The sequence below is a fragment of the Agarivorans sp. MS3-6 genome, from assembly GCF_054112545.1.
Genome location: NZ_CM134202.1, coordinates 2912769 through 2965000 on the forward strand (window position 1 = coordinate 2912769; position 52232 = coordinate 2965000).

At 44.8% G+C, this 52232-nt stretch carries 50 protein-coding genes and 3 tRNA genes (1 of these 53 only partly in view); 30 read left to right on the plus strand and 23 right to left on the minus strand.

Going from position 1 to position 52232, the window contains the following annotated elements:
• Positions 1 to 737: 737 nt before the first annotated feature.
• Positions 738 to 1229, plus strand: a complete 492-nt coding sequence (locus ACVFI8_RS13380; protein ID WP_248713014.1) for a putative pterin-binding protein — start codon at positions 738 to 740, stop codon at positions 1227 to 1229.
• Entirely contained in the window at positions 1226 to 3151 is a 1926-nt protein-coding gene (locus tag ACVFI8_RS13385) for a putative bifunctional diguanylate cyclase/phosphodiesterase (protein WP_248713013.1), read from the plus strand. Before ACVFI8_RS13380 ends, ACVFI8_RS13385 begins: the two co-directional genes overlap by 4 nt.
• Here the strand turns inward: ACVFI8_RS13385 and ACVFI8_RS13390 are convergent.
• Together ACVFI8_RS13390 and epmB are read right to left on the minus strand one after the other, a co-directional pair.
• Complete coding sequence (locus ACVFI8_RS13390) at positions 3141 to 3455, minus strand: hypothetical protein (RefSeq protein WP_248713012.1); 315 nt, start codon at positions 3453 to 3455, stop codon at positions 3141 to 3143. The genes ACVFI8_RS13385 and ACVFI8_RS13390 overlap by 11 nt on opposite strands.
• Positions 3456 to 3541: 86 nt before the next feature.
• Positions 3542 to 4564, minus strand: a complete 1023-nt coding sequence (gene epmB, locus ACVFI8_RS13395; RefSeq protein ID WP_248713011.1) for an EF-P beta-lysylation protein EpmB — start codon at positions 4562 to 4564, stop codon at positions 3542 to 3544.
• Positions 4565 to 4598: 34 nt separating this feature from the next.
• On the opposite strand from epmB, the gene efp reads away from it, so the two are divergent.
• Complete coding sequence (efp, locus tag ACVFI8_RS13400; RefSeq protein WP_248713010.1) at positions 4599 to 5165, plus strand: elongation factor P; 567 nt, start codon at positions 4599 to 4601, stop codon at positions 5163 to 5165.
• Between the two features lie 226 nt (positions 5166 to 5391).
• Positions 5392 to 5610 carry a hypothetical protein gene (locus tag ACVFI8_RS13405; RefSeq protein WP_248713009.1) on the plus strand — a complete coding sequence of 73 codons (219 nt, stop codon included), beginning with the start codon at positions 5392 to 5394 and terminating at the stop codon, positions 5608 to 5610.
• A 32-nt stretch (positions 5611 to 5642) separates the two neighbouring features.
• Here ACVFI8_RS13405 and frdD read toward each other — a convergent pair whose 3' ends face one another.
• From frdD to frdA, 4 genes are read right to left on the minus strand one after another with little or no spacing between them, the layout of a single operon-like run.
• Complete coding sequence (frdD, locus tag ACVFI8_RS13410; protein WP_248713008.1) at positions 5643 to 5996, minus strand: fumarate reductase subunit FrdD; 354 nt, start codon at positions 5994 to 5996, stop codon at positions 5643 to 5645.
• A gap of 9 nt (positions 5997 to 6005) precedes the next feature.
• Entirely contained in the window at positions 6006 to 6395 is a 390-nt protein-coding gene (locus ACVFI8_RS13415) for a fumarate reductase subunit C (RefSeq protein ID WP_248713007.1), read from the minus strand.
• A 2-nt stretch (positions 6396 to 6397) separates the two neighbouring features.
• Positions 6398 to 7132: a succinate dehydrogenase/fumarate reductase iron-sulfur subunit gene (locus tag ACVFI8_RS13420; RefSeq protein WP_248713006.1), complete on the minus strand. Its 735-nt coding sequence runs from the start codon at positions 7130 to 7132 to the stop codon at positions 6398 to 6400.
• Position 7133: 1 nt separating this feature from the next.
• Positions 7134 to 8927: a fumarate reductase (quinol) flavoprotein subunit gene (gene frdA / locus ACVFI8_RS13425; RefSeq protein WP_248713005.1), complete on the minus strand. Its 1794-nt coding sequence runs from the start codon at positions 8925 to 8927 to the stop codon at positions 7134 to 7136.
• 196 nt (positions 8928 to 9123) lie between these two features.
• On the opposite strand from frdA, the gene epmA reads away from it, so the two are divergent.
• Positions 9124 to 10098 carry an elongation factor P--(R)-beta-lysine ligase gene (gene epmA / locus ACVFI8_RS13430; RefSeq protein WP_248713004.1) on the plus strand — a complete coding sequence of 325 codons (975 nt, stop codon included), beginning with the start codon at positions 9124 to 9126 and terminating at the stop codon, positions 10096 to 10098.
• Positions 10099 to 10130: 32 nt separating this feature from the next.
• Here epmA and ACVFI8_RS13435 read toward each other — a convergent pair whose 3' ends face one another.
• From ACVFI8_RS13435 to rsgA, 4 genes are all read right to left on the minus strand, one after another.
• Positions 10131 to 11534, minus strand: coding sequence for an SLC13 family permease (locus ACVFI8_RS13435; protein WP_457871610.1), 1404 nt, complete (start codon positions 11532 to 11534; stop codon positions 10131 to 10133).
• Positions 11535 to 11604: 70 nt separating this feature from the next.
• Entirely contained in the window at positions 11605 to 14880 is a 3276-nt protein-coding gene (gene mscM / locus ACVFI8_RS13440; protein ID WP_248713002.1) for a miniconductance mechanosensitive channel MscM, read from the minus strand.
• A 145-nt stretch (positions 14881 to 15025) separates the two neighbouring features.
• Positions 15026 to 15883 carry an archaetidylserine decarboxylase gene (gene asd / locus ACVFI8_RS13445; RefSeq protein WP_457871611.1) on the minus strand — a complete coding sequence of 286 codons (858 nt, stop codon included), beginning with the start codon at positions 15881 to 15883 and terminating at the stop codon, positions 15026 to 15028.
• A gap of 24 nt (positions 15884 to 15907) precedes the next feature.
• Positions 15908 to 16948 carry a small ribosomal subunit biogenesis GTPase RsgA gene (rsgA, locus tag ACVFI8_RS13450; RefSeq protein ID WP_457871612.1) on the minus strand — a complete coding sequence of 347 codons (1041 nt, stop codon included), beginning with the start codon at positions 16946 to 16948 and terminating at the stop codon, positions 15908 to 15910.
• Between the two features lie 93 nt (positions 16949 to 17041).
• Here rsgA and orn point away from each other — a divergent pair, with 93 nt between their 5' ends.
• The 5 genes from orn to ACVFI8_RS13475 all read left to right on the plus strand — a co-directional run bounded on the left by orn (position 17042) and on the right by ACVFI8_RS13475 (position 19448).
• On the plus strand, positions 17042 to 17596 hold the full coding sequence (orn, locus tag ACVFI8_RS13455) for an oligoribonuclease (RefSeq protein ID WP_248712999.1): 555 nt from the start codon (positions 17042 to 17044) through the stop codon (positions 17594 to 17596).
• 202 nt (positions 17597 to 17798) lie between these two features.
• Positions 17799 to 17874, plus strand: a tRNA-Gly gene (locus ACVFI8_RS13460).
• A gap of 241 nt (positions 17875 to 18115) precedes the next feature.
• A tRNA-Gly gene (locus ACVFI8_RS13465) sits at positions 18116 to 18191 on the plus strand.
• Positions 18192 to 18516: 325 nt separating this feature from the next.
• A tRNA-Gly gene (locus ACVFI8_RS13470) sits at positions 18517 to 18592 on the plus strand.
• 133 nt (positions 18593 to 18725) lie between these two features.
• On the plus strand, positions 18726 to 19448 hold the full coding sequence (locus tag ACVFI8_RS13475; protein WP_457871613.1) for a DNA alkylation repair protein: 723 nt from the start codon (positions 18726 to 18728) through the stop codon (positions 19446 to 19448).
• Here the strand turns inward: ACVFI8_RS13475 and ppgK are convergent.
• A complete protein-coding gene (gene ppgK, locus ACVFI8_RS13480) occupies positions 19445 to 20182 on the minus strand; it encodes a polyphosphate--glucose phosphotransferase (protein ID WP_248712997.1) in 738 nt (245 codons plus the stop codon). The two genes, ACVFI8_RS13475 and ppgK, sit on opposite strands and share 4 nt — an antisense overlap.
• A 58-nt stretch (positions 20183 to 20240) precedes the next feature.
• The gene (gene queG, locus ACVFI8_RS13485; RefSeq protein ID WP_457871614.1) at positions 20241 to 21374 is read right to left on the minus strand and encodes a tRNA epoxyqueuosine(34) reductase QueG; all 1134 of its coding nucleotides are present in this window, start codon (positions 21372 to 21374) and stop codon (positions 20241 to 20243) included.
• Between queG and ACVFI8_RS13490 the strand changes: the two genes are divergently transcribed.
• From ACVFI8_RS13490 to ACVFI8_RS13540, 11 genes are all read left to right on the plus strand, one after another.
• Positions 21373 to 22890 carry an NAD(P)H-hydrate dehydratase gene (locus ACVFI8_RS13490; protein ID WP_457871615.1) on the plus strand — a complete coding sequence of 506 codons (1518 nt, stop codon included), beginning with the start codon at positions 21373 to 21375 and terminating at the stop codon, positions 22888 to 22890. The two genes, queG and ACVFI8_RS13490, sit on opposite strands and share 2 nt — an antisense overlap.
• A 3-nt stretch (positions 22891 to 22893) precedes the next feature.
• Positions 22894 to 23364 (plus strand): tRNA (adenosine(37)-N6)-threonylcarbamoyltransferase complex ATPase subunit type 1 TsaE, encoded by a 471-nt coding sequence (gene tsaE / locus ACVFI8_RS13495; RefSeq protein WP_457871616.1) that lies wholly within the window; start codon positions 22894 to 22896, stop codon positions 23362 to 23364.
• Entirely contained in the window at positions 23354 to 24703 is a 1350-nt protein-coding gene (locus tag ACVFI8_RS13500; protein ID WP_305883139.1) for an N-acetylmuramoyl-L-alanine amidase, read from the plus strand. Before tsaE ends, ACVFI8_RS13500 begins: the two co-directional genes overlap by 11 nt.
• A 4-nt stretch (positions 24704 to 24707) precedes the next feature.
• Complete coding sequence (mutL, locus tag ACVFI8_RS13505; RefSeq protein WP_457871617.1) at positions 24708 to 26537, plus strand: DNA mismatch repair endonuclease MutL; 1830 nt, start codon at positions 24708 to 24710, stop codon at positions 26535 to 26537.
• Complete coding sequence (gene miaA / locus ACVFI8_RS13510; protein WP_248712992.1) at positions 26530 to 27456, plus strand: tRNA (adenosine(37)-N6)-dimethylallyltransferase MiaA; 927 nt, start codon at positions 26530 to 26532, stop codon at positions 27454 to 27456. Before mutL ends, miaA begins: the two co-directional genes overlap by 8 nt.
• An 86-nt stretch (positions 27457 to 27542) precedes the next feature.
• On the plus strand, positions 27543 to 27791 hold the full coding sequence (hfq, locus tag ACVFI8_RS13515; RefSeq protein ID WP_016403748.1) for an RNA chaperone Hfq: 249 nt from the start codon (positions 27543 to 27545) through the stop codon (positions 27789 to 27791).
• A 49-nt stretch (positions 27792 to 27840) separates the two neighbouring features.
• Positions 27841 to 29133: a ribosome rescue GTPase HflX gene (hflX, locus tag ACVFI8_RS13520; RefSeq protein WP_248712991.1), complete on the plus strand. Its 1293-nt coding sequence runs from the start codon at positions 27841 to 27843 to the stop codon at positions 29131 to 29133.
• Between the two features lie 28 nt (positions 29134 to 29161).
• Positions 29162 to 30343, plus strand: a complete 1182-nt coding sequence (hflK, locus tag ACVFI8_RS13525) for an FtsH protease activity modulator HflK (protein WP_248712990.1) — start codon at positions 29162 to 29164, stop codon at positions 30341 to 30343.
• Positions 30344 to 30346: 3 nt separating this feature from the next.
• Complete coding sequence (hflC, locus tag ACVFI8_RS13530) at positions 30347 to 31219, plus strand: protease modulator HflC (protein WP_457871618.1); 873 nt, start codon at positions 30347 to 30349, stop codon at positions 31217 to 31219.
• Positions 31220 to 31255: 36 nt separating this feature from the next.
• Positions 31256 to 31444: a DUF2065 domain-containing protein gene (locus ACVFI8_RS13535; protein ID WP_248712988.1), complete on the plus strand. Its 189-nt coding sequence runs from the start codon at positions 31256 to 31258 to the stop codon at positions 31442 to 31444.
• Between the two features lie 87 nt (positions 31445 to 31531).
• Positions 31532 to 32827: an adenylosuccinate synthase gene (locus tag ACVFI8_RS13540; RefSeq protein WP_248712987.1), complete on the plus strand. Its 1296-nt coding sequence runs from the start codon at positions 31532 to 31534 to the stop codon at positions 32825 to 32827.
• Positions 32828 to 32894: 67 nt separating this feature from the next.
• On the opposite strand, the gene ispB is transcribed toward ACVFI8_RS13540, so the two are convergent.
• On the minus strand, positions 32895 to 33866 hold the full coding sequence (gene ispB / locus ACVFI8_RS13545) for an octaprenyl diphosphate synthase (protein ID WP_457871619.1): 972 nt from the start codon (positions 33864 to 33866) through the stop codon (positions 32895 to 32897).
• Between the two features lie 244 nt (positions 33867 to 34110).
• On the opposite strand from ispB, the gene rplU reads away from it, so the two are divergent.
• The 6 genes from rplU (at position 34111) to folA (ending at position 37835) form a co-directional block, all read left to right on the plus strand.
• Positions 34111 to 34422, plus strand: a complete 312-nt coding sequence (gene rplU / locus ACVFI8_RS13550; protein WP_248715663.1) for a 50S ribosomal protein L21 — start codon at positions 34111 to 34113, stop codon at positions 34420 to 34422.
• A 17-nt stretch (positions 34423 to 34439) separates the two neighbouring features.
• Positions 34440 to 34697, plus strand: coding sequence for a 50S ribosomal protein L27 (rpmA, locus tag ACVFI8_RS13555; protein WP_248712985.1), 258 nt, complete (start codon positions 34440 to 34442; stop codon positions 34695 to 34697).
• A 122-nt stretch (positions 34698 to 34819) separates the two neighbouring features.
• The gene (gene cgtA / locus ACVFI8_RS13560) at positions 34820 to 35989 is read left to right on the plus strand and encodes an Obg family GTPase CgtA (RefSeq protein WP_457871620.1); all 1170 of its coding nucleotides are present in this window, start codon (positions 34820 to 34822) and stop codon (positions 35987 to 35989) included.
• 92 nt (positions 35990 to 36081) lie between these two features.
• Positions 36082 to 36849 (plus strand): threonine/serine exporter family protein, encoded by a 768-nt coding sequence (locus tag ACVFI8_RS13565; RefSeq protein WP_457873826.1) that lies wholly within the window; start codon positions 36082 to 36084, stop codon positions 36847 to 36849.
• Position 36850: 1 nt separating this feature from the next.
• On the plus strand, positions 36851 to 37318 hold the full coding sequence (locus ACVFI8_RS13570) for a threonine/serine exporter family protein (protein ID WP_248712982.1): 468 nt from the start codon (positions 36851 to 36853) through the stop codon (positions 37316 to 37318).
• Between the two features lie 28 nt (positions 37319 to 37346).
• Entirely contained in the window at positions 37347 to 37835 is a 489-nt protein-coding gene (gene folA, locus ACVFI8_RS13575) for a type 3 dihydrofolate reductase (RefSeq protein ID WP_248712981.1), read from the plus strand.
• Here the strand turns inward: folA and ACVFI8_RS13580 are convergent.
• The 6 genes from ACVFI8_RS13580 to lptD form a co-directional block, all read right to left on the minus strand.
• On the minus strand, positions 37832 to 38662 hold the full coding sequence (locus tag ACVFI8_RS13580) for a symmetrical bis(5'-nucleosyl)-tetraphosphatase (RefSeq protein ID WP_248712980.1): 831 nt from the start codon (positions 38660 to 38662) through the stop codon (positions 37832 to 37834). The two genes, folA and ACVFI8_RS13580, sit on opposite strands and share 4 nt — an antisense overlap.
• 13 nt (positions 38663 to 38675) lie before the next feature.
• Positions 38676 to 39059: a Co2+/Mg2+ efflux protein ApaG gene (apaG, locus tag ACVFI8_RS13585; RefSeq protein ID WP_457871621.1), complete on the minus strand. Its 384-nt coding sequence runs from the start codon at positions 39057 to 39059 to the stop codon at positions 38676 to 38678.
• On the minus strand, positions 39052 to 39882 hold the full coding sequence (gene rsmA / locus ACVFI8_RS13590; protein WP_248712978.1) for a 16S rRNA (adenine(1518)-N(6)/adenine(1519)-N(6))-dimethyltransferase RsmA: 831 nt from the start codon (positions 39880 to 39882) through the stop codon (positions 39052 to 39054). Before rsmA ends, apaG begins: the two co-directional genes overlap by 8 nt.
• Entirely contained in the window at positions 39875 to 40873 is a 999-nt protein-coding gene (gene pdxA, locus ACVFI8_RS13595) for a 4-hydroxythreonine-4-phosphate dehydrogenase PdxA (protein WP_457871622.1), read from the minus strand. The genes rsmA and pdxA overlap by 8 nt, the downstream gene beginning before the upstream one ends.
• Positions 40870 to 42147 (minus strand): peptidylprolyl isomerase SurA, encoded by a 1278-nt coding sequence (surA, locus tag ACVFI8_RS13600; protein WP_457871623.1) that lies wholly within the window; start codon positions 42145 to 42147, stop codon positions 40870 to 40872. Before surA ends, pdxA begins: the two co-directional genes overlap by 4 nt.
• Positions 42148 to 42210: 63 nt before the next feature.
• Positions 42211 to 44484, minus strand: coding sequence for an LPS assembly protein LptD (lptD, locus tag ACVFI8_RS13605; RefSeq protein ID WP_457871624.1), 2274 nt, complete (start codon positions 44482 to 44484; stop codon positions 42211 to 42213).
• Between the two features lie 151 nt (positions 44485 to 44635).
• Between lptD and ACVFI8_RS13610 the strand changes: the two genes are divergently transcribed.
• Genes ACVFI8_RS13610 through djlA form a run of 3 tightly spaced genes read left to right on the plus strand, consistent with a single transcriptional unit; the run spans position 44636 to position 47102 of the window.
• Entirely contained in the window at positions 44636 to 45625 is a 990-nt protein-coding gene (locus ACVFI8_RS13610; RefSeq protein WP_248712974.1) for an aminoglycoside phosphotransferase family protein, read from the plus strand.
• Positions 45622 to 46302, plus strand: a complete 681-nt coding sequence (gene murU / locus ACVFI8_RS13615) for an N-acetylmuramate alpha-1-phosphate uridylyltransferase MurU (RefSeq protein ID WP_248712973.1) — start codon at positions 45622 to 45624, stop codon at positions 46300 to 46302. Before ACVFI8_RS13610 ends, murU begins: the two co-directional genes overlap by 4 nt.
• A gap of 2 nt (positions 46303 to 46304) precedes the next feature.
• Entirely contained in the window at positions 46305 to 47102 is a 798-nt protein-coding gene (gene djlA / locus ACVFI8_RS13620) for a co-chaperone DjlA (RefSeq protein WP_248712972.1), read from the plus strand.
• A 1-nt stretch (position 47103) separates the two neighbouring features.
• On the opposite strand, the gene ACVFI8_RS13625 is transcribed toward djlA, so the two are convergent.
• From ACVFI8_RS13625 to rapA, 4 genes are all read right to left on the minus strand, one after another.
• Complete coding sequence (locus ACVFI8_RS13625) at positions 47104 to 48060, minus strand: D-2-hydroxyacid dehydrogenase (RefSeq protein ID WP_457871625.1); 957 nt, start codon at positions 48058 to 48060, stop codon at positions 47104 to 47106.
• 86 nt (positions 48061 to 48146) lie between these two features.
• Entirely contained in the window at positions 48147 to 48914 is a 768-nt protein-coding gene (locus tag ACVFI8_RS13630) for a DUF3530 family protein (protein WP_457871626.1), read from the minus strand.
• A 65-nt stretch (positions 48915 to 48979) separates the two neighbouring features.
• Positions 48980 to 49630 carry a pseudouridine synthase gene (locus ACVFI8_RS13635; protein ID WP_248712969.1) on the minus strand — a complete coding sequence of 217 codons (651 nt, stop codon included), beginning with the start codon at positions 49628 to 49630 and terminating at the stop codon, positions 48980 to 48982.
• A gap of 60 nt (positions 49631 to 49690) precedes the next feature.
• Positions 49691 to 52232 carry the 3' portion of an RNA polymerase-associated protein RapA gene (gene rapA, locus ACVFI8_RS13640; protein ID WP_457871627.1) on the minus strand. It continues 377 nt past the right edge of the window, so 2542 of the gene's 2919 nt are visible here — the last part of the coding sequence; its start codon lies beyond the right edge, outside the window; the stop codon is at positions 49691 to 49693.

Consider the following 52232-nt stretch of genomic DNA (forward strand, 5'->3'; position numbering starts at 1 on the left):
TAGGGGGGCTAGAGTCGTCAATAGGCTCGTGTTAGCACCTTTTGTGCATCCAAGGTTTTGCAACAGTTCTCGTTTTCAGCTTAACGGAGATTTCTTGAATGCTCTTAAACTAATCATTTGGTTGGTAAGAGTTTTGTTTTGCATCGTTGAATTAGCGTGTCCGCTATTGAAATTACCTGTGGGTTTTAGCGTCAGTTCGCTTTAGTCCAAAACCAACTGTGTGAACACTACAATTACAAATAACATGCTAAGCAGGCAAAAATTATGGACTAGATACCGCTTTTTGTAAGCGCAGTGATGTAAAAATAGGATGTATTTAAACTGTTGTGGGGTATAAGTTGGGGTATCTAAAATGCATATTGAATAAATTTACAAGTTTATCAGATGCTTATGTTGTGATGGGCGGCATGATGTAATCATCGCTCCAGCTATTCATAGAAACTCTTAAGGTTTCTTAAAGCCGGTAAAGCTTTGCTTTACCGGCTTTTTTATTTAAGTCGAACAGTCATTGTGGCTTAAGTGTGCGCGCCATAGCTTTATTCTCGAGGGGGTAAAGCCTTAGCTGAGTTGTCATCTCATTCTTGGCTCCCTAGGCGGCGCTAATCTTGAAGCCGGGGGATCTTCTACCGTACTTCGTATAACGGCTGTTCTTTTCTATTGACCAATGATCACTCATACTGAATGATAGTGTTAGTGACTGATTTTAATTGGCATTTAGCCGATAGGGAGAACCTGTTATGCGATTTTTGTTGGTAAGTAGTTTGTTTTTTTGTACTTACTTCGCTCAAGCGGAACTAGCAAAGCCACATGATGAACCCATTTTAACAGTCGCAGGGGTGATTCAAAACAGCAACAATAATGGCGTGGCAGACTTCGACTTGAAAATGTTGCAGAGCCTTCCTCAGCACACTATCGTCACTCGAAACCCTTGGGTTGAAAGCCGTCATCATTATAAAGGCCCCAAAGTCGCAGATATATTAGAGTTGGTTGGTGCGCAATCTACCGAATTAGTATTAGTGGCCTTGAACAACTATGAAGTAGAAATAGAGTTTGCCGATATTGCCGAGTATCAGCCTATCTTGGCTTGGTCTGATAACGATAGATTGATGCGAGTGAGAGACAAAGGACCATTGTGGCTGATGCTACCCATTGACCAGCACCCTGAGTTGCTTCAGATGCCCTATAATGATTTTATGATATGGCAACTACGCAGTATAGTGGTTAAATGATACGTTTCTCTTTAAATAGCTTACTTAAACTGCCGGCAAAATATAAAAAAGGCTTACTGTCATTAGTGGTGTCGCTGTTTATTGTCAGCGCGGTCATCTGCGTGTATCAGCTGCGGCATATTATTCAAATCTTAGAATCCCCCAAATCAACCACCTCGTGGTCGGTGGTGCAATTGCAAATGGAGCATCGGCGTTTTATTAACGAGCTACAGCTTTATCGCTTAGACGGTACTACGCTATCTCAGTTAATGCTGCGTTATGATATTTTGTGGAGCCGTTTTCCGGTTTTATTAGAAGGCCAAGAAACCGCCGGTTTTCAATCAATTCCTAGTGCTATTCAGTTGGTACGGGAGTTGTTTAAAGAAATCCAAAGAATAGAACCGTTATTGCAAGCGCTGCCGCCTGGTCACGAGAAATTTGAACAAATAGTCGATCGTCTTGAGTTTTACTCCTCTCCCATTAACAGCTTGGTAAATAAAGAGTTTCAGCGTAATAGCGAGTTTGATCTGAAAACAGACATCAAGTTACTGCAACTACAGCTTATTTTATCGTTTTCAATTGGCGCTTTGCTGATTTGTGGCTCTATCCTGATTGTGTTGATTGTTCGTGAAAACCACCGAAATAGATATTTAGCTAACCATGATGTGCTTACTGGTTTACCTAATCGGGCAGGCTTACGCGAATTTATCGCGAGCCTCAATCAAGACAAACGCGATTATGCAATCATGGTGCTCGATCTTAATGGTTTTAAGGGGATTAACGACAGTTATGGCCATGAATACGGCGACCAAATTCTAAATCTGGTTGGGCAAAGATTAGATGGGCAAATGCGCCACTGTGATTTTGCGGTACGTTTAGGCGGTGATGAATTTGCGATAGTGCAAACCCGTGTTCGCTCCATAGAGGATTGTTCTGGTTTTGCTCAACGATTGATTAATGTGATTGAAAAACCGATGTCTTTGGAAGGGCGAGAGTGTTTTGTTGGCACTAGCATAGGTATCAGCACCGCTTTAGATAGTGACGATGATTGGCTAACTATTCTAGGGCAGGCCGATACGGCAATGTATCAAGCCAAACATGAGGTGAGGGGCAGTTCGTGGCAGTTCTTTGAGGGAGAGATGCAGTTAGCAAAAGAGCGCGAACAACAACTACTGAGCCAGTTCCGCGAAGCTCTCGAGCAGCAACAGTTATGTTTGTTTTATCAACCCATTGTAGACCTATCCACAGAAAAAGTGGTGGGCGCTGAAGCACAGGTTCGTTGGCAGCACCCTACTTTTGGTTGGGTAGAGCAGGCGGAATTGGTGGATATCGCGCATGCGTGTGGTTGTGTCGTTATTTTAGAATCTTGGGTATTAAAGGTCGCAACCCAGCAGTTGAAACGTTGGCATCATGGGGTAAGCCCACATTTACAACTCGCGGTGTCTATTTCCTCAACGACCTTACATGGCGAACTACTGGTTTTAGTCAATAAAGTGTTAATAGAGAGCCGAATATTACCGCATCGTTTGATCATTAATATTATTGATAGTGATAAACACATGTTATTGAGTTGTGTAGACGCAATTCGTGAATTACGGCGTATCGGGGTGAGCCTATGCTTAGATAATTTTGGCAGTGCAGAGTGTCCGCTTGAGTTGCTGAATCACCTGCCAGTACAATATTTGCGAGGAGCTAAGTCTTTAATGGCTGATTTACTCACCTCTCCAGATAAGCAACCAATGCTAACCGCTACGGTGATGTTTGCTAATCGCTTGGGGGTTAAATTGATTGTGCCAGGTATTGATAACGAGCAACACTTAGCTCAGCTAAAAGCGATTACTAAAGATGTGTATGTGTTGGGTTCGGCCTTTGCTTCATGGGCGCCAGCCGAAGAGTTTTCACCGTATCTACGAAATTTGTCGCTAAAAGATCCTAGCGAATAAAGGGCTTAAATTCGGCCAGTAATTTGTGAATTTGCTCTAGCTTAGCCACCATTATTTTTAACTGCGTGACAAAGTGTTCGTCGTCTTGGCACTCTTGTAGGAGCACCAAGTCACTGGCTAGTTCTTCCACGTAAGGTAGAAACTGTCGGTGTTGTTGCTTAAACAAGTCACCTTTGAATAGCCCGTTAAATTTGGCGCTGCCCTGTTCTTGAAGTTGTTTGAGCACCGCGTCAGCATCGATAGCTTTGTGGTAAATATCTTTAAGGTTTATTTGAATCTGCTCTACGAGCTTAATTTTATCCATGGGCACAATCACTACTTTTTTGTTTAGTATACGTTAGCTGCAAATGCTTTACAGTTTTAGCCAGCAGACTAAGCTAATCACTTAGTTTAGCTCAAACCAATATCTATCGGGGTTTTACTGGATTTTCCCGCTTGCTCTCGAGATAAGCGAGGCACCAAATAGCCTGGCAGTAGTTTATACAGTTGACGCATTATCGCTACTGCCTTTTCTTCTGAACTATCAAAATGCGCCGCGCCTGCGACTTTATCTAACAGAAATAAATAGTAGGGCATGATGTGGCTAGCAAACAATTGCTCACTGAGTTTGGCCAAGGTATCAGCATTATCATTGATACCTTTTAGCAGTACCGCTTGATTTAACAAGCTAATGCCTGCTTTATGCAGCCGTGCATAGGCTAAACGCAATTCATCATTTATCTCATTAGGGTGGTTAATATGGCTAACCATCACACATTGCAAGCGCGTATCTTGCAGTAAGCTAACCAGTTCATCAGTAATTCGGTTGGGTATCACTACGGGTAAGCGACTGTGAATTCGCAAACGGCGTAAGTGAGGTATTTGTTCTAGTTGGCCTACCAGCCAGGCGAGTTGCTGATCATTGGCCATAAGTGGATCACCACCACTAAAAATTACTTCATTAATGTTCTTGTCTTGGCGAATGTAATCGAGGGCTTGCTGCCACCCTGCTTTATTGGGGCTGTTGTCTTGATAAGGGAAGTGGCGCCTAAAGCAGTAACGACAATTCACTGCGCAACCACCTCTAACAATAAACAGCACTCGACTTTGGTATTTATGTAGTAACCCTGGGACAGCCGATTGATGCTCACCTAAAGGATCTTCGGTAAAGCCTGGACTGGCTATAAACTCTTCAGCTAAAGGTAACACTTGCAGTAATAATGGGTCTTTAGGGTTACCTTTCTCAATCCTGTTCACAAAACTCATGGGGACTCGCATTGGGAACAATTTGCGTGCTTCAATGTCTTGTTGATGGTTTTCAGGGGCTAATTGTAAGCGTTTTAGCAAATCTTTGGGATTTGTGATGGCGTTTGCCAGCTCTTTTTGCCAATTACCCTGCACAGCGAGGCCGTTTCGCGGTATTATTCGCACCATTGAAATTGAAATTACCTTGTAAGTAGAGGAACAAATGGCGTCATATAATACCAGTGAATTCAAAGGCGGGCTAAAAATAATGCTCGACGGCGAGCCTTATGCAATTATCGAGAACGAATTTGTTAAACCTGGCAAAGGCCAAGCCTTCAGCCGAGTAAAAATGCGTCGTTTATTGACCGGCAAAGTGTTAGAGAAAACCTTTAAGTCTGGCGATACAGTCGAAGCTGCTGACGTCATGGATCTTGAGTTAGCCTTCTTATACAGTGACGGCGAGTTTTGGCATTTCATGAACAATGACACCTTTGAGCAAATCGCTGCAGATGAAAAAGCGGTAGGCGATAGTGCCAAATGGTTAGTTGAGCAAGATTCGTGTGTGATCACCACGTGGAATGAGAACCCGATTTTAGTGACTCCGCCAAACTTTGTAGAGTTGGAAGTGACAGAAACCGATCCAGGTTTAAAAGGTGATACCGCCGGAACCGGCGGCAAACCAGCGACCTTAAGCACGGGTGCGGTAGTGCGTGTGCCTTTGTTTATTCAGATTGGTGAAGTGGTAAAAGTAGATACACGCAGCGCTGAATACGTAGGCCGCGTGAAATAGCCACTATTTTTCTCGAAAAAAAAGGAACCTATGGTTCCTTTTTTTATTTCTTTTATAGCGTGTTTACTGGTTGATTCAACCAATAACGCAGCACAAGATTATCTTTGTTAGTTGAATAAAATATTGTAATAACAGTCTTTGATTTAAATCAAATTTGTATTTTGCGCATTCTCTGTTTGTCTGCAATGCTTAATCCATGGCTTATTAATGATAGGAAGGTTACCTAATGGATATTGTCTTAGATTCAGCCGTTGAGCATATAAACAAGCGCTACTCGAACAGAATTAGTTTTGCCAAAGGCGGCGGAGATTACCCAACAGGGGTCTTTGAGCAATTGGCTTGCAAAGAAGCTGAGTTAGACATGCTTAAGCAGCGTGAGCAGCAATTAGAGCTAGATATTGCAGCCTTAAAGAATAGATGCCAAAGAGATTTAAAAATGGGCTAAGTATTTAGCCCATTTGCTTACTTGTTACTTGATTACAGTAGACCTAATAGCAACAAAGTTGCGCATGCCACTGAGCCAGCAAAAGCCACGCCATAAAACAGCGTTTTTACTAGGTTGCCCGCATGAATGCCAAAGTCATGCAGGGTGTGGTACAAGCGGTGCATACACAGCCATAGCGGTAGGCTAACAATTATCCAAATTACTGCCGCACCAATCCAAGATTGTGAAAATCCTAGTAAGCGTTCGTAAGAGAATTGTTCCGCTGGAATAATTCCTAGTGGCACCATTAAACCGGTAATTAAAATAGCAATTGGAGTCAATAGGGCGGCGACCATGCCACCGGCTCCAAACATTCCCCAAAATACTGGTTCGTTTGAACGTTTCATTTTCGTCTCCTAAATTAATACCAATATTAAGCCGATTAAGCTAATCCCGGCCAAACTGGCGTATAAGCCACTCACAATCCAGCTATCAGGAACGCGCTTTTGGCCAAGCCAAAGGTTGGCGGCTTTTGGTGCAAGACTAAACCAAGTGATGCTGTGATACAGCGTCCATACAAAGGTGATGAGATGAAATACCAGCCAAGCTGGTTGAGTCATCGCTGCTAACCAACCGCTAAAGGCCTCAGCACCTTGGCTTAAACGAAATAAACCAAACAGCAATACAAAGCTGTATATGGCTATTACCAAACTTGAACCTTCACGAATGATGTATTTGGTGTGAAAGGTGTTTTTTAACCACCATGTGGCACCCATTTCACGTTGATAAGGTTTACGTTTTGTCATGACTACTCTCCTGGCTTGAACATGGCAATCACATAGTCTTTTGCACTATCAACTTTACCCAGTTGAATGGCTGCGGCTGGATCAACATCTTTCGGACAAACCACCGAGCAGTAACCTACAAAGGTACAACCCCACGCGCCTTCTTCAGCGTTGACAATTTTCATACGCTCCGCTTTACCTGCATCACGGGTATCTTGGTTATATCGATGCAGAAGTGCCAAGGCTGCAGGGCCGGTAAAGGACTTATCCAAACCGTATTGTGGGCAAGCTGCGTAACATAGGCCACAGTTGATACACATTGAGAACTGGCGATACTGCGCCATTTCTTTTGGTGATTGGCTATGACAGCCGTCTTCTAAGGCTCGTGGTTGGTCGTTAATTATGTAGGGCTTCACTGACTCCAACTTCTTGATGAAGTCGCTCATATCAACCACTAAGTCTCGTTCAATTGGGAAGTTGGCGAGGGCTTCGATTTTCATTCCTTTAGGGTAGTCTCGTAGGAATGCTTTACAGCCTAGCTTTGGAACCCCATTGATCATCATTCCGCAGCTACCACAAATTGCCATTCGACATGACCAGCGGTAGCTTAAGGTGGGGTCTAGTTCATCTTTAATGTAGGCTAAGGCTTCTAGTACCGACATTTCGCGGGTATAGGGAACATCATAGCTTTGCCAAACAGGCTCTTTATCGGTTTCAGGTCGATACCGAAGAATTTCTATTTTCATCACTTCAGCCATTTTATTGTGCCTCCGCTTTTTTGTTAGCTGCTTCTTGGGCATCGGCCGCTGCGCCATAGACACGCTCAGCGGGTTGAGACTTGGTGATTTTCACATCGCTATAGCTAATTTCCGGCGCCATGTCTGGACGATATATAGCGAGGGTGTGTTTTAAGTAATTGACATCATCACGTTGCTCAAAGCCGTCAATGCGTTGGTGAGAACCGCGGCTTTCTTTACGGTTAATCGCTGATACCGCCATAGATTCCGCAACATCTAATAAATAACCCAGCTCAACCGCATATAACCATTCAGTATTAAACACTTCGCTGTCATCAACTAACTTGATGTTTTTGTAGCGCTGTTTCAGCTCTGCAATTTTGTCGATGGTTTGCTGCATGGTTTCTTCGGTGCGGTAGATACCTACCCCTGATTCCATAGCGCGTCCAAGTTCATTGCGAATATCAGCTGGTTTTTCTTCACCTTGAGTATTTTTTAAGGCTTGGTATTTAGCCAGTGTTTGCTCAGCTTGAGCAAGCAATGACGCACTGTCACTATGCTCGCTTACCAAGGCATTACGTGCTGCTGATTCACCTGCTACTTGGCCAAATACGGTGATTTCGGTGAGTGAATTAGAGCCTAAGCGGTTGGCGCCATGTAAACCTACTGAAGAACACTCGCCTGCTGCATATAAGCCCTTTAAGGACGTAGCGCAGCGGCCATTGGTTTCAATTCCACCCATGGTGTAGTGAACGGTAGGTCTTACAGGGATAGGTTCTTTGACTGGGTCAACGCCCATGTAAGCTTTGGCCAACTCACAAATAAATGGTAAACGTTCATGAAGGTACTCTTCACCCAGATGAGTGAGGTCGAGGTTAACGTAGTCACCGTTTGGCCCTTCAATGGTTCGGCCTAATTGAGCTTCTTGCCAAAAACACTGGCTTAAGCGATCGCGAGGACCTAGCTCCATGTACTTGTTTTTAGGTTCGCCAACTGGGGTTTCTGGACCCAAGCCGTAATCTTGCAAGTAACGGTAGCCGTCTTTATTGGTGAGAATCCCGCCTTCGCCACGACAACCTTCGGTCATTAAAATGCCTGAACCGGGTAAACCCGTTGGGTGATATTGGACAAACTCCATATCACGTAGCGCCACACCATGGCGGTAAGCCAGAGCCATGCCATCGCCAGTAACAATACCGCCGTTGGTATTGAAACGATACACGCGGCCTGCACCACCGGTGGCAATAATCACGGATTTTGCCTGGATAAGTTTGGCAACGCCTTCAGCGATGTCTAAGGCAATAACTCCTTTGACTTCGCCGTTTTCAACAATTAAATCTAGAACGAAGTGTTCGTCGTAGCGCTTAATGCTGGGGTATTTCATCGATGTTTGGAACAGCGTGTGGAGAATATGGAAGCCACTTTTATCTGCAGCAAACCAAGTGCGCTCTATCTTCATTCCACCAAAGCGTCGCACATTAACAGTGCCATCGGGACGGCGTGACCAAGGGCAACCCCAATGTTCTAGTTGAGTAAGCTCTTTAGGGGCTCGTTCAACAAAGAAGTCGACGACATCTTGTTCACATAACCAGTCGCCACCAGACACGGTGTCGTTAAAGTGGTTGTCGAAACTATCGTGATCCTGTGCAACACCAGCGGCACCACCTTCTGCGGCAACGGTGTGGCTACGCATTGGGTACACTTTTGAAATTAAAGCTATTTCTAACTCGGGGTGTTGCTCAGCAACTTCGATCGCAGCACGTAAACCTGCGCCCCCTGCGCCAACAATGGCAACATCAGTTTTGATTACTTCCACGCTTTTCTCCATACGAAATAAGCCTACTTTGATTGTGCGGGTATTCAGTTTTTGAAGCTTGACTAAAATCAAAAATTAGCGCTACTTTGTGAAGCACATCGAGATAATTTGCCTTTTGCGATATAACTCCCGCTTTTGTTACAAAAGTGGTATAAATCTCGGCGAGAAAAATAACCCTTTGCAGGAATTAATTTGCATGTCTGAAACACTATGGCAACCCTCTGCAAGCATTGAGTTGCTTAGGCTACGCGCTTCAATTGTCACACAAATACGCGGTTTTTTTAGCCAGCGAAATGTGCTGGAAGTCGATACGCCGGCGTTGAGCCAAGCGTGTGTGAGTGATGTGCACCTGCATAGCTTTTCTACCACTTTGACGGGGCCGGCGGCGCCACACTCAATGAGTCTATATTTGCAGACTTCGCCAGAATTTCACATGAAGCGTTTATTAGCTGCGGGTAGTGGTTGTATTTACCAGATCGCTAAGGCCTTTCGTAATGAAGAGTCTGGCCGTTTTCATAATCCCGAATTTACCATGCTAGAGTGGTATCGCTTGGGGTTTAACCATTTTGATTTAATGGATGAAATGGAGCAGTTAATTGATTTGGTGCTGGGTTGTGGGCCAGCGGAACGTATTAGTTATATTGATGCATTTCAACAATATATCGGTATTGATCCACTCCGTTCAAGTCATGCCCAGATGGTGGCCGCAGCGGATACCTTTGGGGTGGCTGATTTAGTGCGCAATGAACGTAATCGGGATACCATTTTGCAGTTGTTATTTGGCTTGGGCGTTGAGCCAAAGATTGGCCAGCAACAGCCTTGCTTTGTTTATCATTTTCCCGCTTCTCAAGCTGCTTTGGCAAAGATTTCTACTGAGGACCCGCAAGTCGCCGAGCGATTTGAGTTGTATTATCACGGTATGGAGTTAGCCAATGGTTTTCATGAGTTAACGGACGCCAATGAACAAGCAGAGCGCTTTGCTAAAGATCAGCGTTATCGTGAACGTCACGGTCTTACCGCGGCTTCAGTGGACCAGCATTTGTTAGCGGCGTTAGCGGCAGGTTTGCCGGATTGCGCTGGCGTCGCTTTGGGAATTGACCGTTTATTAATGCTGGCGTTAAAACAAAACCATATCCAAAAAGTGCAAAGTTTTAGCATTGAGCGGGCATAAACCATGGAGCCCCAAGGGGCTCCATTTTACGTTTAAAGAATCACCAGCATCGCAACATACAGTAAGGCTAAGCCTGTCGCGCCAATAATTCCGCCCACTTTAATTAAATCTTTGGTTTCAATAAAGCCGGTCGAATAGGCCAAGGCGTTGGGGGGCGTGCTGACTGGCAACATCATGCCTAATGATGCAGATAAGGCGACAATGATTAATAAGGTGGTAATGCCTCCGTCTCCGTCTAAGCCGCTTAAGCTAGTGGCTACAGCTGCGGCGATGGGCATAATCAAGTTGGCGGTGGCAGTATTTGACATGAAGTTGGCCATCACCACACAGATTATCGATAACACCACAATTACGCCTAAGGTCGGTAAGCTGGCAAAATCGATAGAGGTGGCTATTTTGGCGGCTAAGCCACTCTTCTCAAGCGCCATGCCCATCGCTATACCACCGGCAACCAGCCAAAGCACATCCCAGTTGAATAGCTTGAGGTCTTCTTTGCCAATCACCCCCGTGAGGGTGAACACCGCAAGTGGGATAATCGCTACCACATAGCTATTCATACCGTGCCAAGCCGTGCTCAACCACAATAAGATGGTCATGGCAAAGGTAGCGTAGACTATGTAGGCTCTGGTGCTTCGTTGGAATGTGCCTTTTAATTTGAGTTCTAAAATGCCGGTTTTAGATGGGTACAGCTTGCATAGTATATACCACGCAATCGCCAGTTGAATAATCACGAAGGGAATACCAAAAGCCATCCAAGACGCGAAGGTAATTTGCCCTTCTGGAATGTATTGTAAAGCGATCGCGTTAGGCGGGGTGCCGATTGGGGTACCAATACCACCGGTATTCGCCGCTACAGGAATGGCTAACACCAATCCTTTCATGCCCAGGTCGGTGCGAGGCGCGGTGGCGATGATCGGGCCTACAATCGCTAACATCATGACCGTGGTGGCGGTGTTGCTCATAAACATACTAAATACCGCTGTAATGAGCATAATGCCGAGCATGATCATCGGTACTTTTTTGCCAAATGGTTTAAGTAATACTCGGGCCAAATTGTTATCTAATTCGAATTTAGAGGCGGCAATTGCTAAGGCGAAGCCACCCATGAACAACATGATTATCGGAGAAGAGAAAGCACCAAAAATACTGGTGTAAGGGATCAACTCGCCCATTGGCGCGGGCCCTGTATCAGCAATAAATACGCTGATACCTTGGGTGGAAATGAGCACCAGTTCAAGGGTGATAATTAACAGCGAGGTTGCAAATACCGGGACTGGTTCAAATATCCACAGTAAGGCTGCCAACACAAAAATCGCAATTATTCGATGCTGGACAACCGTTAAGTCAGGCAGAGGTATTGCGCTGGTGGGCAGAGCCAAAATCAATAAAGGAATGATAAAACAGACAAGTAGCTTTATATTTTTACGCAATAACATGCTAAAACATCTCTAGGCTAATCAATTGATAACAAGGGTATTAACAGCCCTACGATAACCAATCACCGGCCTAGGAATTGAGAGATACATCTAATTGTGGGTAGGCAACAACTATGTTATTCGCCTTAAACTTGTCGTTGATCAAAGTATACAATTCATGGGTCATCGGCAAACGATAACGCATCTCACTTACGTAAACACGCATCTCATACTTTAATCCGTTGTCAGTATATCCGGTAAAGTAAATTTCTGGTGTAGGGTTGGTTAAGACTAAGCTGTTTGCTTCAACGGATTCTTGCAATAGCTCGGTAACTAACTGATTATTTGAGCCTTGTTTCACTTGGACCATGAGTACCACCCGAGTGATAGGGTCGGTGAGAGACCAGTTAATAAATTGTTCGGTAATAAAGGCTTTATTAGGAACAATAATTTCTTTTCTATCCCAGTCAACGATAGTGGTAGCGCGAGTTTCAATGTTTGAAATGGTACCTGTTAGCTCCCTGATGGTCACTGTGTCACCGATTCTGATCGGCTTTTCAAATAAAATAATTAAACCTGAAATAAAGTTCGCAAATATTTCTTGCAGACCAAAACCCAAACCCACGGTTAAGGCGGCGATTAACCATTGCAGTTTTGACCATTCAATCCCTAACAAACCAAAGCCACTGAAAATACCAAATAGGATCACCATGTAGTTAATCATGGTGGTAATGGCAAAGCCGGTGCCGGGACTAAGTGATAAATGCTGTAACACCATGAGTTCTAATAAACCGGGTAGGTTTCTAATCAATAGCATGGTAAAGAAAAATACCAATAACGCAGAGCCTACAGAGCGCAGTGTTATGGCGTCGACCATGGCGACACCCGCTCGGCTGGTATTACTTTCCCATAGGGTCACATTATCTAAAAACGAAAAAGCACTGGTCATCTCTGACCAGCTAAATAGTAACACCGAGACTAACGCCAATATTAGGGCTGCTCGCAGTAATCCTAATGATTGGGCACTAATCGTATCAAGATCAATAACCGGTTCTTCTATCGCGTCAACAAACCCCTCATTGGAGCTAGTGCCATCTTCATCTTCTGCATGACGCTGGGCGATCATTTCGGCACGACGTACTTTGGCGCGATCAAAAGCAATACGCCTTCGTTGCAACAACATCCAGCGGTGGCTAAGTAAATAGATCAATAAGAAAATCGCGGCAATGATGAAACTCCACATCACTTGCCAATATACGGTGAACGCGGTAGCAAAAAAGCCAGCCGCTGAGGCAAAGGCGGCGATGAGCGGAATGCTTATAGCTGCCCCCCAGATGAGTTTTCTCGCTAGCTGCGGGGCTTTAAAAATATCTAAGTGGTAATTAACAGGTAGCTCCATGCGATAAATTCGATGAAAGCCATAGGCGGCCCATACCAGTATGCTGATAAACGTTAAGCGAGCTAAGCTGCTATAAGCGGGTTGGCTGGTTTGCAGAATACATAGGTTTAGCACAAACAGCAGTGGCAAGCTGATATAGACTAACTTACGAATCAGGGTGATGGCTTGTTGGATGTTAATTAGCGGCCATTTAAAATGGGTATTGAGTAAGCCATTTTTCTGACAAAATTGTTGTAACAAATGAAATAGCCATAAGCCCATCGCCACCTTGATTAGGGCGTCGCCAACATCCCGAACATAGGCAAATTCCCACTGATACATCAAACCAAAGCCTAGGCTGGCAATAAATAGAGCGATAGGAGTGGCGAAAGCGGCGCTCAACAAGAGATTGCTTAGCGTATAACTAAAGCGGTCTCTGGTGATATTCCCGGTTTTGGCGTCAATACGTTGCAGGTAGCCTTTTAACCAATGCTTCTTAAGGTATCTGACATAGCCAATGCTTGCAGCAACCATAGCCAACCAAACCAGCCACAGCCAAGAAGTACTTTGCAGCGCTTGTTTAAGTTGCGTTAGATGCTGAGCTTTGAATAACCAGGCTAGCGACTGACTCAGTTCACTGAAAAAACTTAAGTCGATGGCTTTCACATCGGCTGTCCAAAATAACTCCTGATTGGCTTCTTGGTTAATCGTTTTCAGTTGATCATTTAATCTAGAGTAATCGAGCTTTAGCCGAGCAAGTTCAAATAAGCGGGCATCTAATTCCAACAGGTATTTAGCTGAAAGTTGTTGATTCAGTTTTAAGTGCTTATTAACAATTTTACTTTGGCTCTCAGAGAGGCTAGCAAACAAGTCTTGCTGGGCGCGTTGGTTGGCAGCGCTGCGAAAATTATATATTTCATTTTGCTCGCGGTGCTTACTGATCCGTACTTCGATAATTTGTTGCTCAACGGGCGCGAGGGTCTTTGCTTTAGGTAGGGTGGCGATTTGCTCGCGCAAATATTCACCGTAAGAACGGGTGACTTTAAGCCAAGAAACTTGTTCTTTAAAGTTCGCGAAAGTGAGTTTTACATACTCAAGCTCTTCATTAACTAACTGTTGTTGCAGGGCTATGTCTTCGCTTTGTTCAAACAAGGCTGATAGTTGTGTTTGCAGCTGTCGATTATTTTGAACCAAGTTTTTAACTAAAGGCTGCTCGAGTAGCTCAGGGGCTTCAAAGGCGAGCTGATCTGATAGACGCTTCGTTTCGGCTCGGTGTTCAATAGATAAAGCCCCTTTAAGCTGCTCTACTATGCGTTTTTCAGCCAGTTGTTCTCGTTGCAATAAACTGATTTTTAGCTGTAGCAGCTCATTACGATAATTAGCACTTTGAGCGGCTAAATCAAGCATTGCAAGTTGAGCGGTTAAGCTGGCCTCTGAGACTTGGTTACGAACGCGTTGTGCTTCTTCTACTTCATTGAGTACACCAAACTGTTGTTTCTCTAAATTGGCGCGCAGTGTGGTAAGTTGCTGACGAAGTGGTCCGCTACGCTGATGGTTTTCACTCACATCTAAGTCTATGCGGTACTGGCGTTGTTTGAGCTCATCTATTTCAGAGCTTGAATTATTGAGCTTGGTTTGCCACTCACCCAGCTGCTCTGTGAGTTGTTTTGAGTTTAAGGCATTCCAGTCGAGGGTCGGGTCTTCAAATTGATTTAGTTGTTGCTGGATCTCACTGCGCAGGCTGGCGAAGTTGTTGATAATATTTCGATATTCTTTGGCTTTGTTTCGGTAATCGTCACCTTCTTTCAACAATGCTAAAGATTCTTCATAAATAAGCTGTTGTTGTTGGGTATTAAGGTTGTTTGGCTGAGTGTTTAAAGAGCTAATCAGCCCAGTGAGATGAGTTTCACCCGTTTGGTTAGCATGGGCAACAACACAGCAAAATAACAGTGGAAACAATAGCCAACGAGCACTTACAGGTAGATTCATTGATAATTAGCCAAGATGAAGGCAAGCAATATTGCTTAGACGTTGTTGTATATTTTATTATAAATATTAAATTTAGCGTAACAATCTATGGATTCTCCAGTAAATGAGGGACTAAGCCCCCATAAATGGAACCATTTATTGCGTTCTAGCTACTGCGTTTGCTGGCAAAGTGACTACCCATTACTGTTGTAGTGGTAGGGATTAGATCCGCTTGAAACTCAATAGCGTCGTTAGCGAATAGCATGACAACGGTAGAACCTAATTTAAAGCGTCCCATCTCTTCGCCTTTGTCGAGGCAGATATTTTGATCTTGGTAATCCCAGCTGAATACTTGTTTACCACCGGGAGGAGTCACTGTACCTGACCAAACAGTTTCGATGCTAGCAACAATAGTCGCGCCAACTAACACCATGGCCATTGGTCCAAATTCGGTATCAAAAATAGCCACCACACGTTCGTTGCGGGCAAACAAGTTAGGCACGTTTGCGGCCGTTAGAGGGTTAACGGAAAAGAGCTGACCAGGAACATACACCATCGTTCTTAAGGTGCCTTTACACGGCATATGTATGCGGTGGTAGTCTTTTGGCGCAAGGTAAATAGTGGCAAAGTCACCGTCATTGAATTCTTCAGCTAAGGCTTTATCGCCTCCGAGTAATTCACGGGCGCTGTAGTCATGGCCTTTAGCTTGAATAATTCGACCATGTTGGATTGGTCCCAGTTGGCTTACCGCTCCGTCTACAGGGTGAGCGAGGGTGTCTTCACCTTCAACAATTGGGCGGGTACCCGGCTTTAAAGGGCGCGTAAAAAAAGCATTGAAGCTAGCATAGCTACTCGGTTCGCTATCAACAGCATCATTCATATTGACTTGATAATGGCTAATGAAGTGCTTGATTATCCAATGGCTAAATTTACCCGCCTCGGCTTGAGCAAGTTTACCGACTAAGCGCGATAAGCCGTGTTGTGGGAAGCAATATTGAGCTGCAACTTTAATTTTGTCTAACACACTGATCTCTCATTGTTATTGATTTTATTTTTTACCCGGAATAGCCCGGGTTGGTTTATTGTTTTCCATTGTTTCTAGCAGCCGCTGATAACTGTTGAATCGCTTTTGCTGAATTTTACCCGAGTCTATGGCTTCTTGCATCGCACAGCCGGGGTCGCCTTGGTGTTTACAATCTCTAAATTTGCATTGATTAAGCCAAGGACGGAACTCTATAAAGCCCCAAGCCACTCGATCTTTTTCTAAGTGCCATAACTGGAATTCTCGAACGCCAGGAGAGTCAATTAAGCGCCCACCATGCTTTAAGTGATACATGCGCGCGGTGGTAGTGGTGTGTTGACCTAGCCCTGATAACTCTGAAACTTCTTTAGTATCAATGCTTTGTTCTGGGAGGAGACTGTTTACTAATGAGCTTTTACCGACACCAGATTGGCCAACAAAAATACTGGTTTTATTGGTGAGTTGTTGGCTTAGGTCGACCAACCCTTGTTCTTCAACGGTACTGGCGTAAATGACTTTGTAGCCAAGTTGTTGGTAGTCTTTTAGTTGCCCTTCAATGACGCGTCGCTGTTCGGCATCCAGTAAATCAACTTTGTTTAGCAAAATAATGGGATCTAAATTTACGTCTTCAACTGCTACCAAATAACGGTCAACGATATTGGTTGAGAATTCTGGTAGCACAGCCGAAACAATGACGACTTGATCAATATTTGCTGCAATGGGTTTGATGCCATCGTAAAAATCAGGGCGGGTAAGTACAGAACGACGCTCATGACAGGCTTCAATGATACCGCGAATACCAGATTGCTCTTCATTGCCGGAGCGCCAAACCACTTCATCTCCGGTGACGAGAGAGCCTATAGATCGACGTAAGTTACAGCGGAATATCTCTCCACTGTTGTCTTCCACGTCGGCATGCTGGCCGAAGCGACTAATGATAGTACCTTCTTGCTGAGGACCTAGTTGGTCGTCTAGCCATTGATGGCTATCTTCTTTTTTTAAGCGCTTTTGTTGGTTACTTCGCACACGACGAAGTTGTCCTTGGCTCAGTTTCTTTCTCTTGGTCACGAAAACTGCTATTCAAGTAAGGGTAATAAATCGCTATGATACCGCTTATCAAAGATTTGCGGAAAATATTTCCAAAATATAAATAGGGTCAACATGACTATTAGCGAAAATAATCTAGTTTGGGTAGATATGGAGATGACTGGTCTCGAGCCCATTAGTGATCGAGTTCTAGAAATAGCGACCATTATTACTGATGGCCAGTTAAATATTTTGGCCGAGGGGCCGGTGATTGCGGTTCATCAATCTGACGACATACTTTCAGGTATGGATGAGTGGTGCACTAATACTCATACTGGGTCTGGACTGGTTGCGCGAGTGCGGGCGAGCACTGTTAACGAGCAACAGGCATCTGAAGATACGATGGCGTTTATTAGTCAATGGGTGCCAAAAGGTGTATCACCTATGTGTGGTAACAGTATTGGTCAAGACCGTCGATTCATGCATCAGTATTTACCTGAGTTAGAGAAGTATTTTCATTATCGTAATATTGATGTCAGTACGGTAAAAGAATTAGCACGTCGCTGGCAGCCTGAAATTTTAAATGGCTTTAGTAAAACAGGAACCCATTTAGCTCTGGATGACATACGAGAATCGATTGCAGAAATGCAGCATTACCAAAAAACCTTCTTCAAGCTGGGCGAAAACTAGCCAAACAGTTACTTGGGTGAATTTTTTTGCCTTTATGCTCTTGCAAAGGCAAAAATTCCTCGTATAATTCGCAGCCCTAAATGACGAGAAGGCAAGCCCATCTAGTTGTTTGGGATTAGCGGCACTGGCTCAGTGTGGGTATCAAGAGTAGCGCAACCTTAGGGTTAAGCACTTGCCACATTAAATAGTGATAAAGAATTAAGCGGCACTAGCTCAGTTGGTAGAGCGCAACCTTGCCAAGGTTGAGGTCATCAGTTCGAACCTGATGTGCCGCTCCAAATTTTAAAGCTTCGTCATCACCAAATGACTGAAGTATTAAAAGTTAGCAGATGATGCTAATGAACAATATAAGCAGCACTAGCTCAGTGTGGGTATCAAGAGTAGCGCAACCTTAGGGTTAAGCACTTGCCACATTAAATAGTGATCAAGAATTAAGCGGCACTGGCTCAGTGTGGGTATCAAGAGTAGCGCAACCTTAGGGTTAAGCACTTGCCACATTAAATAGTGATAAAGAATTAAGCGGCACTAGCTCAGTTGGTAGAGCGCAACCTTGCCAAGGTTGAGGTCATCAGTTCGAACCTGATGTGCCGCTCCAAATTTTAAAGCTTCGTCATCACCAAATGACTGAAGTATTAAAAGTTAGCAGATGATGCTAATGAACAATATAAGCAGCACTAGCTCAGTGTGGGTATCAAGAGTAGCGCAACCTTAGGGTTAAGCACTTACCACATTAAATGGTGATAAAGAATTAAGCAGCACTAGCTCAGTGTGGGTATCAAGAGTAGCGCAACCTAAGGGTTAAGCACTTGCCACATTAAATAGTGATAAAGAATTAAGCGGCACTGGCTCAGTGTGGGTATCAAGAGTAGCGCAACCTAAGGGTTAAGCACTTACCACATTAAATAGTGATAAAGAATTAAGCGGCACTAGCTCAGTTGGTAGAGCGCAACCTTGCCAAGGTTGAGGTCATCAGTTCGAACCTGATGTGCCGCTCCAAATTTAAGCCCTGCATCTTTGATGTGGGGCTTTTTTTATTTCTGACTTTTACGTATTTCAATTATTTCTTTTATGATTCCCTTAGAGGTTTGTGATCACTCCACGCATCCCAAGAAAATATGGGAGCATATTTTTGGATCAAGTCATTCAAGTAAAAAGAGCATTACGTGACTATGCAGACGCAGAAAGGGCCGCTTTTATGCCGCAGTTTTTTCAAGCGTTCGAAGGCGGTTATGGTGAGGGGGATCGGTTCTTGGGTGTTCGAGTGCCAAATGTTCGCAAGGTAGCTAAAGACCACCTTTTGCCGATAGATCAGTTAAGGGCGTTGATGTGCTCTTCTTTTCATGAAGAACGCTTGTTTGCCATCTTGGTTCTTTGTGAGCGATATAAAAAGGCGAAAAATTTAGCGCAGCAACAAGCGTTAATAGCGTTTTATCGGCAGCACATAAAATGGGTCAATAATTGGGATTTGGTGGACTGCTCTGCTCCGCATCTTATTGGGCCCTATATTTGGCAACAACAAGATATGAATTTTCTTGGTGCGTTAGCTCGTAGCGATAGTATGTGGCAACAGCGCATGGCTATGGTGAGTTGTTTTTATTTCATTCGCCAGAATGATAGTGCGATAACCTTAGATTTAGCCGCGCGTTTTCGTCATCACTCTCATCCGTTAATGCATAAAGCAGTGGGATGGATGCTACGTGAACTGGCTAAGCGAAATCAGCCTGAAGTAGAAGCATTTTTACAGCAACATCTTGAGGCGCTTCCTCGAGAGTTGCTGCGTTATGCGATTGAACGCTTTAATGAACCATTGCGCCAAGCCTATTTAAGTGGCTCAATCTTAGCCTCGGGTTAAAGCTGATGTTGGGCGTACATAGCTGCCCCAACAATACCCGCTTGGTTTAAGCCTTGCGCGGGCAATACTTCGGCTTTTAGTGCTAATTGTGGTGAGTATTTATCAAATTTCTTACTGGCTCCACCGCCGATGATGAAGCAATCAGGAGACATTAGAAATTCTAAGCGCTGTAGGTAGAGGTTGAAGCGTTTCCCCCACCTTTTCCAGCTGAGATCTTCAAGCTCTCGCACCCGCGCGCTGGCGACATGTTCAGCAACTTGTCCGTCGAGAATAATATGGCCAAACTCAGTATTGGGTAGCAGCTCACCATTGACAAACACGGCACTGCCTAGGCCTGTGCCAACGGTGATGATAACCACCACTCCCTTATGGCCAAGCCCCGCGCCAAAGTCCATTTCAGCCATGCCTGCAGCATCAGCGTCATTAACCACGTAACACGGACAGTCGGTGTATTCAGAAAACAATGCTTCTACATTGGTGCCAATCCAGCTTTTATCTATATTAGACGCCGTTTGTGCAACACCGTGATGAACGGTAGCTGGGAATCCGCAACCAATGGGGCCCTGCCATTTAAAATGTTCCACCATTAGTTTTAGGGTGCTTGCCACTGCTTGAGGAGTCGCAGGTTGAGGAGTGGCGATGCGATGCCGCTCACTAATTAGTTGACCCGTTTTTGAGTCAACAATGGCAGCCTTAATGCCTGTGCCACCTATATCAACGCCGAGTAAATGCATAAATTGCTTCCATCCGTTTAGTTACAAAAAGTGTAACAGAAGTTAAAAGAGAGATGCATTAAGCATCGCGACTTAATCCTTTTTCTACAATTCTTATCAAACGTGCAGTCTTACGAGAGGCGGTAGCTGCTTTGTTTTGTTGTTGGCTTATTGCCCACTGTATATGAAGTTGTGCTATTTCGCCTACATCTTGTTTGTCTTTGAGTTGCTGTAGGGCTTGCTCTGAGTAACTGGCGTTGCCGAGGGCAATTGCTAGGTTTCGGATCCATTGTTGATAGCCAATCCGGCGGATCGGCGACCCTTCAGTTTTACTGAGGAACTCTGCTTCAGTCCAAGCAAATAGGGTTAATAAGCCGGGTTGGTCTAATTGTTCGCGAGTGGCAAAATCAGCTTCTTGAGTCAGTTGTGCGTAGCGATTCCATGGGCAAGTTAACTGGCAGTCATCACATCCATATATGCGGTTTCCCATTAAGGGGCGTAATTCTTCGTCTATCACTCCAGCGTATTCGATGGTCAAATAAGAAATGCAACGACGCGCATCAACTTGATAGGGAGCTACGATTGCTTGGGTAGGACAGATAGTTATACAGGCTACACAATCTCCACACTGCTGCTCCACTGCTTGGTCAGTGGGTAGCGGTAAATCAATGAATAGCTCTCCTAAGAAAAACCACGAGCCGGCATCTTGGTTAATGATTAAGCTGTGCTTACCTGTCCAACCTAAACCTGCTTTCGTAGCAAGTTGGCGCTCTAACACGGGGGCTGAGTCGACAAATGGTCGCATATTCAGCTGACGCTCACAGTATTGGTTGATTGCTTTGCCTAACAGGTTAAGGCGTTTGCGCATCAGTTTGTGATAATCACGCCCAAGTGCATATCGGCTGATGTAGGCTTGCTGGCTATTGCTTAGACTTTGAGCAAACTTAGCATCTTCAGGTAGGTAATCCATTCGCACGGAAATGACTCTTCGCGTGCCTTGATGCAATTGCTCGGGGTGTTTACGCAGGTCAAGATTGCGACTTAGATAATCCATTTCACCGTGGTAGCCTTTAGCTAACCAGCTATCGAGGTTTTGATGATGTTGACTAAGATCCACATCTGCTATGCCGACTTGCTGAAAACCTAGCGCTTTAGCGGTGAGCTTGATATGTTGAACGAGCAGTTTTAAGTCGATTTCAGATGGTAAGGACATGGCTCAGCAAGACGATTTATTTTCGACGAGTTTACCACAGTCTTTGTGGAGAGCCGAGGTAGTGAAAAACCAAGAGGTTTTGATTGCTGAAAAGCAAGGTATTAGCTTGTCGTCACTGATGGAACGAGCTGGCGCTGCATCTTTTGCCTACCTTCAGTACCGTTGGCCACAAGCGAGTAAAATATTAGTATTGGCCGGTGGTGGCAACAATGGTGGTGACGCTTATGTGGTTGCTCGTTTAGCTAAACAGTTTGGTATCAAAATTCAGCTAATTGAGTTGGGTAAGATTGATAAATTACCCAAAGAAGCTCAATTGGCCCGTGATGCTTGGTTAGCCGCAGGAGGGCAGAGTAGCGATTGGCAGGCAATAGATTGGCAATATGACTTAATAGTAGATGGTGTCATGGGGATTGGTATTTCTACCCCTTTGAGACCATTTTTAGTCCAGTTTTTTGGCCACGTTAACCAGCAAGCACTACCGGTGTTAGCGTTAGATATTCCGTCAGGCTTATGTGCCAATTCTGGGCGTAACTTGGGGGCTGTTATCCAAGCCAGTGCTACGATCACTTTTATTGCGGCTAAACAAGGTTTATTTACTGGGCAGGCCGCTAACTATGTTGGCGACATCGTCTTTGCAGGTCTCGGGCTTGACGAGCAGTTTGAGCGAGATAATAGCAGCAAAATTGCTTTGTGCTCACAACAGGCTTTATCAGCAATGTTAAGGCCTCGCGCACGCGTTAGCCATAAAGGTGACTTTGGGCGAGTGGTGTTATTAGGTGGCAATATTGGTATGGCTGGCGCGATTCGCTTGGCTGCAGAAGCCTGCCAGCGGGTAGGGGCTGGTTTAGTGAGGGTTATTACTAAACCTGAGCACCATTTGGTCATTTTATCCGGTCGGCCAGAGTTGATGGTTGCGGGGATCGAGATGCAACAGCCAGAACTGTTGCAGGATGCGCTTAAGCTAGCAAGTTGCGCAGTATTAGGCCCCGGACTTGGCCAAGATGAATGGGCCAAGGGTTTATTCAAGCAAGCCTTAGCGCAGAATTATCATAGTGTTGTTGATGCTGACGGCCTAAACTTATTGTCCCAATTGCCGCAAAGGCGAAGTAATTGGGTTCTCACGCCCCATCCGGGCGAAGCCTCTCGTTTGCTGAATTGCACGATTGGAGAGATTGAGGCCGATAGAATGACGGCGGCCCTCACTATTCAGCAACGTTATGGCGGCGTTTGTATATTAAAAGGTGCTGGAACAGTGATTGCGGGTGGGAATGGGGCGATAAAAATTTGTAATTTTGGTAACCCAGGAATGGCATCAGGTGGGATGGGTGATGTATTGTCTGGTATCATTGGCGGGTTAATCGGCCAATTTGCAGCGCAATATTCTTTGTTTGAGATTGCCTGCCTTGGTGTGAGTATTCATAGCCGCTCAGCAGATCTTGCCGCAGAAATGGGCGAGCGAGGCATGTTAGCATCTGATTTGATGCCGTATATAAGACAATTAGTGAATTTAAAATAGCAAATGAAAATCTGGCAAACTCAATTACATGATGCCGAGGCCACAGTCGCTTTGGGTGAACAGTTATCTAAGGCTTGCGAGCAAGCTTGTGTTATCTACCTTGAAGGCGATTTAGGCGCCGGTAAAACCACGCTTACTCGTGGTTTTATTCAAGGTAAAGGCCATCAAGGAAAAGTAAAAAGTCCTACTTACACGCTGGTAGAACCTTATCAACTGGCTCAGTGGCAGGTAAATCATTTTGACTTGTATCGCTTAGCTGATCCTGAAGAGCTAGAGTTTATTGGCATTAGAGATTATTTTACAGAAGACTGTTTGTGTTTAGTTGAATGGCCAGAAAAAGGCAGGGGTTTTTTGCCAGAGGCTGATTTGATGGTTGAATTGGCCTATCTCGGAGAGCAGCGAAGTGCCAAGATAAGCGCTTACACCGAGGCTGGAAGAACTATTTTGGAGCGCTTAGATAAACATGAAGTTTAGCTGGTTGTTAAGCCGCGGGATTGGCTTATTGTTGTATTTTGTGTGTGGGCTTGCCTTTGCAGGCTCTAGCGTATCGGGTTTACGAGTTTGGAGTGGGCCTGACAATACTCGCATCGTGCTGGACCTATCGGCTGCTGCTGAATTTAGTCATTTTAATCTAAGCGGGCCGCATCGCTTGGTGGTTGATCTAAAAAGTACCAAAATGGCCGCAGAACTCAGTAAGGTTGCTCTTTCTGGCAAGTTAGTCAAAAAGGTTCGCGCGAGTACACCAAAGAATAAGGGTGACTACCGTATGGTGGTTGAACTTAGCCAAGCGGTAACGCCTGTGGTTTTTGCGCTAAAGCCAACCGGGAATTATGGCCATCGTTTGGTGATCGATTTACCAGATAAAGTGGGGAAAGCTGAGACTAAAAAACAGCAACAGCAAATCTCTAAAACTAAAACCAAACAGCAATTGTCTGGCGATCGCGATATTATTATTGCTATTGATGCGGGTCATGGTGGTGAAGACCCAGGCGCAATTGGTAATCGTAAAACCTATGAAAAAAATGTGACTCTGGCCATTGCTAAACGAGTTCAACGCCTTATTAATCAAGAGCCTGGCCTGAAAGCAGTGTTAGTTCGTCAGGGGGATTACTTTGTTAACCTGAATAAGCGCTCACAGATAGCTCGTCAGAATAAAGCCGATTTTCTAGTATCGATTCATGCCGATGGCTTTACCTCGTCGCAACCGAAAGGAGCATCTGTGTGGGTGGTGTCTAATCGGCGCGCTAAAAGTGAGGTTGGCCGCCATTTAGAAGACCATGAAGCCGAGTCTGATTTACTTGGCGGGGTAGGCGAAGTGATGGGCAGTGTTGAAAATGATGCTCATCTCAACTTTGCACTGATTGATATGCAAATGGATTATTCAATGAATACCGCCTTTGAGGTGGCTAAGCAAGTGTTAGGTGAGCTGGGGAAAGTGACGAGTTTACATAAGAAACGCCCTGAACATGCCAGCTTAGCGGTACTCAAATCGCCGGATATTCCCTCTATTTTGGTCGAAGCTGGTTTTATCACTAACCATAAAGAAGAAAAACTTCTCAAGTCGGGTAATCATCAAGAGAAGATCGCCAAGGCCGTGGTTAAAGGCATTAAAACTTACTATAGCGCTAAGCCTTTAGCCGGAACCTTGTACGCACAAACTTACGGTGTGAGAAAGCATACGGTACAACGTGGTGATTCTTTGTCGGTATTAGCTGCACGTTATAACACCAGCGTTAATGGTTTGAAAAAAGCCAACAAGCTGTCTTCTAATGTTCTTAAAATAGGTCAAGTTCTGACCATTCCAAATAGTTGATGTAATGTCTATTCAAATACTACCGGCGCAGTTGGCCAACCAAATAGCGGCTGGAGAGGTGGTTGAACGCCCTGCTTCAGTGGTTAAAGAACTGATTGAAAACAGCCTCGATGCTGGCGCTACGCGTATCGATGTTGAGATTGATAAAGGCGGCGCGAAGCGGATCCTGATTAGGGATAATGGCAGCGGTATTATCAAAGAAGAGCTGTGTTTGGCTTTAAGTCGTCATGCGACCAGTAAAATAGACAGTTTAGATGGTCTAAATAATATTGCGACTTTGGGCTTTAGAGGCGAAGCCTTAGCCAGTATTAGCTCGGTGTCGCGTTTAAGCTTGAGTTCTCGAACGGTTAATCAAGAGCAAGCTTGGCAAGCACAGGCTGCAGGTCGTGATATGGACGTAAGTTTGCATCCTTGTGCTCATCCAGTGGGAAGCTCTATTGAAGTTCTCGATTTATTTTTTAATACGCCAGCCAGACGTAAGTTTCTTCGTACTGAAAAAACCGAGTTTTCGCATATTGATGAGTTGCTTAAACGTTTGGCATTAAGCCGTTTCGACGTTGCTGTTAGCCTTAAACACAATGGTAAGTTAATACGTCAGTACCGTATGGCTAACGATCGCGATAAACAGCTTAAACGGATTAGCACTGTACTTGGCGCCCCTTTTGTTCAGCATTGCCTGCATATCAACAATCAGCATGACCAATTACGTTTGCATGGTTGGTTGGGCTTGCCTGATGTGGCTAGGGCACAAAATGACCAGCAGTTCTTCTATGTCAATGGAAGAATGATGCGTGATAAGTTATTGCAGCATGCAATACGTCATGCGTTTTCTGCGTATTTATCCGATGACCAGCACGCCAGTTACGTGTTGTATTTAGAGCTGCCCTTAGATCAGGTTGATGTGAATGTTCACCCCGCAAAACACGAGGTGCGTTTTCATCAGGCTCGTTTAGTCCACGATTATATTGTGCAAGTCTTAGCATCGGCCTTGGCAGATATTCCTCAGGGGGCTCATGAGGCATTTGTTGAGCAAGACTTGGTTGATAGTGCTGACGCTTCGACAACCAGTGATTACCATCCTCGTTCAGCCGCTGAATATCAAGTTAAAACGCCAAGCCCCAGTAATTCAGGAGAAGGTCGTCATCAATATCAGTCAAATTTGCATCGTTCGCCACCACCGAGCGTTAATGAATTAGGCGCCAATAACCACTGGTTAGGCAGTAGCGCGCAATTTGTTAGCGGCCAACAATCAACGCCGGCGATGTCACCGGCTAAACAAAGCGATGGATTAAGGCCGTTGCATCTGCTCGACAAGGGCTACTTGTTAGTCGAGCGTCAGCAACAGCTTATCGTGATTGATTTATGGGCTAGCTTACAACACTTCGCCTTTAAGCAAGCTTTGTCTCAGTGGCAACAAGGCCTTGATAGCGTGCCTTTATTGTTACCACTAAAGCTCAAATTGGACGCTTCGCTAGTGGCGCTGGCGTTGCAGCAGCAACAGGCATTAGCCCGATTAGGGTTTAGCCTCAACCATTTGAATAAAACGCAAGTGATCGTTGGGCAAGTGCCCAAACTATTTAGAAAGGCCGATTTTTCGCAAGTGATTCCCAACTTGTTGCAGGCGATGAGTCAATTACCAGAGAGCGAGTGGCAACAACCTGAAGCCTTGCTCAGCGGCTTAGTGAAACTGCAAGTGAAACCAGAGTCATTTAGTTGGCAACAAGCGGAAGAAAACTGTCAGCAACTTTACGCCGAGTACGTCGATCAATTACCGGAAAACTTGTGGCGAATATTGGATGTTAGTACAACGATAGAGGGTTTTTCTCATGTCTAGTCCTTTACCTGTGATTACGCTGATGGGGCCTACAGCTTCAGGAAAAACAGCTTTAGCTATAGATTTACACCAGCAGTTAGGGTGTGAGTTGGTTAGCGTTGATTCAGCTTTAATATATCGCGGTATGGACATTGGTACAGCGAAGCCGACAGCGCAAGAGCAAGCCAACGCTCCCCATGCCTTGATCGATATTTGTGAGCCGACCGCGGTCTATTCTGCGGCTGACTTTCGTCGAGATGCTTTGTTACAGATTAGTGAGATCCATCAGCGCGGTAATATTCCTCTGCTGGTGGGGGGAACCATGTTGTATTTTAAAGCGCTGGTCGACGGCATCGCTGATTTACCAGAAGCCGATGCTCAATTACGAGCTGAAATACAACAACAGGCTGTAGACAGCTCATGGGACGATTTGCATCGCCAATTAGCGGAGTACGATCCGACCAGCGCAGCAAGGATCAGTGTCAATGATCATCAACGCTTAATGAGAGCAATAGAAGTCTATCGTTTAAGCGGGAAGTCTTTGACTGAGTTAAATAGCCAGCCGGTTGCTAAGTTGCCGTTTAAGGTGCATCAATTTGCTATTACTCCGAAAGAAAAAGTGCAATTACACCATCTGATAGAGCGACGTTTTCATATGATGCTGGAACTCGGCTTTGAAACTGAGGTCAAAGCGCTGATGCAAAGAGGGGATCTCAATTTAGGCTTGCCGTCGATGCGGAGTGTTGGTTACCGACAAATGTGGCAATATCTTAGTGGTGAAATTGATTATGATGAAATGGTATTTCGTGGAATAGTGGCGACTCGGCAGCTGGCTAAGAAACAAATGAACTGGCTAAAAAGTTGGCCCGCACTCACTTGGCTGCAAAGCGCAGACCCAGAAAATAACAAAATAATTATTAATTCACTAAGTGATACTTGAAAATGTCGCTATAAGGCACCAACTTAGTGGTATATAATCGAATTTGATCTATGCCAATTAATTAATAAGAAAAAAGGAACAATAACATGGCGAAGGGGCAATCATTACAAGACCCATTTTTGAATGCGTTACGACGTGAGCGTATTCCCGTTTCAATTTATTTAGTAAACGGTATTAAGTTGCAAGGCCAAGTTGAATCATTTGATCAGTTTGTCATCTTGTTGAAAAACACTGTCAGTCAGATGGTATATAAACATGCTATCTCTACTGTGGTTCCAGCTCGCGCTGTGCCTCACCATACCCCAGTATCTGACGATTCTAAAAACGACGAATAGCATTTGCGAAGGCTTATTAGCCTTGGTCAATGCCAAGGAGTGAATTAGCTTGTTTGATCGTTATGAAGCAGGTGAACAAGCCGTCTTAGTGCATGTAAATTTTAATGACGAAGATGAGCGTGAAGACCTGCAAGAACTGAAGATGTTAGTCAGTTCTGCAGGCGTTAATTCGGTTGCTACTGTTACCGGTAGCCGAGTATCTCCTCACCCTAAGTATTTTGTGGGGTCGGGGAAAGCCGAAGAAATTGCAGAAATAGTAAAAAGTGCCCAAGCGGATGTGATTATTTTTAATCACGCTTTATCGCCAGCACAAGAGCGAAACTTAGAAATGCTCTGTGAGGCGCGGGTACTTGACCGCACAACCCTCATATTAGATATTTTTGCCCAACGAGCACGTACCCACGAGGGTAAGCTGCAAGTAGAGTTAGCTCAATTACGCCATATGTCTAGCCGTTTGATTCGAGGGTGGACTCACCTAGAACGGCAAAAAGGTGGTATTGGTTTGCGTGGACCTGGAGAAACGCAACTAGAAACCGATCGACGTTTGCTTAGAGCGCGTATAAAGCAGATAACCCAACGCTTAGATAAAGTAGGTAAACAGCGCGAACAAGGGCGTCGAGCCCGACAGCGTGCAGAATTGGCTACGGTGTCTTTGGTTGGTTACACTAACGCGGGTAAGTCTACGTTATTTAACCAAATTACCGAATCTAAGGTGTATGCTGCGGACCAGCTGTTTGCAACACTTGACCCAACCTTGAGAAAGATAGAAATCGAAGATGTTGGTAAGGTGATATTGGCGGATACAGTAGGATTTATTCGCCATTTACCGCATGACCTTGTGGCTGCATTTAAAGCGACCTTAACTGAAACTAGAGAAGCTCAATTGTTATTGCATGTGATTGATTGTAGTGATGAAAGAATGGCTGAAAATGTAGAGCAGGTTGAGGTAGTATTAGAAGAGATTGGTGCGGGCGATACGCCATTTTTGCAAGTATTTAATAAAGTGGATCAGCACCCAGATCTGAGTCCTCGTATTGAACGAGACGAGAATGGTTTACCTCAGAAAGTGTGGGTATCAGCGCTAACGGGAGAAGGCTTGCCTTTGTTGTTTAAGGCAATCAGTGAACGTTTAGTTGGTGATATGGTTAACCACACTTTACGTTTACCGCAGAGTGCAGGGCGCTTGCGTAGTCGTTTATATCAGTTAGACTGCGTAGCAGATGAACGTTTAGACGATAATGGAAACATCGTCATTGATATCCGCTTGGATGCTGTTGAATGGCAGCGTTTGGATAAACAGTTTGATCATAGTTTAGAAAAATTTATTGCTCAATGTGAGTAGGCATTAACTTTAATTTCTGGAGATACAGATGGCCTGGAATGAGCCTGGCAACAAAGGTGGCGGCGGAGATCGAGACCCTTGGGGCAATAACAATAAGAACAAAAGTGGTAATCAGGGTCCACCTGATTTGGATGAAGTGATAACTAAACTTACTCGTAAGTTTGGCGGCATCTTTGGTGGTAATAAAAAACCATCGGTAGGTGGCGACGGCGGTGTGAGTGGATTTGGTATCGGTATTGTTGCTGTTATTTTGGCAGTGATATGGGTAGCAAGTGGTTTCTACACTGTCGCTGAAGCTGAGCGTGGGGTTAAACTTACCTTTGGTAAATACGATGCAGAAGCTGGGCCGGTTGAACCGGGCTTGAACTGGAAAGCAACGTTTATTCAAGATGTCATCTCAGTCGATGTAGAAACGATTCGTTCACTACCCGCTTCTGGTTTTATGTTAACCGAAGATGAAAACGTAGTACGTGTTGAAATGGACGTACAATATCGTGTGGTTGATCCGAAGAACTACTTGTTCAGCGTAACAGCGCCGGATGATAGCTTAGCGCAAGCCACTGATAGTGCTTTGCGCTATGTTATTGGCCACACCACCATGGACGATATTTTGACCACGGGTCGTGAAGTAGTAAGAAGTGAGACTTGGGAGTTACTTGAAGAGATTACCGGCCCTTATAATCTTGGTATTCAAGTTGTCGATGTGAACTTCTTGCCTGCTCGTCCTCCTGAAGAAGTGAAAGATGCATTTGATGATGCTATTTCGGCTCAAGAAGATGAACAACGCTTCATTCGTGAAGCAGAAGCTTATCAACGTGAAATTGAACCTCGAGCTCGTGGTCGTGTTCAACGTATCGAGCAAGAAGCTCAGGGTTATCAAGAGCAAAGCGTATTGCGCGCGCAAGGTGAAGTTGCTCGATTTGTGCAACTATTACCCGAGTTTGAAGCCGCGCCAGATGTCACTCGTCACCGTTTGTATTTAGAAACGATGGAAGAGATCTACGCTAAATCGAACAAGGTTCTGATTGACGCATCTAACAATAGCAATATGTTATACCTTCCTATTGATAAACTGATGGAAAGTAGTAAACAGTCATCGCCACGAACGTCGAGCAGTAAGTCACAAGTGAGCTCAGAGCCGGCTACGTCAACTCCATCTCGTCCCACTTCGATAAGAAGTAGTGACCGCTCAACTCAAGGGAGAAACTAAGCCATGAAACAATTTGCTATTTTTGGCGCTATATTGGCTTTGTTAGTCGCTTACTCTTCGCTTTTTGTTGTTAAAGAGGGTGAGCGAGGCATTGTTATTCAGTTCGGTAAAGTACAACGTACCGCTGATGGTGAAACCAAAGTGTATCAACCGGGTTTGCAATTTAAAGTCCCGTTTATTGATACCGTTAAGAAGCTAGATGCTCGCATCCAAACCTTGGATGGTAATGCAGATCGCTTCGTGACCTCTGAGAAAAAAGACTTAATTATTGATTCTTACGTTAAGTGGAGAATTGAAGATTTTTCTAAATTCTACCTTTCAACGGGCGGTTCGGTGCTTCAAGCTGAGTCATTGTTGATGCGTAAAATTAATAACGGACTACGTAGTCAAATTGGTTCTCGTACCATTCGTGAAATTGTTTCTGGTGAACGTGGACAAGTCATGGAAGATGCGCTGAAACAGATGGCTCGCTCTTCTGAAATTGGTATTGAAGTGACTGATGTTCGAATTAAACAAATCAACCTGCCAGACGAAGTCAGTAGTAGTATTTACCAACGGATGCGCGCAGAGCGTTTAGCGGTAGCTAAAGAGCACCGTTCGCAAGGTCAGGAGCAAGCTGAAATTATTCGTGCAAATGTAGATCGCCGAGTAAATGTTTTGCTAGCTGATGCTGACAAACGTGGTAAGGAATTACGTGGTGAAGGTGATGCACGCGCTGCAAAAATATATGCAGATGCTTATAAGCAGAACCCAGACTTTTATAAATTCTGGCGTAGCTTACGAGCTTACAAAACGAGCTTCGAGAGTGGCGGGGACGTTATGGTGTTAGAACCTGATAGCGAATTCTTCCGTTTCATGAAAGAACCTAATCCATAATGCAACGAGGGCCCAGATCTCATCTGGGCTTTTTTTATGCAAGATTCAATTTTATTCGCATTGGCTTTAGTCTGTCTTATTGAAGGGCTAGGGCCATTATTATTTCCTAAGCGTTGGAAACAGCTACTAAAATTGATTTCTGAATCGCCAGCAAGCAGTATTCGGCAAATTGGTCTGGTATTGGTGTGCATTGCCCTTGGGCTGTTTTACGTGATTAATCTTTGACCTTAAGGTATAAAATCGGTATAACATGCACCCCTTAACTGTCCGATTTCTGCTAGAATCGCTTTTTAACTGAGACGACAAAAGACAATGGGAAAGAACGTAGTTATCCTAGGCTCCCAATGGGGAGACGAAGGCAAAGGTAAGATTGTTGATCTTCTTACCGATAAAGCAAGCTATGTGGTTCGCTATCAAGGCGGTCACAATGCAGGTCATACCTTAGTTATTGACGGTGAAAAAACTGTCCTCCACCTCATACCATCTGGTGTACTCCGCGACAATGTTACCTGTGTAATTGGTAACGGTGTGGTACTGGCCCCTGATGCGTTATTTAAAGAGATGGCTATGCTCGAAGAGCGTGGTGTACCTGTTAAAGAACGCTTGGTTATCAGTGAAGCATGTCCGCTAATTTTGCCTTACCATGTCGCCTTAGACATGGCTCGCGAAAAAGCCCGTGGTAAGAATGCTATTGGTACGACTGGTCGTGGTATTGGTCCTGCTTATGAAGACAAAGTAGCTCGTCGCGGTTTACGCGTGGGTGATTTGTTTGATATGGAGCAGTTTGCTGTCAAGCTTAAAGAAGTCATGGAATATCATAACTTCCAACTTAATCATTACTATGACGCTCCAAGCGTAAGTTATGAAGACGTGCTTGAGCAAATGACTAAAATGGCGCCGGTACTCATTGCAATGGTAGCCGATGTTACTGATTTGCTCGATCAAGCTCGTCGCCGCGGCGACTCAATCATGTTTGAAGGTGCTCAAGGTACCTTACTTGATATTGATCATGGTACCTACCCATTCGTTACTTCATCGAATACCACTGCGGGTGGCGTTGCTACCGGTAGCGGTTTTGGTCCTCGCCATCTTGATTATGTGTTGGGTATTACTAAAGCTTACACCACGCGTGTAGGTTCTGGTCCGTTCCCTACTGAACTTGATGACGATATTGGCCAACACCTTGGTGTTAAAGGACACGAGTTTGGCGCAACGACTGGGCGTAAACGCCGTTGTGGTTGGCTAGATGCTGTTGCAATGCGCAGAGCGGTACAAATTAATAGCTTATCTGGTATTTGTTTAACTAAGTTAGACGTATTAGATGGTCTAGAAGAGCTGAAGATCTGTACTGGTTACCAAATGCCTAACGGCGATTTGTTGCGTGTACCGCCAATGGCTGCAGAGGGCTATGAAGTTGCTGTACCAGTATATGAAAGTATGCCTGGTTGGTCTGAGAATACCTTTGGTGTTACCGATCGCAGTGAACTGCCTGCCGCAGCTTTAGCTTATATTGCGCGCATCGAAGAGTTACTTGAAGTTCCTGTTGATATTATCTCAACCGGTCCTGATCGTGTTGAAACGATTATCTTGCGTCACCCGTTTGCCTAAATAGGGTAAATAGATGCAATTAAAAAAGGCTGCCATTGGCAGCCTTTTTTGTCGCTGTTATTTATTGTTATGCTGCGCGGTCGGCGGCTATATTCGCTAAGCTCATCAAGGCTTGCTTGTATTCGCTGTCGTCAATAATGCTTAGAGCATCGATGGCTTTCTGCGCTTCGTCTGCGGCACGAGAGCGGCAGTATTCTAGCGCATTGGTTTTATCGAGTATCGCTAAGATCGCGTCGAGTTTATCGAGTGAGCCACCTTGCTTAATCGCTTCGGCTATTAGCGCTTTATCGGCGCTGTCAGCCTTCGTCATCGCATAGATGAGCGGTAGGGTGGGTTTACCCTCAGCAAGGTCATCACCAACGTTTTTGCCCATTTCGGCTTCATCGGCAACATAATCAAGTACGTCGTCCATAATTTGAAAGGCAGTACCCAAAAACTTGCCATAATCTTGCATGGCTTGCTCAATGTGTGGGGGCTGATTTCCGATTACAGCTGCCAGACGAGTGGCTGCCTCAAAAAGCTTTGCTGTTTTACAATAGATCACTTCAAAGTAGCGTTGTTCGTCGGTATCTGGGTCATTACAGTTAATCAGTTGTAATACTTCACCTTCGGCAATGACATTAGTTGCATCAGCCAAGATGTCCATCACATGCAAGTTTTTTAGCTGAGTCATTAATTGAAATGAGCGAGAGTATAGGAAGTCGCCAACCAGCACGCTAGCAGCGTTGCCAAACCTTGCGTTGGCGGTATCTTTCCCTCGGCGCAACTCTGATTCATCCACTACATCGTCATGCAGTAAGGTAGAGGTATGAATAAACTCAATGATAGCGGCCAGTTTTATATGTTGTTGCTGTTGATCGCCTAATGCTCTTGCTGCCAATACAGTGAGTAAAGGGCGTATTCGTTTGCCGCCACTATTAACTATATAGAAAGAGATTTGATTTATGAGCGCTACATCTGACTCTAGCTCTTTAAATATGAGCTCGTTGACTGCCGCCATGTCTTGATTTGACAGCGTTTTTATCGCATCCATTTGCATAATTTTTTTGTTAGAGTCTCATGCTGAGAGATCAGCAATTTATTACGATGAATTAATGACAGAATAGTATCTCAATTCTTGCCGCTTAGCAGCTTTAGCTAGGCAAAATTATTAGCCTTGCGTGATTTTTAAACTTTTTTAATTTTCCGCTTGCGAGAACGGATCTTTTTCCGTAGAATCCGCCGTCATTGTTAAGAATTATATACACCTTGAAATACTAGGTGTACAGCGGAGTTTGAAAAAAATGTACGCGGTTATCCAAAGTGGTGGTAAACAACACCGTGTGGCCGAAGGTCAAACACTTCGCCTTGAGAAACTAGACGTTGAGACTGGTGAAACAGTTGAATTTGATAACGTATTACTAGTTGCTAATGGCGATGATGTTCAAGTAGGCGCACCTTATGTAGATGGTACCAAAGTAACAGCTGAAGTTGTTTCTCATGGTCGTGGCGATAAAGTTAAGATCGTTAAGTTCCGTCGTCGTAAGCATTCACGTAAGCAACAGGGCCACCGTCAGTGGTTCACTGAAGTTCGCATTACAGGCATTAACGGTTAATTTAGAGGAATATACTCATGGCACATAAAAAGGCTGGTGGTAGTACTCGTAACGGTCGCGACTCAGAGAGTAAACGCTTAGGTGTTAAACGCTTTGGTGGCGAGTCTGTTTTAGCGGGTAGTATTATTGTTCGTCAACGTGGTACTAAGTTCCACGCGGGCTCAAATGTTGGTATTGGTAAAGACCATACTCTTTTCGCTACTGCTGAAGGCAAAGTGAAATTTGAGGTTAAAGGCGCTAAAAGCCGTAAGTTTGTTAGCATCGTAGCTGAATAAACTACCAACTCAATACTTTAAAAGCCCCGCTTACAGCGGGGCTTTTTTTTTCTAAGGCTTAAGTATTTCTGTCGCTAAATTAATGCAGTGCATTATAGTTATTGATAATGCTGGAGTAGATTATGAAATTTGTAGATGAAGCAGTAATCAAAGTTGATGCAGGTGATGGTGGTAATGGCACTATCAGCTTTCGTCGCGAAAAATATGTTCCTCGTGGTGGCCCTGATGGCGGCGACGGCGGTGACGGTGGCAGTGTCTATTTGGTTGCCGACGAAAACCTAAATACTCTGATTGATTATCGCTTTGAACGTTTTCACAAAGCAGAACGTGGTGAGAATGGTCAAGGCTCTAATTGTACAGGTAAACGCGGTGAAGATTTAGAGCTGCCGGTACCTGTGGGGACGCGAGCTCGCGATCGCGACACCGGTGAGCTTTTGGGTGACTTAACTCAAAACAAACAGCGTCTGTTGGTGGCTAAAGGTGGCTTTCACGGATTAGGCAATACGCGTTTTAAAAGTAGTACTAACCGTGCTCCACGTCGGAAGTCAAACGGCACGCCTGGTGAAGTTAGACAGCTACAATTAGAACTTCTATTGCTCGCAGATGTGGGGATGTTAGGTTTGCCTAATGCCGGTAAATCAACTTTTATTCGCAGTGTATCTGCCGCTAAACCTAAAGTTGCTGACTATCCCTTTACCACTCTAATACCTAACTTGGGTGTGGTGAGACAGTCAGAAAACCGTGGTTTTGTAGTTGCTGATATTCCGGGTTTGATTGAAGGTGCCGCAGAAGGTGCTGGTTTAGGCGTTCGTTTCCTTAAGCATTTAGAGCGCTGTAGAGTATTGCTACACATGGTTGATGTATTGCCAGCTGATGGCAGTGACCCAGCAGAAAATGCAGTGACTATTATTAAAGAACTTGAGCAATACAGCGAAAAGCTGTTTGAGAAACCTCGTTGGTTAGTCTTCAACAAAGTTGACTTGGTCCTTGAGGAAGAAGCGGAAGAAATTCGCCAACAGGTGATCGAAGCGCTAGATTGGCAGGGTGAAGTTTTCTCTTTGTCGGCTCTTGAGAAGACGGGCACGAAAGAAATCTGTAAAGCGATTGGACAATTCATTGAAACCTTACCGGTCATCGAAGAAGAAATCGCGGAACGTGAAGAAGTTAAATTCCAATGGGATGATTATCATCAGCAACAAATTGATCAAGCGAATCAAGAAGATTGGGATGATGACGATGATGATTGGGATGATGATGACGATCATGGTGTAGAGGTTATTTACCAGCCATAGTAAGCTTAACCTAGTGTCATCTTACTTGGATCGTTGAATGTTACGCTCGTTTAGAAATACTCCGGAGCCTGTTCCAGGCTCCGGTTCGTCAAATTACCCTCGAACAACAAACCAGTATTTGTAGAGTCGCCGTGCAAGCTGGCCGCATCATGCAACAGCATGGGGCTGAAAGTAAGCTCATTGAAGAAACTACTGTACGCTTAGGTTTAGCCCTCGGCTTAGATAGCGTAGAACTCGCCATTACCGCAAATGCATTAATTCTGACAGGCTTATCTAATGGGCGTTGTATTACTACCACGCGTCGCGTTTACGACCGCGGGATTAACATGCACATGGTGTGTGAAGTTCAGCGCATTACTATCATGGCAGAAAAACAGCTATTGGATGAAAGTGACGTTGTTAAACGTTTAGCCCGCTTAGTGCCATACAAACATAACCGTTGGTTGGTGGTGTTTATGATTGGTTTATCTTGCGCTTGCTTTAGTCACCTATTTGGTGGCGACTGGTCGGTATTTGGCATGACCTTTATCGCGTCCGCTGTCGCGATGACCTTTCGCCAAGAGATGGCCCATCGACATCATAATCCCATTCTTAACTTTGGCATGACCGCGTTTGTAGCAACCACTATCGCCGGTTTAGCAGTACGTTATGACATTGGTAATCAACCCCAAACGGTAATGGCCGCCTCTGTGCTGTTGCTGGTGCCTGGCTTCCCCTTGATTAATGCCGTATCTGATATGGTAAAGGGGCATATTAGTATGGGGATCTCACGGTGGTTTTTTGCGTCTCTTCTTACTTTAGGGGTGGCCATGGGAATTGCTTTCTCCATGTGGGCGACGGGCGTAAGTGGGTGGTTATAAGATGATAGATTTAATTAAGTTATTAATAGAAGATGCCTTATTCTCTGCGGTGCCTGCCGTTGGCTTCGCGATGGTATTTAATGTTCCGACTAGAATGCTAGGGTTCTGTGCCATCGGCGGCGCGTTTGCGCATAGCTTGCGAACCTTGTCTATATACTGGGGAGTACCTCTGGAGTGGGCCACCCTCATCGCCTCCACGAGTGTGGGTTTACTAGGGGTGTATTGGTCGCGACGTTATTTGATTCCTCGGCCTGTATTCACAGTGGCAGCGGTGATTCCTATGATTCCCGGTAGCTATGCTTTTACCACGATGGTTGGCATAATCAGTTTATACAGTACCGGGTTTAGCGAGCCCTTATTAGCCACTATTATTGAAAACGGTCTACGTACTATGTTTATTTTAATGGCATTGAGTTTTGGTTTAGCCATCCCCTCGGTAGTGATCTATCGCGGCCGGCCAATTGTCTAACCCCTTCAGATTAGGAAAGAATAGAGCAGTGAAAGTAGCAATGATAGCCGCGATGGCAGAGCAAAGAGTCATCGGTAAAGACAATCAGATGCCATGGCATCTACCCGCCGATCTCAAGCATTTTAAAGCGGTGACTATGGGTAAGCCGGTGATTATGGGACGGCTAACATATGAATCGATTGGTCGCCCTTTACCGGGGCGTTTAAATATTGTGATCAGTCGGAACCCTGAGCTGCTTATTGATGGTGTGACGGTAGTGAACAGCGTGGATGCGGCCTTGGCGCTAGTGCCTGACGAAGCCGAAGTGATGATTATTGGTGGCGCTAATATTTATCAGCAGTGTTTACATTTGGCGGAGGTATTGTACCTCACCTTCATTGACAAACAGGTTGAAGGGGACGCACATTTTCCGGATTATCAGCAGTTTCAATGGCAGGAGGTAGACCGTGAGTCTCACCTAGCGGATGAACGAAACCCTGTTAACTATCAGTTTGTTACTTTGCAACGTCAGGTTTAAGCTTTAGCCTCGTCACTTAAGCAAGCTTGGGTATAAAAGCGTTGGTCGTCCCAACGCAACATCGTGAGATGGTTACCCCATACACAGCCAGTATCTAGCCCATTAACTAATGGGCTTTTACTTTTACCCATTAAGGCAGCCCAATGACCAAATATTATATGGGTTTGTTTGAGGTGCTTCCCTGGAAGCTCAAACCAAGGCCTGAGATTGGGGTTAGTATTTTTATTGGGTGGGATTTTTAGCTCGAAGTCTAAACTGGCGTCTGGAAAGCAATAGCGCATCCGAGTAAATACATTAATGATGTAGCGCAGTCGATCATAACCTACTAGCTCATCACTCCAGTGCGCAGGTTCGTTGCCATACATATTCTGCAGTAACGCTAAGTAATTGTCGCCGGACAACTGGTTTTGCACTTCTTGCCCTAGCTTGAGCGCTTTGCTTACTTTCCATTTAGGGTAGATGCCTGCGTGCACCATCACTACGTCAAACTCTGGATGTTTGGCAATCAGTGGCTGACAGCGCAGCCAGTTGAGTAATTCGTCACGGTCTGGGGCGTCTAATAAAGCGTGTAACTTATCACGGCGTTTGGCGCGATGAATGCCATTGGCCACTGCCAATAGGTGTAAATCATGGTTACCTAATACCACTTGAGCAGCCTCTCCCAAGTCCATCACAAACCGCAAGGTTTCCAATGATTGGGGGCCTCGCGCTACCAAATCACCGGCGAGCCATAGTTGATCCCTTTTGGGGGAAAACTTCACTTGTTTCAGTAGCGCCTTGAGTTCATCTAGGCAGCCTTGAATATCGCCAACGAAGTAGGTAGCCATAACTTACTCTACGCTAGTGCAGCTTGTTAGGGAGGGATAAACGAAAGGCCGGAACTTCAGCTTGAAATTCGTTACCGTCTTTGTCTACCAATGTATACCAACCTTGCATTACTCCTACTTCAGTCGTCAATACCGCGCTACTAGTATAGCTGAAGGGTTTATCTGGCTGTAAATGTGGCTGCTTACCCACCACACCTTCGCCTTTTACTTCATTTATCTCGCCGTTTCCATCGGTAATTATCCAGTGGCGGCGCAGTAGCTGTAAAGCTTGGCTGCTGCAGTTGCGAATAGTGATGGTATAGTAAAAAGCAAATTGCTGGTTTTCAGGAACAGAATGTTCAGGCAAAAATCCAGATTCAATGTCGATATCTAAATCATAATCAAGACTATTACTCATCGCTAGCAGGCGCCTGCAGTAGTTGTTCGCGGTCGATGTAATTAGCAATATCACAAAATTGCTGAATAGTTAAATTTTCCGGACGTAATGTGGGCTTTAAGCCTAAAATTTCCAGTTGTTCAACGGTGAGTAAGTTACCTAATGCATTACGAATGGTTTTTCGACGCTGATTAAAAGCTTCTTTACATACTCTATCCAAGGTGGCTAATGAGGTCAGTGGATATAAGGTGCTTTCATAAGGTTCTAGGCGGACCACTGCTGAGTCAACCTTCGGTGGTGGCATAAAGGCTTCAGGTGGTACTTCTAAAGCGGGCAGAACGCGGCACTGTACTTGAGTCATTACAGTTAGCCTGCCATAGGCTTTACAATCTGGCCCCGCAGCCATGCGTTTCACTACTTCTTTTTGTAGCATGAAGTGCATGTCAGATATTGCGCTAGTAAAGCTCAGTAAATGAAAGATAAGCGGAGTAGAAATGTTATAGGGTAAGTTACCAAATACCCGCATCTTTTGTTCAGGTTTCACCAATTGCATGAAATCAAACTTAAGTGCATCAATCTCATGGATGGTGAGCATGTTAGCTAGCGTGGAGTGCTCGCGCAGGCGTTGCGCAAGATCTCTGTCAAGCTCTACGACTTGTAGGTGTCCAGCAGCGTTCGCCACTGGCTCAGTTAATGCGCCTAAACCTGGGCCAATTTCAACTAAATTTTCACCGGGTTGGGGGTAAATTGTAGCGACGATTTGGCTGATTACAGCATCGTTATTAAGAAAGTTTTGGCCAAAACGTTTGCGGGCGCGGTGCCCTTGATGGACTTGATTATTCATGTTCACGCTCTACCATATCAATGGCTTGTTCAATTGCGGTTATCATACTTCCATGGTCGGCTTCACCAGTGCCAGCGAGTTCTAAGGCTGTTCCGTGATCAACTGATGTTCTAATAAAGGGCAGGCCTAAGGTGATGTTGACCGAGTTTCCAAACCCTTTGTACTTAATAACCGGCAAGCCTTGATCGTGATACATCGCTAGTACGGCATCTGCTTCATCTAAATATTTAGGCTGAAATAGAGTATCTGCTGGCAGCGGTCCGATTAAGTCCATGCCTTTTTCTGCGCGCATTTGGTCTAGTAAGGGGATGATTACATCCAACTCTTCGCGACCTAAATGGCCGTCTTCACCGGCATGTGGGTTGAGGCCACAGACAAAGATTTTTGGCTGCTTAATGGCAAACTTTGTTTTTAAGTCATGATGCAAGATACTAATAATATTGTATAAGCGCTCATGGGTTATCGCTTTAGCGACATAGGCTAGCGGTAAATGGGTAGTCGCTAATGCAACACGCAAGCCTTCAGTGGCTAACAACATGACAACATCAGAAGTGCCCGATTGTTGGGCGAAAAACTCTGTGTGTCCACTGAATGAAACACCCGCTTTATTGATGATGCCTTTGTGAACAGGGCCGGTGACCACCGCCGCAAATTGACCATTCATGTTGCCGTCGCAAGCAAATTTTAAGGTATCAAGCACATAGTGACCATTGGCTTCATCAAGTTGACCTGCCACTGCTGGGCTACTCATCGAAATGGGCGCAATAGTTAAGGTACCTGCGGCCTGTGGTTTAGCTTGTTGCTCAGGCTGATAGGGGCGTAAGCTTAAGTCAATCCCCAGTTGTTTAGCGCGATCTTGAAGTAAGTTTGGATCGGCGATTACCACTAACTCCATTGGCCAGTCACGCTGACTAATGCTTAGTACTAAATCTGGGCCTATACCAGCGGGTTCACCTGGCGTAATCGCGATTCGTGATACCTGTTGGCTCATGCGTCACCATCCAAAATTTCAACGTAAGCTTCTTCGCGCAATTCTTCTTGCCAAGCTTGAGTTTCTTCGTTGAATTTACGGTTAAAAATCATTTGGTATGCTCTATTTTCACTGGCTTTATTGGTGGTGTCAGTAGTACGTTTGTCCAATACTTCCAATAAGTGCCAGCCAAAAGTTGATCTGAATGGTTGGCTTAACTCTCCGGCATTGAGTCGAGTAACGGTATCTTTAAAGGCAGGCACAAAGGATTGCGGATCAGACCAACCCAATTCTCCACCACGTACTGCTGAACCTGGGTCTTCTGAATATTGGCGAGCCAACTCTTCAAAGGTCACTTCTTCTAAGACTAACTGTTGACGAAATTCAGCCAACAAGCTTTCGGCCTTTTTATCACTGAGGATAATTGAAGGTTTGATCAATATATGACGGGCGTTAACTTCTAGGGTTTCAACTTTTTGTAAGCCTTCGGCATCCAGCACCTTAATAATATGCAAGCCTGACTCAGTCCGAATCGGTCCTAGCACAGTATCTTTGTGTTGATTCTTCACGACGCCAGCAAACAATGTAGGCATTTCTTCCAGCGTCATCCAACCCCAATCTCCACCTTCAAGTGCTTTGGGGCCTTGTGAATTGGTCATAGCTATTTGGTTAAAGTTTTCCCCGGCCTTAAGCTGAGAGACAATGCTTTCAGCAAGCTGCTGAGTCGCGCTTTCGTCACTGCCAACCCGCAATAATATGTGGCCTACGTGATAGCGAATAGTCCCTTTATCTTGCTCATCAATCAGTTTCATTAGGGCTTGTATCTCTTGTTCAGACACTTTCACTCTGCGCTGAACCTGACTACGACCCACTTCGCCCAAAATTATTTCTGTTCGAATGTCTTCACGAAATTGATTGTAGGTAATCCCTTGTTTTTCTATGTCAGCAAGAAACACTTCACGGGTTTTCTTTTCGCCACGGATGATGTTGTCGATAGTGTTTTCTAATTGGCTATCGCTTATCTTGATACCAAGGCGCTCAGCAAGTTGTAACTGCAAGCTTTCTAGAATCAAACGGTTCATCACTTGTTCTTGCAGTTCATCTTTAGGCGGCAAGTCTTGACCGCTAGACGCAGAGTTTCGAACCACTTTATTGGTGAGTTCTTGTATCTGATTTTCGGTAATCACATCGTTGTTCACAATGACAACAACTTTATCGAGCAATTGCTCTTGGGCTTGAACAAGCCCAGCGACTAGCATTACTAGGCCAGCACTAAGCAAAATTAATTTTTTCATTCGTTTCCTACATTACGGCACGCAAAACGCCGCCTACTTTATCATATCTGTACTAAAGGTTTTTTAATTGTTGAGATAAAATGGGCGGCCATACTTAAAGTTACCACCTTCTAACATTTCTTCTCGGCTGCTGGTATCACTTCCACCTAATCCTTTAATCTCAAAATCTAAGCGTAGCGAGCTATCGAATTCACCCACTCGGTCAATGCCAGAGCTGTCATCAACATAGGTGCTTTTTAAGCCTCGTTGATAAGTAAGGCGAATACCCCAGCAGCAGGAGTTGTATTGCAAGCCCAAGTAGCTTTCGATGCTTCGGTCTAAAATCATATCGCGATAGTAGCTAGCGACAGCTGATACTTTACTGTGAATTGGCCAAGCCACCTTGCTACCTACTTGGTTGATGTCGCTGACCATTGATTCGTCAGCTAAAGAATAGCGATAATTCAATTGAATCAGTTTTTGCGCTTCGGGGCGCCACTCTATCGCGGCATTTGCCTTGTTGAGCTCACTCTCTAAGGTGTCGATTTGTAAACCAACATGGCCATACCAATCCTGGCGAATATTTGCGTCTACTTCAAATGCCAACGCAGAGCTGGAACTGGTTGATGATTCACTATTTGGGGATAACGTGGTTCGGCTGGGCTCTATATAGATAATTTGTCCAAGGCTAAGGCGCAAGGTTTCTTGATTGCTCGGGGATAAAAAGCGCGAGTTAACCCCTAAGGTGATTTGGTTGGCATCAGCAATTCGATCTAAGCCACTGTACCTTTGATCTCGGAACAAGCCGTAATAATCTTGCTGTAAGTAGTCAGTGTCGTAGATGCCAATACTGTTTTGATCGGCGTAGGGGATATAGAGATACTTAATTACAGGCTCTAAGGTTTGGGTAAAATTATCCCCATACCAGCGAGTTTTTCGGTCAAAGTTTAGCCCGCCTTGAACACTCACTTTTGGTAAGGTACGGTTCTCTGAAGCTGAAATATCAAAATCTGCACTAGTACCTTGTGATTGGCTGTAGTAGGTATGCATTAATGCTAAATCGGCTTGAAAAAATCCGGCTGGCACGACATAGGGTAAACTTAGCTTGGGTTCAAAGTGAACTCGCTGGGCGGTGTTTTGGGTTGGGTCACTATGTGCAAAATTACTGATTTCTGAAGCAAAACCAAATTGTAAAGTTTGCCAGTTTAGATCCCAATCGCCTGCAAAACTTAGTTGCGGGAGCAGGGTATGTGGTTGGTCTGTGTCACCCAATACTTGAAAGTCTTGTACTAGCAGTTCGGTATACCAATTTTTGGTATGGTAGCTGACATCACCAGTTTGCAGCAGCTGGTTTTCGTTTACTTTGCCCAGCTTATCACCTAAATCATTGAAGTAATTGTCGTCACTGATCCGCGTGTATTCAGTATTAAAACGCCAGTTACGTTGGTATTGACCTTGGTGATTCCAGTGGACCAAGTACCGGTCCCTGTCTAGAACGCTGTCATTGGCTAGGTATTCTGCATTCACTGTACCGGTGTTTTGACCCAGTAAATAGCGAAATTCACTTTGCAGTTGCATACCGCGACGAGTTAGCAATCGAGGGGTAATCGTTGCGTCAAAATTAGGCGCGATATTCCAATAATAGGGGGCTGAAATATCAATTCCGTTAGTGGTTGAAGTAGAAACGCTTGGAAATAAGAAGCCACTATGGCGTTGATCGCCGATAGGGTAAGAAAAATAAGGTAAATATAATACTGGTACATCGAATAAGCGAACAGTGGCATTTTTAGTGGTTGCCCATTGTTCTTGTGAGTCGATATCAATTTTTTCTGCGCGAATTTCCCAGCTAACGTCATCGGGTGGGCAGGCGGTGTAGCTGGCATTTTCAAGTGATAGCTGTTGTTCGCCAGTAATCGTTAAGTTATTTGCTGCGCCGCGCCCTTGTTGTTCAAACAGCTGATACTCAGCGGAGTTGAGTGTGGCTTGATGGTCACGTAAGTTTGCATTAAAGGTATCACTTTTAACACTCACCAAATTGTCTTGAAACTCAATATTGCCATCTGCTTGCAGAGTTTGTGCTTGCTCATCAAGTACCGTGTTTTCAGCTTTAAGTACTCTAGGGCCTTGAGAAAACTCTACATTACCGGTGAAGCTTGCCTTATCACCTTGTTTGGCCTGCAGTTGATCTGCTGAAACCATGTAAGGTGCATTGGGATCAAGGGGGCCTAATTCGCTACGCTCTGGAATATGAGCGCGACACTGAGGCATTGATAACGGTGTTTCTGCGCGTGCAGCAAAACTTGAAAGCAACACCGCTAAAGCGAGCGATGTTTGTTGGCACCGTTTAGTTACGAACATATAAATATGAACCATTCCCTGATATAAACAAATTCGAAGCGCGAGTTAGCAACGTTGTGCTTTATGAATTCTATAGTTAAAGTTAGCCGCATATAATACTGGAATTATTGGTAAGCGGCTATTTAAAGGCTGCTATTTAGTATAAGTAATTATGAGTAATAATGTGCGTGAATCTGGTTTACAACAATGGTTGTCAAAAAGTTTAGACATTGAGCTTCCCGAGTTAACAATGATTAGTGGTGATGCTAGTTTTCGGCGCTATTTCCGTTTCGATTATAATGCTGAAAAAACCGCCATCGCGGTGGATGCGCCACCCAGTACTGAAAAAAATGCACAGTTCGTCGCCTTAGCGGGTTGTTTAGCTGAGCACCAACTAGCGGTTCCTAAGGTTGAGGTGGCTAACTTAGAAAACGGCTATTTGTGTTTGGAAGATCTCGGCTCTACGATGCTAGAGGATAAACTTGATGCCAGTACGGCTACTGAATTATATAGACAAGCTAGTGACTTAATCGTTCAGTTACAGACGCTTAATCGTTCTCAATTACCAGAAATAGAGTTTTTTGATAGCGAATTTATCGAACGAGAGTTAGCCATTTTTTCAGACTGGTTTGTCGCAAAAGAATTACAAATCAGTGATGCTAGCTGGCAACAATCAGCTCAATGGCGTGATGTTTGCGAGCTATTAAGCTCGGCAATTTTAGAGCAACCTTACGTTGCTATGCATCGAGATTTTCATAGTCGCAATCTGATGTTGAAAGATTCACGCATGGTGATGATTGATTTCCAAGATATGGTTTGGGGGCCGATTAGCTATGATCTGGTTTCCTTATTACGAGATTGTTACGTCGCATGGCCAGAATCCTTGGTCGCGCAGTTAAGCAAAGAGTTTTATCTTTCTCAGAAAATGTTGCAGCAAGTCGATGAAAGTCAGTGGCAACGCTGGTTTGATTTCACCGGTTTGCAGCGACACTTAAAGGCGGTGGGCATCTTTTGTCGCCTTGATCATAGAGATGGTAAAACCGCTTATCGAGCGGCGATACCACAAACGCTGCATTATATTCTCGACGTTAGCGCTCGCTATCCTGAACTGAAAGCGTTGAATCAATGGCTAAGCCCCTTCGCGAAGGGCTTTAATAAATGACTGCGCTAACAACAGCAATGATCTTGGCTGCGGGGCGCGGCGAACGAATGCGACCGCTAACCGATAATTGTCCTAAACCTCTATTAAAGGTGGCTGGTAAGGCGTTAATTGAATGGCATATCGATAAGTTGGTGGCGGCTGGATTTAAGCGAGTAGTGATTAATACCGCTTATTTGGGCCAACAGATAGAAAGCTATTTAGGAGACGGTCAGCGCTGGAATATTGAACTGCGTTACAGCCATGAGCATACCGCCCTAGAAACAGCGGGTGGCATAAAAAACGCCTTACCGTTGATAGCCGCCGATCCTTTTTTAGTGATTAATGGCGATATATGGAATGATTGGGATTATAAGCAACTCGCCAAGCTTGAAATCGGCAGTGTTAATGCCCATTTGTTAATGGTAGAAAACCCTCCGCATAATCAAGCGGGTGACTTTGCCATTGCTAATGGCAAAGTACTTGATCGACCTGAGTTTACATTTAGCGGTGTAGCCGTTTATCGAGCGGCTTTTTTTACTGGTTTGCAAACCGGCAAGCAAGCGCTAGCACCCTTGTTGCGAAAGGCTATGTCTGAGCAGCAAGTGGCTGGGCAGTTACAACCTGGCCAATGGGTCGATGTGGGTACACCGCAGCGGCTAAACGAATTAAATAATCAATTAACAAATAGCAGAGATTAACTATGCGGGTTTGGGGAAAGGTATTAGGGGTATTTTTTGGCTTCATGTTTGGCAACATATTTGGAGCGTTGTTGGGTTTATGGCTAGGCCATCGTTTTGATAAAGCAATGGGGCAAGGCTTTGTTTTTTCCAGTGCGAATAGCCAAGCTGCCCAACAAGAGTTTCTATTTTCGACCTTTGCGGTTCTAGGGCATATTGCCAAGTCGAAAGGCGTAGTGACGCAACAAGAAATTCAAGTCGCTAACTTTTTGATGGATCAAATGCGCCTGCAAGGCGACGCTCGCAGTCAAGCACAAGATGCGTTTCGTCTGGGGAAAGATGCAGATTTTCCTTTAGAGGAGCAGATTGCTAAGTTTGTTGAAGCGGTTCAAGGGCGGCGTGATTTATTACGAATGTTTATGGAAATTCAGCTGCAAGGTGTTTTTGCTGATGGTGTGGTAGACGATAGCGAGCATGCTTTATTAAAGCGCGTCGCTGCTGCGCTGGGCTTTTCAGAGCAAGAGCTGAATTCGATGATCTCTCGTTGGGAAGCTGAACTTAAGTTTCATCGTCACGGTGGAGGGCAACAGCAAAGTGCCCAAAGCAGTGCCAAACAAATTGAAGAAGCCTATCAAATCCTCGGCGTTAGCGAGCAAGATAGCGACCAGCAGGTTAAACGCGCTTATCGTAAGCTAATGACTCAGCATCATCCCGATAAACTCGTCGCCAAGGGTTTACCTCCAGAGATGATGGAATTGGCCAAGCAGCGAACCCAAGACATACAGCAAGCTTACGAACTCATAAAGAAACAGCGTAAGTAAGCTATTTCGCCACCACTTGGTTTTTAGCTCGACCAGCAACAAAGGCTTCTATATTGTCGATAAGCTGGTCAGCTAACATTTGCATATTTTGCTGGCTCGCCCATCCAATATGTGGGGTGAAAATAAAGTTAGGCAGTTGCTGAGCCAACATAAGTGGGCTGCCCTCTGCAGGCGGCTCTTGCTCTGAAACATCAAAGGCGGCCCCTGCTATTTGCCCACTTTGCAAGGCTTGTAGTAAATCCAATTCATTCACAATCCCCCCTCTGGCAGTATTTAGTAACAGCGCGTTGGGTTTCATTAATGCCAACTCTTTCGCGGCGATTAACTGCTGGGTTTCAGCATTAAGAGGGCAGTGGATACTGACGACATCAGCGCAGCTTAACGCGTCGCTAAAGGATACTCTTCCTTGGCGCGGTGATTTGTTTTTATGCTCAGCAAACACCACTTTCATCCCAATGCTTTTGGCTAGGTTGGCGGTGGCTTGGCCTAGATTTCCTGCCCCGATGATAGCCAAAGTCTGATTGGCTAAATTGTCTATAGGGTAGTCGAAGAAGCAAAATTGTTTGGCTTGTTGCCAACGACCTTGCTTAATCGCTTGATGGTAAGCCATGAGGTTTCGTCGTAAGTTAAACATCAAACCTATGTTATGTTCAGCAATGCTTTGTGAGGCATAGTCTCTAATGTTGCTAACACAAATGCCTAATTGGGTCGCTGCTGGTATGTCTATATTATTGGTGCCTGTGGCGGCCACTGCAATGAGCGTTAGTTGTGGCAGTGACTTAAGCGTTTTTGCGTCCAGCTTGACCTTATTTACCACCAGAATGTCGGCATTTTGGGCCCGTTTAACGACTTGTTGAGGGCTGGTGTTTGGGTATTCTTGCCACTGGTGCGGAAAGCTTGGGCTGCTTAAAGTTACGTTATTAGCTAGGGTTGAGCGGTCTAAAAAAACAATCTGCATTGTTATCCCTTGATGTAAATGGTGGAAAGCCCTTAAGCCTGAATACGATCGTCCTTTAGTTTTCAGCGGCAGTGTTCAGTAACGCCTTAATACCAACCTAAAGAACTAAACCAACCATAAACGGTTTTATTCAATGTGGCACTATTGGGAGCAGTATCGGCCGTTGCTGGTAATAGTGTTTGCCGATAATTAAACTTCTGGTTTTTATTGGTGGCTATTAAGCGCTGCTTACTGGCTGATGCCTGCCATTGATTATAGTCATCAGCATAAATGTCTAGCACTGGAATGGCCAGCAGAGCAGTTTGCGTTGCCAGATGAATATTGAGATTTTTATCGGGATAATAAGCACTGATTAATACTATGCCATCGGGAGCCGGAATTTGTTGCTCGGCAAGAAGCTCAACCAGCCAAGCCCCCATTACCCCTTGAGCGATGATGACTTGAAAACCAAATTGTTCTTGCTGGGTTTGCTTGGCGGTTTCTAGTACGGCTTTTAATTGCAGCTTATAGTTAGCTAGTTGCTCTAGGTCACCACCTGATTGCATTATATTCTTAGACGGTTGCGGCGGTAAGATAGCCCCTGTTTCCCAACCTATGTCTGGTAAGGCTTGGCGTAGTGCATCGATACCTCTAGCGTCACTGGGTGATCTACCCCAATCAGGCAATAGCAGCGCAGTGCCGCGTTTTTGTGGGGTTTGTTCCTCGAGCCAAACACTGACAAACTGCTGTTGGTCTGCGTCGAGTAGCTTAACCTCCCCAATAATAGGCCATGTGGAAAAATCTTGGGTTTGTGGCTGAGCTGCCACTAAACCACTGATAAATAGGCTTAGCCACAATAATCGAGTTAACTGCACAATGTTGTATGTCCGTATTTACAGGCATGATTACCTTTATCGGGTACTAGACGCAGAAGCTTTAATTAAAAAGGCGGCTGGCAGTCAAATTCTAACCATTTCTCGCTACTTGGGTGAAAAAATCCGAGCTTAGCGGCATGAAGATGTAAGCGCTCAGAATAAGCAATCGCGTCAGGCGTGGCGTAAAATCCATCTCCCGCGATTGGGCAGCCTATTTGTTGCATGTGTACTCGTAGTTGGTGAGTTCTGCCGGTAATCGGTTTTAGTTCTACCAGGCAGGTGTGTGCTCTTCGCTCTAAAACTTGCCATTGGGTTTGGGCTGCTTTACCCAGTTCAAAATCAACAATCTGTTTTGGTCGATTGGGCCAGTCACAGCGGATCGGCAGATTAACTTCGCCTTCATCGTCTGCAGGGTGGCCGTATATCTCAGCGTAATAAGTTTTGGCTGTTCTACGCTGTTGAAATTGACGACTTAAATGACTTTGTGCCGGTTTGCCGATGGCCATCACAATTAAACCAGAAGTGGCCATATCGAGTCGATGAACCACTTTTAGCTCAGGCCACACCCTTTGTGCTCGTTGCCAAAGGCTGTCTGGTTCTAATCGTCCAGGTACTGACAATAAGCCACTGGCTTTGTTAAATACTACTACATCGTCATCTTGATAAACGATGGTGATAAAGGGAGACATGGGAGGGCGGTAAACAAAATTGGGCATTAGAGAAACTCTGTAAAATAAGGCCTTAGTTTACCTAAGGCCTTGAGTAGAACAACTGACTTAGTTATGTGAGACTAATATCACCCTTAACGCATCCAGTTTAACTTGGGCTTTTTGCAGATAGTCATCCGCGGTATCGCGTAGTTGGCGGAGCGTGTCGAGCTCGTCTTTACGAATACTTGGATTCACCGCACTAAGAGCCTCTAGGCGTTCTAGTTCATTATTTAAGCTTTGTTGCATTGCATCACTGGCATTGGCCACAATACTTGAAAGCTGCTGCTGCGCTAGTTCATTCGCTTGTGCTAGTAAGGGATGAATTTGTGCTTGAGAAGCACTAACCAGTTTTGCGGCTAAGTGGCGATTTACTGCAGATAATTGCGCATTAAATTGGTCAAAGCTGACATTGTCTGACAGGTTACCGCCATTTTTGTCTAATAGAATACGGACTGGCGTGGCCGGTAAGTAACGCTCAATTTGATATTGAGCTGGTGCACTGGTCTCAACAATAAACATTCCTTCTAAAAATAGGCTGCCTACTGGCAAGGCTCTGTTTTTTAGCAAGGCGACTGAAGTGGTACCAAGATCCGCACTTAAAATCGTATCGATACAGCTTTGCAGTAATGGGTGTTCCCATGACATTAATTGTATTTCGTCACGGCTTAGCGCAGTTTCCCTGTCGTAAGTAATGGTACAACCGTCTTCAGGTAAACCTTGAATAGTTGGCACTAACATCTGTTCGCTGGCATGTAAAACCAGAGCGTTCTCGCCTTTGTCATCTTGATTGATACCAATGGTGTCGAATAAACGCAGGCTAAAGGTAACAAAATGGGGATCTTGTTCTGCAGCTTGAATTTTCTCAACCAGTTCAGTTGCCTTGCTTCCACCACCAGAATGGATTTCAAGTAAGCGGTCTCGTCCCGCATCCAGTTTCTGTTTAACCACATGGTAGCGTTTTGAACACTCCGCAATAAGCTGGTTTAGTTGCTCTTGTTCGGGATTTGTTTGAACCAGCAAGCCATTTAAGCGTTCACCAAACTCAGCATAAATCTCCGAGCCAGCCGGACAAGTTTGCTCAAAAGCGTTAAGGCCTTCGTGATACCAGCGTAATAAGGTTTCTTGTGGCGTATCTGTCAAATAAGGGACATGGATTTCAATATCGTTCTGCTGACCGATACGATCGAGGCGACCAATGCGCTGCTCAAGCAAATCGGGGTTAATCGGTAAATCGAATAACACGATATGGTGAGCAAACTGGAAATTACGCCCTTCAGAACCAATTTCGGAACATACCATTAACTGAGCGCCAGCTTCATCTTGGGCAAAGTAAGCGGCGGCTTTGTCGCGTTCAAGTAACGACATATCTTCGTGAAATACAGTCGCGCGGATCCCTTCGCGTGTGCGCACTGCGTCTTCTATGGCTAATGCAGTAGCTGCCTTAGCGCAAATAAGCAGTATCTTCTTTTGTTTGTGAGCAAGTAGGAAGCCAACTAACCAATCAATTCGAGGATCAAACTTGCTCCAACTGGCTTCACCTTCTACTTCGCCTTCAAATTGCTGATACAATTCTTCAGGGAACATCAACTGCATGACATCTTTAGACGAAGAACCTTGCATCATTTGATGTACTTTTAATGCGGTTTGATACTGACTCGGTAGCGTTAATGGGTAACTGCTTAAATGACGCAAAGGAAACCCCTGCATCGCACTTCGAGTATTTCTAAATAACACTCGCCCAGTACCGTGTCTGTCTAGTAGGTGCTGCAATAACTCTTCACGTGCTTGCTGTTGCTGCTCATAACTAGACGCTGCATCGTTGATGATGGTCAGCAAGGGCTCAATGTCATTCTCCCCCAGCAATTCAGTTAGTTGATTGGCTTGTTCTGGTAGCAACGGAGCGCTATCTAATAATGATTGAGCCGCAGTGGCCACTGGCTGATAGTGTTTTTCTTCTTCTATAAAGGCGTGGTAATCGTAAAAACGGTCAGGGTCTAACAAGCGAAGGCGAGCAAAGTGGCTTTGATGGCCTAACTGATCGGGGGTGGCAGTTAGTAACAATACCCCTGCCACTTGTTTCGCTAGAGCCTCAATAATTTGATACTCGCGGCTAGGTGATTGTTCATCCCATTTTAGATGGTGGGCTTCATCAACAATCATCAGGTCCCAATCGGCTTCAAGTACTTGCTCGAAACGCTTTTTACGGCTACGTAAAAAGTTAAGGCTACATAATACTAATTGCTCAGTATCAAAGGGATTATCCGATTCAGCATAAGCTTCGATGCAGCGGTCTTCATCAAATAAGCTAAAGTGCATATTGAATCGACGTAGCATTTCAATTAACCACTGATACTGAAGTGCATCGGGGACGACAATGAGTACTCGTTTGGCTAAACCAGCGATTAATTGCTGATGGATAATCAAACCCGCTTCAATAGTTTTACCTAAGCCCACTTCGTCTGATAGCAATACCCGTGGTGAAATTCTTCGGCCCACTTCGCTGGCTATATAAAGCTGATGAGGGATCAGGCTCACTTTTCCGCCCATCAGTCCTTTTAAATCTGACTGTTGCTGTTCAAAGCGTTTCTTTTGGGTTTGATGCCGCACG

Excerpts from the sequence above, each read along its gene's own strand:
- tsaE (WP_457871616.1), top strand. The coding sequence starts at position 22,894 with ATGAAAATCTGGCAAACTCAATTACATGATGCCGAGGCCACAGTCGCT.
- frdD (WP_248713008.1), bottom strand. The coding sequence starts at position 5,996 with ATGAAACGTTCAAACGAACCAGTATTTTGGGGAATGTTTGGAGCCGGT.
- ACVFI8_RS13580 (WP_248712980.1), bottom strand. The coding sequence starts at position 38,662 with ATGGCTACCTACTTCGTTGGCGATATTCAAGGCTGCCTAGATGAACTC.
- djlA (WP_248712972.1), top strand. The coding sequence starts at position 46,305 with ATGCGGGTTTGGGGAAAGGTATTAGGGGTATTTTTTGGCTTCATGTTT.
- ACVFI8_RS13385 (WP_248713013.1), top strand. The coding sequence starts at position 1,226 with ATGATACGTTTCTCTTTAAATAGCTTACTTAAACTGCCGGCAAAATAT.
- epmA (WP_248713004.1), top strand. The coding sequence starts at position 9,124 with ATGTCTGAAACACTATGGCAACCCTCTGCAAGCATTGAGTTGCTTAGG.
- ACVFI8_RS13420 (WP_248713006.1), bottom strand. The coding sequence starts at position 7,132 with ATGGCTGAAGTGATGAAAATAGAAATTCTTCGGTATCGACCTGAAACC.
- ACVFI8_RS13535 (WP_248712988.1), top strand. The coding sequence starts at position 31,256 with ATGCAAGATTCAATTTTATTCGCATTGGCTTTAGTCTGTCTTATTGAA.
- hflC (WP_457871618.1), top strand. The coding sequence starts at position 30,347 with ATGAAACAATTTGCTATTTTTGGCGCTATATTGGCTTTGTTAGTCGCT.
- orn (WP_248712999.1), top strand. The coding sequence starts at position 17,042 with ATGACTATTAGCGAAAATAATCTAGTTTGGGTAGATATGGAGATGACT.
- hflK (WP_248712990.1), top strand. The coding sequence starts at position 29,162 with ATGGCCTGGAATGAGCCTGGCAACAAAGGTGGCGGCGGAGATCGAGAC.
- cgtA (WP_457871620.1), top strand. The coding sequence starts at position 34,820 with ATGAAATTTGTAGATGAAGCAGTAATCAAAGTTGATGCAGGTGATGGT.
- apaG (WP_457871621.1), bottom strand. The coding sequence starts at position 39,059 with ATGAGTAATAGTCTTGATTATGATTTAGATATCGACATTGAATCTGGA.
- hfq (WP_016403748.1), top strand. The coding sequence starts at position 27,543 with ATGGCGAAGGGGCAATCATTACAAGACCCATTTTTGAATGCGTTACGA.
- ACVFI8_RS13415 (WP_248713007.1), bottom strand. The coding sequence starts at position 6,395 with ATGACAAAACGTAAACCTTATCAACGTGAAATGGGTGCCACATGGTGG.
- mscM (WP_248713002.1), bottom strand. The coding sequence starts at position 14,880 with ATGAATCTACCTGTAAGTGCTCGTTGGCTATTGTTTCCACTGTTATTT.
- ACVFI8_RS13610 (WP_248712974.1), top strand. The coding sequence starts at position 44,636 with ATGAGTAATAATGTGCGTGAATCTGGTTTACAACAATGGTTGTCAAAA.
- ACVFI8_RS13540 (WP_248712987.1), top strand. The coding sequence starts at position 31,532 with ATGGGAAAGAACGTAGTTATCCTAGGCTCCCAATGGGGAGACGAAGGC.
- surA (WP_457871623.1), bottom strand. The coding sequence starts at position 42,147 with ATGAAAAAATTAATTTTGCTTAGTGCTGGCCTAGTAATGCTAGTCGCT.
- ppgK (WP_248712997.1), bottom strand. The coding sequence starts at position 20,182 with ATGCATTTACTCGGCGTTGATATAGGTGGCACAGGCATTAAGGCTGCC.
- ACVFI8_RS13570 (WP_248712982.1), top strand. The coding sequence starts at position 36,851 with ATGATAGATTTAATTAAGTTATTAATAGAAGATGCCTTATTCTCTGCG.
- pdxA (WP_457871622.1), bottom strand. The coding sequence starts at position 40,873 with ATGAGCCAACAGGTATCACGAATCGCGATTACGCCAGGTGAACCCGCT.
- ACVFI8_RS13635 (WP_248712969.1), bottom strand. The coding sequence starts at position 49,630 with ATGCCCAATTTTGTTTACCGCCCTCCCATGTCTCCCTTTATCACCATC.
- ACVFI8_RS13380 (WP_248713014.1), top strand. The coding sequence starts at position 738 with ATGCGATTTTTGTTGGTAAGTAGTTTGTTTTTTTGTACTTACTTCGCT.
- mutL (WP_457871617.1), top strand. The coding sequence starts at position 24,708 with ATGTCTATTCAAATACTACCGGCGCAGTTGGCCAACCAAATAGCGGCT.
- miaA (WP_248712992.1), top strand. The coding sequence starts at position 26,530 with ATGTCTAGTCCTTTACCTGTGATTACGCTGATGGGGCCTACAGCTTCA.
- ACVFI8_RS13490 (WP_457871615.1), top strand. The coding sequence starts at position 21,373 with ATGGCTCAGCAAGACGATTTATTTTCGACGAGTTTACCACAGTCTTTG.
- ispB (WP_457871619.1), bottom strand. The coding sequence starts at position 33,866 with ATGCAAATGGATGCGATAAAAACGCTGTCAAATCAAGACATGGCGGCA.
- murU (WP_248712973.1), top strand. The coding sequence starts at position 45,622 with ATGACTGCGCTAACAACAGCAATGATCTTGGCTGCGGGGCGCGGCGAA.
- rplU (WP_248715663.1), top strand. The coding sequence starts at position 34,111 with ATGTACGCGGTTATCCAAAGTGGTGGTAAACAACACCGTGTGGCCGAA.
- efp (WP_248713010.1), top strand. The coding sequence starts at position 4,599 with ATGGCGTCATATAATACCAGTGAATTCAAAGGCGGGCTAAAAATAATG.
- lptD (WP_457871624.1), bottom strand. The coding sequence starts at position 44,484 with ATGTTCGTAACTAAACGGTGCCAACAAACATCGCTCGCTTTAGCGGTG.
- ACVFI8_RS13390 (WP_248713012.1), bottom strand. The coding sequence starts at position 3,455 with ATGGATAAAATTAAGCTCGTAGAGCAGATTCAAATAAACCTTAAAGAT.
- rsmA (WP_248712978.1), bottom strand. The coding sequence starts at position 39,882 with ATGAATAATCAAGTCCATCAAGGGCACCGCGCCCGCAAACGTTTTGGC.
- ACVFI8_RS13405 (WP_248713009.1), top strand. The coding sequence starts at position 5,392 with ATGGATATTGTCTTAGATTCAGCCGTTGAGCATATAAACAAGCGCTAC.
- epmB (WP_248713011.1), bottom strand. The coding sequence starts at position 4,564 with ATGGTGCGAATAATACCGCGAAACGGCCTCGCTGTGCAGGGTAATTGG.
- rpmA (WP_248712985.1), top strand. The coding sequence starts at position 34,440 with ATGGCACATAAAAAGGCTGGTGGTAGTACTCGTAACGGTCGCGACTCA.
- ACVFI8_RS13500 (WP_305883139.1), top strand. The coding sequence starts at position 23,354 with ATGAAGTTTAGCTGGTTGTTAAGCCGCGGGATTGGCTTATTGTTGTAT.
- ACVFI8_RS13435 (WP_457871610.1), bottom strand. The coding sequence starts at position 11,534 with ATGTTATTGCGTAAAAATATAAAGCTACTTGTCTGTTTTATCATTCCT.
- queG (WP_457871614.1), bottom strand. The coding sequence starts at position 21,374 with ATGTCCTTACCATCTGAAATCGACTTAAAACTGCTCGTTCAACATATC.
- ACVFI8_RS13625 (WP_457871625.1), bottom strand. The coding sequence starts at position 48,060 with ATGCAGATTGTTTTTTTAGACCGCTCAACCCTAGCTAATAACGTAACT.